Here is a 57,671-nt window from a genome sequence, read left to right as displayed (position 1 = left end):
GTGTCATATATTTCACAATGTCATTCATAAAAATTCACTCCAAGAACGTTTTTAATTATTATCTCCAAATCGTAATGACTTTATGCTATGTAATATGTTTTCTACGGTTTGAGCAACTGTTTGTTTATGTATATCTATAACTATATCTGCACATTCTACATATAAATTCTTTCTATAATGAAATAATTTCAATTTTGCATCTCTATCTTGATTCCATAGTGGTCTTGTTTCGTCGTTTCTTAAACGGTCTTCTATATCCTCAAAAGTTGGATTTAAATGAATAACAAAAAAACAATTTCTTAATGTAGCTCGGTTGTCACTATTTTCTACAATACCTCCACCTGTTGCAATCACCGCATTTTCATTTGGCATTCTTTGCAACATTTCCTTTTCGTATGTTCGAAAAGCATTCTCCCCTTCGATTTCAAAAATGAGTGGGATTTTTCGCTCTTTCCACCTTTCAATTTCAAGGTCTGTATCAAAATAACGGACTTGTAATGCTTTGGCTAATTCCTTCCCAATTGTCGTTTTTCCACTTCCCATAAATCCAATTAAACAAATACTTTTCATTTATGCCCATCTCCATTTTTTTAACTACTTTTTCGCTAGAATTTTATAATTCTTACAATACTTCTTTTCATTTTTCACATGTTTCATTCCACATTTTACGGATTTACGAAAATGACACGTTCCCGAAAAGTGGATAAAATACACTTAACCTATTTTACATCTTTTTTCAAAGGTGGTGAACACATTGTCTAATAAAGTAAAGGATTTTACCGACATGATATTAATCGAGGCGATGAATCAAGCAGCAAGCGATATTCACTTTTTGCCAAATAAAGACCATACGACTATTTTTTTTCGTATTAATGGCGATCGAATAAGCTACTCCTCTATATCCAAAGTGGAATATGAGAAGCTTTTATCCTATTTAAAATTTACCTCTGGCATGGATATTGGTGAATCAAGAAAGCCACAGGATGGTACGCTAACATTCACACAAGAAAGTAAGTTAATTGACCTGCGCTTGTCTACCCTCCCTGTAGAACATTCGGAGAGTCTAGCAATCCGTCTTCTACCGCGAAATGTTGTATATAAATTAGAAGAACTTTTTTTATTTCCCACTCAAGCAAATACACTATTACAATGGATACGGAATAAATTTGGAATTATTTTATTTACTGGACCAACTGGCAGCGGAAAGTCTACAACCATGTATTCCCTTCTCCAAACAATTGTAAAAAACAAACCATTTCAAGCAATTACGTTAGAAGATCCAATTGAACAAGAGCTTGATCACATTTTGCAAGTTCAAGTAAACGAAAAAGCAGGGATTAGTTATGATGCCGGACTGAAAGCCGCTCTCCGTCACGACCCTGATATTTTAATGATCGGGGAAATTAGAGATCGACAAACAGCCCGTTTTGCTTTCCACGCAGCCTTTACCGGACACCTTGTACTTTCAACTATTCATGCGAAAAATGCATACGGAACTATTTTCCGTTTATATGAGATGGGAATCTCTGCATCTGAGCTATCCCAAACCCTAATTGGAGTCGCATCACAACAGTTGATAAATTGCCCAAGTGATGTACCGATGCAAAAGAGAACAGCTATCCTAGAAATACTCGAACATACTATTTTGCAGGAAGCAATTAACGGAAAATCCCCTTATACAAATCCGTCCTTCCAATCCTTCGAATATTTAAGGAGGAAAGCGAATGCTCTCTCTATCTCTAAAGAAAAACACACCGTTAGCTGACCAAATTATAGTACTTGATCGGCTGGCGAATTTAATGAAAAACGGTTACTCTATTAGTCGTGCTCTCACATTGCTTTCTTATGATCCGAAGCTTGGTAAAATAGCGAAGCAAATCGACATCCAATTGAAGAATGGAAAAAGTCTACATCTTATTTTTCAAAGCCTTTCTTTCACTCCAATAGTTACTTCCTTCCTATACTTTTCCCAAGAAACCGGTCGCCTTCAAGAAGCCCTACAGAACGGTACAAGGCTATTAAAGCAACAAAAGGCATTCCAAAACAAATTTAATAAAACCCTTCAATATCCCCTAATACTCTTTTGTTTCATCCTGTTACTCTTCTTCTTTTTAAAGGCTTTTTTACTTCCTTCTTTAACGGATATGTATCAAGGCTTTATGGGGGCAGAGTACACACCAGCTGTATTAACTATTATGAATCATGTCATAAATATACTTCTCTTCTTTATTATCTTTGCAATATTTGCTTGGTTCCTTTGGAGAAGAATAAAATCCAAGCTACCTGTACAACAGAAAATAATGTTTTATAGCGCACTACCGTTACTTCGAACATATAAAAGTTTAGAGACAACCTATTTATTTAGTTATCATTTTAGTACTTTGCTTGAAAGTGGTCTATCCATTAAAAACGCGCTTCAAATTATGAAAAATCAAAGCCAATTACCATTTTTACAGCATTGTACCTCTATATGCTATGAAGGAATTTATGCAGGTGAAAAGCTACATGAAGTCATAAGGCAAATTCCCCTCGTGGAAAGAGAGCTTCCCATTATAACGGAAAGAAGTATGTATGATGGTACTCTAGTGAAGGACTTAAGAAGCTATGCAGAGATGTTAGTTGAATCCATAACGAGCAAAATATCAAAAATGATAACCTATATTCAACCAATGTGTTATCTGTTCTTTGGTGTTATTATTTTGACCGTTTATTTTTCGATATTGATCCCGATGTTTAATTTAATGCAACAATTATAAAATGAGGTGTTTAAATGAAAAATGATAGAGGATTTACATTAATAGAAATGATGGTCGTATTACTTATCATTTCCGTATTATTATTAATTACAATTCCAAATGTTGCAAAAAGTAACGAGGTAGTAGATAGCAAGGGATGTGATGCGTTTATCGAATTAGTAGAAGCTCAAATTCAATTATATAAAGTTGATAATGGTACCTATCCTGATAGTATAAATACTCTCGAAAGTGCAGGCTATTTAGATCGAACTACCTGTCCTGACGGCACCGCAATCACTATAGGTGGAGATGGAAGTGTCTTAAAAAATGAACCCACATTGGAAGGATAATGGCTTCACGATTCTTGAGATTTTAATTGTTCTTTCTATCTTTTTAATTCTAATAGGCGTTTCCGTACCATTACAATCCAATTCCCTTCAAAAGCTTGAGGATGAAAAATTTCTTCAAGCCTTTGAAGAAGATATCTTACTGATGCAAAGTGCCGCCATTACAAATGGATCACTTATGAAACTAACTTTTTTTCCACAAAACCATTATTATGAAATTCGGGAGGGTGGCTTTAATCACTTAATTAAAAGAAGGAGCTACTCCTCTCGAATAAAGATTGATCTAGGCACCTTTACATTGCCGTTTTCCTTCTATCCATCCGGCACTCCTAATCAACCCGGTAGCTTTACTTTTACAACCGACTACAGCAAATATAAAATAACATTCCCTTTTGGCAAAGGAAGATTTTATGTTACGAAGCAATAAAGGTTTTACCCTTTTAGAAACTACTGCCGCATTTTCCATTTTCATAATAATCCTAACCGCCATTGTACCAATGATGATTCAAACTCATTTAGAAAGAGAAAATATTGAGCTTCGTTCGGACATGTTAACAGAACTTCATAACGAACTATTGTATGCAATGAATTCAAAACCTATATCCCCTCTTACCAAGCAATTAGAGATAAATCAAACCAAAGCAAAGATTGAAATCGCACTTACAGATAACGAATTAGAAGGCTGTATTTCGTGGTCAAATTATAAAAATAAGCAAGAAAGAAAGTGTTTATATGTCGCTAAATGAAGGAAAAAACGGATACACATTTATTACGATACTATTTTCATTATCCATTTTTATAATGATCACACCATTTTTATCCTCACTCATACAGCTTTTCATCAGCATGAATGATTCAAAGACGGAGGACTATTCTATAGCTAATTTTTTCTACCTATTACAATACGAGCTAAACCAATCGAACGGAGTACAACTCACAACCTCAGGGTTATTACTACATCAAAACGACCAAATGATTACAATTGAACGTTATACCAATCAAATTAGAAGAAGGGTTAATTATGCAGGCCATGAAGTAATGTTATTTAATGTACAAAGTATAAAATGGGAGGATGAAAAACATACTTTGTACGTTACAATCAAAATCCAGGGAGGAGAAACGTATGAAAGGAGGCTCTTTAAAGGTGCTACATTTCAAGAATGAGCGTGGCTTTATTTTTCCCTCTGTCTATTTCCTATCTCTATTGTTTATTTCACTATTAATTTGGAATATTCACTCCTTAAAGACAGAAATAGAATTAGTGGAATTACAAGAAGAACAATTAAGACAAGAACTAAAGTCTCTTTCCAACTACCTAACCAAACCTAATTTCTAAATTGATACGTAACATTATAGTTTCAAGCTATTCATGCATAATTTTTAAAAAGTTGTCCATTACTATACCGAAGACATTTAGAACTACCATTACTCCCGTCCATAATTTATGGTAAAATGAAGGCAATATAGTAGGAAAGTAGTAGTTTTAAATTCGGGAGGAAAAACAAATGGAAGAGACTTTAAGAATAACGAACGTTTTAAGTGATGAAACCCGTTTAAATATTTATGATTATATCGCAAAAAAGCATAATAGTGTGAACGTACAAGAAATTGCTGATACATTCCATATCCATCCGAATGTTGCAAGACTACATTTAACAAAACTTGAAGATATTGGGATGATCATCGGAAGATTACAAAAGAACCCTAAAGGTGGTAGACCATTCCGTATTTACGAGTTATCAGAGGAAGTAATCAAATTACAATTTCCATTTCGTGATTATGAAATGTTAGCTAAAATTGCTTTGGAAACGCTACTATCTCTTGGCGAGCAAGGAAAAAACGCACTTGTAGAAACCGGCAGAAAATTTGGACATCAAATTATGGCAAAAACATATCCAGATCTTGATGTACAAACCCTCACTGCCGAGGAAAAAATAAAGCTATTAAAAGATGCCTCCGTTATGCTTGGATTAGAACCAGAATTTGATTACAATCCAAGTAATGATACGTACACATATAAAATTTATAATTGTCCTTTTAAAGAAATTGCAGCAAAGGATGATCATCAAACCATATGTGAAATGCACCGATATTTCATTAAAGGAATGTTTGAAGAATTATTTTCTAACGTTATTACATTGGAAGAAAAAACGAATATGTTGAATGAGTGCAAAACTTGTGGGTATCTTATAAACATAAAGTCATAAAAAGTTCATTTACATTCTAAAAAGGGTAGTTTATAATAATCGTTGATGAGTCACCGGTAGAAGGAGGAGTATATTATGGATCGTATGTACCGAGTTTTAGGTTTTTGGACTGGTATTTTTACTGTTATGTTTTATATTGGTGATATGATTAGTGCATCCATACTATTTTTAGTACAGACGGTGTTCTTTATTGGATTAGGCTATTTAAACCTTTCCGAGCGTATGTATATGTACATATTTGGTGCGTATTGTACAATTTTCTTTATTGGATTTACGTACTATACTACATTCCTATTAGTACCATCGTTTGGTCATTAATAGGAAAAAACAGGAATCTATATAACAGATTCCTGTTTTTTTATTTCTTCATAAAAATTTCTAACTGGGATTTACGAATACCTTTCGCTTGGATACACACTTCGAACATGTTCCCCATGAAATCGCCAGAAATCAATTGTTGAATGGCTCGGTTTTGCTTGGAAGCCGTTGAAAAGTAAGTACCCGATTTATTTTCACGAACATAATCTAATATCCCGATTTGCAATAAAAACTGCTGTTGTTTTTCGAACATGTACAAATCAAGGTCATGCTCTAAACCAATTTTAATAAAAGAATCCCAATGAATATGGTGGGTAATATCCATCTTTCCAACATGGTCGGTCACCCGGTCTACCATTTGATGATCAAGGTATCCTCTTAAACTTCCCTTTTTTCTTCTTGGATCTACTAATTCTTCATTCGTATAGCCATAATCTATTGTTAATATAATTCCTTTATGTAACACTGTTGCTATTTGTTCCAATATCGAATTTAGGTAATTAGGTACCTCCATCCGATGTCCTTCCGATAGTACAATACCATACTTCCTTATCCAATCTACCATTTCTCTGGAACAGGGATAAAATCTTTCTATTAGTCTTCCATCATCATCCATGCTCACATAAACTTCAAACAGCTCTCCATTGTTTTTTTCGACCACTTTTACTGGCTGCGCATCAAAAAATTCATTAGAGTATATAATTCCGTTAAAATGGCCAATGTTTTCTTCAAAATCGTGTAGGGACGAAAATGTCTCCAGTGTGTGATTTGTAATTTGCTCTTTTATGTTTTTCCGATGTATTTCATTTCCCTCTACAAAATAATAAGTGATTTTCATTCCTTTGTTTGAAAAGAATTCACATAATTGTTTCGCAAAACGCCCATCTCCCCCACCTAATTCCAGAATTACATGTGGTAAATGAAGCTCGTTAAATAGTTTTAAGAACCACTCTCCCAACAGCTCACAAAAAACGGAGTGGACATGGCTAGCTGTAAAAAAGTCTCCCTTTTTGCCAAACACATCTCTTTTTTGGTTGTAATACCCTTCCAGCGAATCATATAAAGCCAAAGATATAAACTCATTATAAGGAATAGATTTTAAGTGTGATCGAGCAATTGCAGTTTTTACACTATTAATCAAGATTTTATCCCTCATTTCAGGTTTTCACTATTGACATAGTGTTAATAAAGTTATATAGTAATTTTAGTAGCTTAATTAATCCCTAACCAACAAAAGAGCAGAGCACATCCCCCCAAAACCCCTTCTTATTAAAAGAAGGGGTTTTACTTTGCTCTACATTCATAAACCTATCAAAAATGGATTTGTTGTTTTTTCTTGTTCGATTGATGTTTTTGAGCCATGTCCAGGATATACTATCGTTTTCAACGGCAGTGCCAAAAGCTTATTTTTAATATGACTTAATAACTGTTGATGATGACCCCCAGGAAGATCCGTACGACCAATACTCCCTTGAAATAATGTATCTCCAGCAACGACAAAATGATCTTTACGGAAATAGAATGAAACACTTCCTGGTGAATGACCTGGAGTATGCAAAACTTCCATTTGAAAGTCTCCTATATTTAACAACCCTTCCGTTAGTGCCCCATCAGCTTCTTTCAATATAATCGGTTTCGAAATACCAAAGTAACTGGAACCATTTAACTGAGGGTCCCTTAACCATGGATGCTCTACAGCATGTAAGTAAACCTTTATATTATAGGCGTTTCTAACATCATCTACCGCGCCAATATGATCAAAGTGAGCATGTGTTAATAAAATTGCAATAGGCTTAAGATTCCTTTCATTTACGTATTTCGCGATTTCCTCAAAAGAATCTCCTGGATCTACAATTAGTGCATTATTATTGTTATTATGAATAACGTAACAGTTTGTTCCTAATGCACCTAAAGAAAGTTGTTTAATTTCCATGTATATTCCTCCTAAAGTAGCTTTATTTATGACAAAACAAAGAAATTTCCTATTAGTTCTCGACAAAGCCATAAATTTTTTATAAAATGTATGAGAGCAATCGTATAGTACATAATATAAATGCCTAAATTTATACTATATCTACTAGTATAAGTAACTTGTTATGAAAGCAAGTCATTTTTAATTATTGCAATGGATATATACATATTGAAGGGGGTATCTCAGTGGTAGTTGCAATATTGCTATTTATAGCTACAATCCTATGTATTCTTGCTATTTTCCGTGAAGCCAAACAACGTAATTTCTTTGCAGTAGGGTTCGCAGGAATATCAACACTAGTATTTGGTTGGTTTTCTGTTATGAGTATCATACACGAATTATTCCCAAAATAAAAGAAGAGAATAAATGAATTCAAGCAAAAGAGCTAGGAAATTCCTAGCTCTTTTCATTTACCAGCTTCATTATCTCTCCCGTATTTATATCCACTAAATTTTCTAATTGCGCGCCCATTAAACACCATTCTCCATTTGGGGAACAGTCTAGGTTCGTAATTTCGTCAACGGAAACTACATCCTGCTTTTTACCTGCTTGAACATCATAAACGATTAATTGATATCCATGGTTATAGTCAATTAAGGACCCTGCTTGTTTGGCCTCAAATATAAAAAAGAGATTACTTGTAGAGGACCAATCAAAAATCGGACTCCAAATGTATCCAGCATGTGAATCTAAAACTGGTGTATCAAAGGAATTCACTTCATTTTGCGTAGTACTATCCACAAACTTTACGTTTAACACGTCCTCTTTAAATTCCATATACATAAAGTAGTTTGGGATTGAATCGAACAATATAGCGTTTTGGCTAAGATGTTGCGTTGTTGTTGAATGTATATTATATATTTTTATAGGTGCCTGCAAAGAAGCCCCATTATTCCAGTCGAAGTATGCTACCTGATCCTTACTGAACCACTGAACGTAAGGTTCAATATGAAGTTCCTGCTTTTCTTGCTGTTCTAGGTCCATAACTTCAATTGTTGTCTGTAACGAAGGATAATAGGAGGTTACCATTAGACTGGAGGGGGCATATGGACTCCAGGCTAGTTCTAAAAAATCCACTGCAATCTTCTTTTGAAGAACCATATCTCCTTCAGCATTTAATATTGCCAAAATGGAATTATTACTTATATCTTTACTTTCTATTGCTACATAGGTATTGTTTGAATTGGGCTGCACTTGCATGATAAAATCACTTGACTTATAAAACACATCACGTTTTCCTGTATAAAAATTATATTTTTCTAAACGGCTTGAAATCCCATCATTGACAAGGATTAGCACTTCATGATTGCCGTACCAACTTGTAATTCGATTTAAGTTTGGTTCATGTAAAGGAACTATTCTTGAACGAAAAGAAAAACGCTCTGATTCCTTCTCATATGTTTTATATTCTAAGTTCGTTTGATATTGGTGTAATTCATGAATGATACGCTTATCGTTTGAACAAGAGGGGAGGAAAACGAACAATATTAAGAGTAGCATTACTTTTAAAGCTTTCACAAACAACACCCCATAGTACAATATCTTTATAGAAAAACCCGTATCATATAATGATACGGGTTTTATGATTACTCTTCTTTAGTTCCTGTTGTTTTATTTTCTCCGAAGTCATGAAATCTGAATAAATCACCGTAAATTAAATCATCTGAAAGTGTTAATTCCGACAATACATCATCTTTTAATGGTTCACAAGGGGATTCTTCACCATCAGGAATCTCAACTTCATTTCCTGTTTCCCGCTCATAACAAATTCCTTCTGTATATACATAATCGTCTGATACATAGTCACCATTACGGAATGCAACAAATGGCTTGCGATCGTCAGAGAATAAATCTGTACCAAACACTAAATCTTCATCATTCTCAATGCCCATCATGTTTAATACAGTAGGTTTTAAATCAATTTGACCTCCAATTTTATCAATTGTTCGGTCATCATCAGAACCTGGAATATGCACAATCAAAGGCACTCTTTGTAATTGAATATTATCATACGGTGTAATCTCTTGGTCTAAATATTTCTCCATTGCTTTATTATGATATTCACTAATACCGTAGTGGTCACCGTAAATAATGATAATGGAATCTTCGTACAAACCACTTGATTTTAGTTCTTCAAAAAATCCTTCAATTGCTTCATCCATATATCTTACGGTTTGAAAATAGTTGTTCAACGTATTAGAGTTCGAATCATACTTATCCACATTCGCTAAGCTTTGGTCAATTTCAAACGGATGGTGGTTCGTTAATGTTATAAACTTCGCATAAAATGGTTTTGGAATAGATTCCAAATACTTAATGGACTGGTCAAAGAATTCTTTATCGTTAAGACCCCATCCAATCGTATTTTCTTCTGTTACATTATAGAAAGACTCTGAATAAAATTGGTCATATCCTAACGACTCATACATTACGTCACGATTCCAGAAACTCTTGTTATTCGAATGGAAAACAGCTGAGTAATAGCCATGATCTTTTATTATTTCTGGAACAGCATGATACTCATTTTGACCATGAGTAAAGAATACGGAACTATTTGGCAATGGATATAATGAATTTTCTACAATAAACTCAGAGTCTGACGTTTTTCCTAAGTTTGTTTGTTGATAGAAGTTTTCAAAATAGTAGCTATCCCCAATTAAGTCGTTTAAAAATGGTGTTATTTCTTCACCATTAATCGTGTTGTTAATGACAAACGATTGTAAAGACTCCGCTGAAATATAAATAACGTTTTTATCTTTCGCAATTCCAAACATTTCGGAAGATGCTTCTTTGCTGGAAATATTTGCTTTCACATGCTCTTCTATACCTTCTAATTCACTTTCATCTGCTAATACCCGTTGTACCTTTGTTTTGGAGTTAATGACAACATCGTAAATATGGTAGTTAAATAAACCAACGTTTTTAACTAAATATTCACGGTCAAAACCACGTAGAAATAAGTTAGGACGTTCAATTTCTGCTAAAACAATATTTGCAATCAAAACAGAACAAGCTAAAGCCATTACTTGTAGTTTTCCAGTTCTTTTATATTGTTTTACTAGTCTGTCCTTTGTTTTCCAAGCCAGTAGGAAGATGATGATAACATCTAAAAATAGGAAAATATCCCAAAACTTAACTAAAGCGGACGCACTGCTACCTAAATCTCCAAAGTTTTTAAACTGAAAGAGACTTGGTAATGTAATAAAATCCGTGAAATTACGATAATATGCTAAATTTACATAAATGATTAAAGAACCAATAAGTGCAGCATATTTAATAAATGTTTTTTGTGTTTTTGGTTTCATAAATACAGCTAAAGAAAAGACAATTAAAGCTGATGCAAAAGGATTTAAGAATAAAATAAATTCTTGCATTGTATTTTCAATCGATAGATCGAATATAAAGCGATATACGATATATGTTTTAAGGCCAAATAGTAAAGAAGCAATTAGAAACAATGGCCATTTAATTCGCTGTAGCATTACTGCTCATTCCTCCTTATAAATGTTAAATCTCAGTAGTGGATTATCATTTGTAATAGTTTCATAACTTACTAGTTTCTCCTTGCTTATATTATATGACGAAATACAAGCAAAAAACGTTTCATTAAATTTAAAAATTCCTCAAAGATGTTATCAAAAGTAATAAACGTTACATCATTGTTAAAGTACTACAACGTTCATGAAATAATTTATTCTCTTTGAAACTAACTACTATATTCTAACGTTTTCTACACTTAAGTCAAGGGGCTTTTTACATAGTTCGGATGGAATATATTGTTTTTTATTTCCAAAATAAGTATATACCAATGGGTTAGACATTTATTCGATATTTTCTAAAATAATTCGACAAGTACTAAATTTGGATAGGTTGGTTCATGTAAATACATGAATTGGCAGCTTGTTTAGATAAACACATATATCCTGATCCATATTCACTGTTCATAAAAAAGAATGCAACCAAGTTGGCTACATCCTTATTTACTTCTTGTTCATATGCTGTTTTACATAATATGCAGCACCAACAACACCTGCGTCATTACCTAATTGTGCTATTGTAATTTCGCAATTATGAAAAGCGTGATCTAAACAATATTTTTCAAATGCTCTCTTAAGTGGATTTAAGAGGGTATCCTTGGCTTTTGATACACCTCCACCGATGATAATGACACCAGGATTAATAATAGTCGCTAAATTCGCAAGCATAATCCCTAATAAATTGGTAGTGTTTTCTACGATTTGTTTGGACACCAGGTCCCCATCTTTAGCCTGTTCAAAAATATCTTTTGCCGTAAGTGTCCCAGTTGTAGCAAATATATTTTTTAAGGAGGTGTCGACTGGTTTTACTACTTCTTCTAATCCTTGTCTAGCAATTCCTGTAGCTGACGCATATGTTTCAATACAGCCTCTTCTCCCGCAATTACAAGTTGGTCCATCATTAGGTGTAACAACAACGTGCCCAATCTCCCCACCAGATCCATCAATGCCATTTACAACTTGACCATTCACAACAATACCGCCACCTACACCCGTTCCAAGTGTAACTGTAATTAAATGATCAATATTCCTGCCTGCTCCTACCCAGTATTCGCCTAAAGCTGCTAGGTTCGCATCATTCGTTACGTAAACAGGGATCTGTAATCGTTGGGAGAGCTTGTCCTTTAAATTAAAGTTTTTCCAACCAACGTTCACAGCTTCATATACGAGTCCTGTATTGGTATTTACGTAACCGGGAGCGCCAGCCCCAAGGCCAAGAAGTTCCTCTTTTGGAATTCGTAGTTCCTGCATTTTCGTTTCGATCGAATAAACAATCTCTTTTGGTATTTCTTCCCCATTATTATGTATATTCGTTGAGATTTCCCATTTATGAACAATTTGTCCTTTCTCCGTTATAAAGGCTAATTTTACCGTCGTACCACCAATATCAGCACCTACATAATAAGCCATTTCTTGTTCCCACTTTCATTTCTTTTTATCTTTTACGGATGCCTGTTCTTGTCGTAATAGGAAAAGCGCCATCGAAAACTCCTTCGTACTAATAAGATTCGAATGTTGTAAATCCTTTAGTTCTTGTTCCATTAGTTCTAAATCTGCTAATCGATCTCCTACATATATAATTGTGCCAAATTTTTTTAGTAATTGTTGCACATCGTAAATACTATTCATTTTCATCACCTAAATTTTATTATAGCAAGCTAGAAGCATATTTGAAATAGAAAAGACCGCTTGATTATTAGCGGTCTGGGTCTTTCGGATGTAAAAATGCTGGTCGTAAATTTTTAAGCGGCATTGGCGAGCGAATTAATACATCACGTAGTGCGTGTGGGTCGAAAGGAATAAATGGCCATAAGTATGGAATTTCAAATGTTTTTATACTTACAAGCTTTAATAGCCATATCGTAATCGCCACCATATAACCTGCAGGTCCAAAAATACTTGCAACAATTAAAAAAATCAATCGGATAATTCGATTCGCCAAACTCATTTCATAACTAGGGGTTGCAAATGTCCCGATGGCTGCAACAGACAAATACAAAACAACTTCATTCGAAAATAACCCTACTTCAACAGCTACTTGTCCAATCATGATGGCTGCTACTAATCCTAGCGCTGTCGCTAAGGCGGATGGAGTATGGATAGCGGCCATACGTAATGCATCTATTCCAATTTCGGCAATAACAAACTGAAGGAGTAACGGGATCACTCCTAACTCCGTAGGTCCAATAAATTCTAAACCTTGTGGTAAAAGAGATGGGTCCACTGAAAACAAATAGTATAACGGTAAAATAAATAAAGATGCCAAAACAGCGAGAAAACGTACTAGACGTAAATATGCACCTACAAATGGCTTTTGGCGATATTCCTCAGCGTGTTGCATATGATGCCAAAAGGTTGCTGGTGTAATCATAACACTAGGGGAGCCATCGATAAATATTAATACATGCCCCTCATATAAGTGAGCTGCAGCAGTATCAGGTCTTTCTGTGTACCGAATAATAGGGTAAGGATTCCAATGTCTCCCGCCTAAAAATTCTTCAACCGTTTTTTCTGCCATCGGTAATCCATCTGTATCAATTGCTTCTAAGGTTTTCTTTAAGTGCTTGACATTGTGATCATCCGCTATATCTTCTATATAACAAAGACAGACATCTGTCTTTGATCTTCTCCCTATTTGTAAATACTCCATTCGTAGAGAACGATCTCGTATTCTTCTTCTTGTTAGTGCCGTATTGAAAACAATTGTCTCAACATAGCCATCTCTTGAACCTCGAACAACTCTTTCTAAGTCTGGCTCCTGTGGTCCTCGAACAGGATATGTTCGAGCATCAATCATAATGACTTTCGATAGCCCTTCTACTAATAATGCTGTTGGTCCTGCTAGTACTTGATCCCCTGCAGCATTCAAATCTTCCACATAATCTAATTCAATATAAGGAAGATGGGTTTTAAATAGCTTTTCAAAGGGATCTGGTTCTAATTGCTCAGGCTCTAACCTAGATAGTAATTTCATTATGTAATGCAAAATATCATCTTTAGCAAAACCATCTATTAAAAATAAAGCCATTCTTCGTTCCGCGTATTCTAAATCGATATAAACTACATCAAAGCTCTTATCTACTCCTAATCTTTCCTTCATGTAGGCTACGTTGTCATCAAAGCTTTTCGAGATTGGTCGTTTTTCTGTCATATACTCACCTATTCATTCCGATTATCTCTGATTAGTTTGAGCTATTTTTTTCATTACATACATTTCATATATGCTCATGTATGGACATACATTTATGTATAAGACAAGCTAGCTAATAAAATACAAGTACTCTTAATACATACATCACAAAGTTAAAGGTGGTCCTATTATGAAAAAATTATTTTTTATTTTTATCCTAACTTTTTTTTTATCGATTCTGATAGTGAATCTTACGCATGAGGATGAAAAGGTTATTAAATATTTTCCGTTGGATGAAACGAAAAATTTTATTGACCAAGAAACAATGCTTACCTTGCTTAAGCCTACAGATGATGATTCCTATCAATTAAGCTGGTCTATTAAGTCCAAGACAAACGAGCCGATTGATTTAAGACAAGATTTGTCCCTATTGTTTATTGATGGTAAGTTGAAAGGTATTTTAAATCAATGGAAAGAAAATGTTAGTGCATTAGAACAAATTACGATATTTAACGGAGAAGGAAGCAGTAACCTTGAAGCCATTTCCTTTCATCATGGAGAGGTGCATTATCCGGAAGAGGTAATAAAAAGTATACAATCGATGACTCATGATGAATTGTACATAATGGACTCACCTCATACTCCATTAGAATCCTTCAAAGAGCCGGTAACAAATAATGAAATAGAATGGAAGAGAACATTAGATCATGCTAAATTTCAACAGCTAACGTATTATTGGAAAAGACTTATGGATCACTATCAACTAAACAGCGAAGATTATGTACAAATCCCTTTAACTCAATTACATTATTATGAAAATGAACCCTTCCCAACATTAACTTTAGAACAAACACAACAGGTTCTTGGTCAATTATGGGAAGGCCTTTATAGACACTACATAGTAGGTATAAGTTACGAAAAGACAGAGGATGGCAATCCATTAAATACGTATATGCCTCTTATCCTAGTTGATAAAAAAGGAGAACACATATATGTGCTCTATGAAGATACACAAGGAAATAAACAAAGACTCATACAAGAAATACCTACATTTTAACGATTTAAGGATGGATGATTCACTAAATTTTGAAATTGTTGATTATTTGGGATAAGCTCTGCTGCTTTCTGTGCATGCTCCCTTGCCTTTTCAAATTCGGACAATTCCATATAAATAAGTGCCAAGTTATAATGAGCATCTGCGTTTCGATTATTTAATGTAACTACCTCAATTAGATCGTCTCTAGCATTTTCCCATTGCTTTAAAAAATAGAAGGCAACAGAGCGGTCGAAATAATACTGCTCCTTTTTCTGTTCTGAATTATTGATAGCATTCGTAAGAGCAGTAACCGCCTCATTATACTGATCATTTTCTAAATGTATAAAAGCTAGTAAATGTTGTGCCTCTGGGTCTAAATGTTCTGTATTTCGCTCGATACCATATGCTACAAGACCAGCGATAAGAAAAAGATAAACAAGAGTTCCTATTATCCTAGTTGAAATCGCTTTTTTCTTAGGCATCTGTACAATCGATGAGGCAATAAAGCCACCTAACAGTCCACCGAGGTGTGCTCCCATATCTATATTTGGAATGCTAAATCCAAGGACGATATTTAATAGGATCACAAAGAGCAAATTTCCACCCATCGTTTGAAGGAAAATTTTTCGATTTTGGATACCAAAAAAGAGTAGCGCACCAAACATACCAAATATAGCACCTGATGCACCAGCAGCAACAGTCTGATTAAAAGCAAAGCTCGTTAACCCACCAGCAATTCCACTTAAAAAGTAAATAAATAGAAATTTCACATTGCCATACATTTTCTCAACTAAAACACCGAGATAATAAAGTGCAAACATATTCATCATTATATGTAACGTGCCAATATGTAAAAACATAGAGGTGACAATTCTCCACCATTCTCCATCCATAATGTATGGATTAAACTTAGCTCCCCATTCAATTAGGTGGAGCATATTGGTAGTGTCCCCTTTGGACTCCATCCAAAAATAAATCAATATATTAATAGCCATTAATATATAAGTGAAAAATGGTTTTCCATAGTTAAAAATAGAAGTAACTTCTCTTTTCTGCTGTTGATGTCTACCTATAATTTCTTGCTTAAAATACGCAAGCTCCCTCTCCAATTCTTCTTCATTTTGAAAATCTTGAAGAAGTGGTGGTTCCATTTCGAATTCATTGAAAAGGGCAGTTACATCGGAATTTCGATTTTCCTCATATAAATAAAACGTCTTCGTTAGAATCGATTTCCGATCCTTTAATAAAATGTTTTTCTTTAAGGATGACCAATCATCAACTGGTTGATATTGGGCAAAATACAGATTATAAATTTGTATCTCCTTACCCTTTAACATTTTTTGTATTTTCCGAACACGCTCTATCACAAATGCAATGTCCCTTTTTAAATGATTGGACCAATCAAATCCTTTACTATATAAACGAATGATAGTTGTTTTTTTATTCAAAATTCCTTTTAGCCATATTTCTTTATTGTTTCTGTCAGCCTGGATTAATTCAAACTGGCGATTTGAAATGAGATGATTGGCAACTTTCCATGTATAATATTCATTTAACAAGGCATCCATTCATTCCCCTCCCTTATCCAATCATACCATTACAAAAGTAGCATGGTAAAGAAAACGTAACAGCCACTTTTCCTCTAGAGATTTACTTCACAAAAATAAAATACGTTCAGCTAATCATTAAGCCGAACGTGAAAACGCCATTTTAAAAAATTTATCTTTTATTAGTGGTATGTTCATGGCAACCGTTGTAATCATTCTCCTCATGAATCGAATGGAAATAAAGTAGCTTATAATTCGAAACCGATTTTGATAAATTAGGAATACACTTACCATTGTTAATACGATTCCCATCATTGTACGCATCATGAACACTCCTTAGACTATGATACCTATATCATTTGTCCAAATAAGGAGTTTATACATTGTTTAGCTTTAAAATAGTACACCCTTTTCAGTAATAATATGATGTACCGGGAGATCAAATTCTTCATGGGGAATGTCTGGAACAATCTGATTGGAAACCGCAATAGCAATTGTCTCGTTAGTATAGTCTACTAAATAGCGGTCGTAATAACCTCCACCAAAACCTATACGATAACCATTCACATCAAAGAGTAGACCAGGTACAAATAGTAAGTCTATGTTACGCTTAGATACTTGTTGAGATACCTCTGGCTTCGGTTCTCGTATTTTGGCATACACCATTTCTAATTGATCATATTCTTTCATTTCATAGAAAATCATTTTATGATCTTCTGTTGGATAGCACTTCGGTACTGCTACAGTCTTTCCTTCTTTCCATGCCTGCTCGATTAGGTACTTCGTGTTTAATTCAAGTGGAGTGGACATCGTAACCCCAATTGTATTGGCATCTTGCCACCAACTTGTTCGGAGAATGTGATTCGATATACCTTTTGAAATACGATCTTTTTCTTCCATTGGTAGAGACCTTAATATCTCTTTCCCTCTTTCTCTCCAAACCTTTTTCATTCTGTACCTCCCCAGAGAAATAGCATACAGCTATCATTATAAATTATTAGAATAGAAGTAAAAAGCCTAAGATGAAGCTGAAGCAATCTATATCCATTAAAAAAAGAGTGATTTGAAACCCTTAATAGGTATTTCAAACCACTCTTTCTTTACATTGCAAAATCTACCACACAAAAAAATTACTTCGTTTCACGATGAAGTGTTTTTTTATTACAACGAGGGCAGAATTTGTTTAATTCAAGACGTTCTGTATTTTTACGTTTATTTTTAGTCGTAATATAGTTACGATCACCGGATTCAGTGCACGCTAAAGTTACATTTACACGCATTATAGTTTCCCTCCATTCCTTCTTGTCTGTCACTAGTAATATTTAAAAGCATAATTGGACTTATATATCATACCAAACCTGATAATCTTATTCAAGAGGTCATAAAAAGAAATATTGTGTCGTATAGTCTAATAGCTCTTTCGACATAATTTATTCTATAAAAGAAATGGTAATAACATTCTATTTTTTCTATGTACAGATTATGTTATAACTAGTACAAGGGAGTGTCTATAATGAGTTATGCGTTAATAACATTAATCGTTGTTGGTATTGTTTTATTTGTTCTATCCTTTTTTACAAATGATAAAATTAAGGATTTGGAAGACCAAATAGATGATTTATCTGTCACTACTTTGAAGGAATCCTATCAGTTGAAAAGAAAAATCAAGATTTTAGAGGAAGAGCTTTTAACTGACTTTATTACGGAAAATGTCGAGTTACCAACGTTACCTCCAGAGGAAAAGTTACCTCCAGTGTACAAACAAATAAAAAAAATGCATGAGGTTGGATTTACAATTGATCAAATAGCAAATAACACAACATTAAAGCCTTACGATGTTCGTGCAATACTTCACCAAGTAAATCCTGATTATGTAGATGCTACTGAAGGGGATGCTTAATATGAGAACAACATTACGCTCCTTTTCTTTAGGTCTTTTGACAACAGCCATTGTGCTTGGAATTATTTATACACAATCAAGTGGAAGTACGGAAAAAACGGATTTAACAATTGAGGATGCATCCACATTTTTAGAAAATGAAGGATTTCATGTAGTGACAAAAACGGAATGGACAGATTTAAACGAACAGCTCAACAGTAATCAACAAGAAGAGAACAATACACAACAACAAGAAAAACAAACCGAATCAAATGAGGAAAAACAAGCTACAGAAGATCAGGAACAAACAGAAGAAAAACCAGAGCAACAACAGACTGAAGAAAAGCAACAAGAAGAAAAGAAAGAAGCCCAACCAGTTGAAATTGAGATTGCTTCCGGAATGACAACATATGATGTGGCAGATTTGTTAATTGATGAAAAGGTAATAAAAGATAAAATGGAGTTTATCACCTATTTAGAAGACAATGATTATGCTAAATACATTCAAATTGGGACGTTCCAATTAAAAAGTGGCATGAGCTTATACGAGATTGCTGAGGTTTTAACAAACTAATGATAAAACAGCTGATCCTTCAGGATCAGCTGTTTTCTTTTGTGTCAAAGAGATTAAACGAGGACGATTAGATTCATTTAGACATTTAAGTCGTAAGCTTCCCCTTTTACTAAATAGAAGATATTTTCCCCAATATTCGTACAGTGGTCTGCATACCTTTCAATAAATCTTGCACTGAAGGACATTTGCATAATATGCTGAATATATTGTGGATTGGAAGCTGTTTCAGTTAGTAATTTTTGTGTAAATTGATTGTACATTTTATCCACTTTATCATCCATCTCCGCTAATTTTCTTGCCAGGGAGATATCTTCATGTTCAAATGCTTTGATCGCTAACGAAACCATATCTCTTGCTTGTTCCGCCATAGCACTGATTTCTGTATGAATCGTAAGCGGATGATCCTGCCCTAATCGAATCGTAGCTTTTGCAATATTTACAGCATGATCAGCCATTCTTTCCAAGTCTGATGAGATTCGAAGTGCGATAATAAGCCTTCTTAAATCCTTCGCTAACGGTTGCTGCTTGGCAATGAGTAGTATTGCTTTTTCGTTAATTTCTAGCTCTTTTTCATCAAGCTTCACATCATTATCGATGATCGTTTGTGCTCTCTCGACATCCTTTTGATATAAGCATTCTACAGCTTTCTTTAGGGCATCGTCTACCACGCTAGCAAACTCTTTAATTTGTACCTTTAACTCATTCAACTCACCACTAAAATTCGCTCTAATCGTCATAAACAAATCTCCTCCCAATATTTATCCGAATCTACCAGTAATATAATCCTCTGTGCGTTTGTCTTCTGGGTTTGAGAATAATACATCTGTATTGGAGAATTCTACAATTTCTCCATTTAAGAAAAAGGCAGTCTTATCTGATACACGAGCAGCTTGTTGCATATTGTGTGTCACGATAACGATGCTATATTTTTCTTTTAAGTTTTGTACCAATTCTTCTAGTTTTAATGTTGAAATTGGGTCTAAGGCAGATGTTGGCTCATCCATTAAAATGACATCAGGTTCAATAGCTAAACATCTAGCAATACAAAGGCGTTGTTGTTGACCACCTGATAAAGAATAGGCATTTTCTTTTAGTCGGTCCTTTACTTCATCCCAAATTGCAGCATCACGCAAACTTTTTTCAACAATAATATCCAAATCTTTCTTTTTCTTAATGCCATGAATTTTAGCGCCATATGCAACATTGTCATAGATAGATTTAGGAAATGGATTTGGTTTTTGGAAAACCATCCCTACCTGTGTACGTAAATCCTCTACAGCAAATTTAGGATCAAAAATATTACTATCTTTATACTTGATTGTTCCAGAAGTTTTAACAGAAGGAACTAATTCAACCATACGATTTAATGTCTTAATAAAAGTAGATTTTCCACATCCAGATGGTCCGATGATTGCAGTAATTTCATTTTTTCCCATGTTCATATTAATGTCATAAAGTGCTTGGTCCTCACCGTACCATAAGTTTAAATTAGACACTTCAAAAACATTTTCCTTTGTTGCTACTTCTATATTCGAATTGTTTTCTCGCAATTGTGTAAGATTAACCATGAAAAATCCTCCTAAAAACGTAATTTTTAATTTCTGCGTTGAAATTTATTTCGGATTAAGGCAGCTATTGTATTCATAATTAGTAAGACAATCAATAGAATGATGATACCTGTAGCTGCAACGACTGGCCATTCATCACCTGGTTTACTTATCCAGCTATATATTTGAATTGGCATTGCTGTATAAGAACCAAAAATAGAGTCAGGTAATGCGTAAATTGCAGTTGCTGCACCAACAACTAATAATGGCGCTGTTTCTCCGATAGCACGAGACAATGCCAAAATAGATCCAGTAATCATTCCAGGTAATGCAGCAGGTATCACTACCCGCAACACGGTTTGCCATTTTGTTGCCCCCATACCATAAGAGGCTTCCTTTAAGTCATTCGGAACGGAGCGTATCGCTTCTTGAGCTGCAACTACGATAATAGGTAAAACTAATAAACTCATTGTTAATCCACCAGACAACAGGGAGAAATCAAAGTTTAATATATAGACAAAGAATGTTAAACCTAACAGACCAAACACAATAGACGGGACACCAGCTAGGTTTTGAATGTTGCTTTGAATAAAGGATGTGAGTTTGTTTTTCTTTGCGTATTCTTCTAAATATATTGCTGTAGCAACCCCTATTGTAATAGATACAACAGCGACGATTGCAATTAATAACAGGGAACCTACCAGACCAGCATAGATTCCTGCACGGTCAGGATATGGAGCTGGAAAGTTCTTAATAAAGTCCCAAGAAAGATTTCCAGCACCCTGTGAAATAATGCGGTAAAATAACATTGCAAGAATGACTAAGCTTAGAGCCGTAGCACCAAAGAAAAGTGTGTGGAATAATTTGTTTTTCCGGATTCTATTTTTCATCCGCTTCGTTGATTTTTCTCCTGTTTGTAAAGCCATTAGTATTCCTCCCTAAACTTTCGGGCAATATATTGCGCAAATAAATTCATCAATAGTGTAAAGACAAATAACGTGATACCAACTGCATAAACACTATAGTAAATCGTTGAACCATAAGCTGTATCCCCAGAAGTTCCTTGCACGATAAAGGATGTTAAGGTTTGAATAGAGCTTGTAGGGTCAAAGGTAAAGTTCGGTGATTGGCCAGCTGCGATTGTAACTATCATCGTTTCTCCTATTGCACGAGAAATAGCGAGTACTACAGATGCAACAATTCCAGAGAAAGCAGCTGGTAATACCACTTTCATGGCAACTTCAAAACGTGTGGAGCCTAAACCTAATGCTCCTTCTCGCAAACTAGCAGGAACTGCACTCATAGCATCCTCTGATAGTGATGCGATCATTGGCACAATCATAATACCAACCACGATACCTGCACTTAGGGCATTAAATATTTTCACATCAGGGAGAAGGCTTTGAAGAATTGGAGTCACAAATGTTAATGCAAAGAATCCATATACAACTGTTGGAATACCAGCCAACACTTCTAAAATAGGTTTAATGATTCTTCTCGTTTTATCGCTTGCATACTCACTTAAAAAAATGGCAGCAGAAAGTCCGATTGGAAGTGCAACAATAATAGCGATTAATGTGATTAAAAGTGTACCTGTAATCAGTGGTAGGACACCGAATGATCCTGACCATGGCTTCCAATCTGTATTAAATAAGAAATCTTTAATCGGTACATCACTAAAAAAGGTGAAAGCTTCACTTAATAATGTAAATACAATACCAAATGTCGTTAATACAGAAACAACAGCTGCAAGAAAAAGGAAAACAGGAACTAACTTTTCTAATTTTTTAAGTACCTTCCTCTTTTCCTTTTTCTCTTGAATTAATTTCTGAATATCGATATCCTGTAGTCTGTTTTCGTTGATATTCATAGTGAGACTCCTTTTTCCTAATCATTTATCTTATCAATCTTACCCATTAATTGGTAATTTATCTTATAAAACGAGGAAAAATGAGGACATATTCCAAAACTGCCCTCACTTTTCTCGCATTATTAATTTTTACAAAGATTACTTATATTTCGCTTGCAATGCTTCTAGTTGACTCTTATATTCCTCTTCTGGAAGGGGAACATAACCAACTAGTTCCGCTCCTTCAGCTGCAGCTCCACTTAAAAGAAAATCTGTGAAAGCTTGAACTTCAGGCTTCTTCAAGGATTCTGCATTGATGTAAGTGAACAATGGTCGAGATAGAGGTGAATACGTACCGTCTTGAATTGTCTCGCCACTCGGTTTTACTGGTCCATTTCCTCCATCAATTGCAAGTACTTTTAAGGAATCTTCATTTGCTACATAATATGCATATCCGAAGAACCCGATTGCATATGGATCCTCTTGGATACCACGAACTAATAAGTTATCATCCTCAGAAAGAGTTACACCTTCACCTTCGCGCATTGGCTTTTCCTCTAGTACTACTTCATTAAAGTAATCGAATGTTCCTGAATCATGTCCTGGTGAGTAAATTACGATTTCTTCATCAGGCCAAGAAGGATCAATGTCAGACCATTTCGTGTTACCTCTTTCGCTTAAGAAAATGTCACGAAGCTGTTCCATTGTTAATTCTTCTAAAAAGTCGTTTTCTTTACTTACTACAACAGAAAGACCGTCATATGCAAGAACCGTTTCAATTAATTCAATTCCATTTTCCTCTGCTAATGCTTTTTCTTCTTCTTTAATAGGTCGTGATGCATTACTAAAATCAATTTCGCCTTTCGTAGAACGTTCAAATCCTCCACCGGAACCAACACTTTCTAAAGGAGTGTTTACACCAGGATTTTCTTGAACAAATTCATAAGTAACATATTCCATAATTGGGAATACAGTAGAAGAACCTGCAAGTTTAATTTCTCCAGAAAGATCAGCGTCTTTATTCGACTCTCCGTTATTTGCATTCGTTTCCTCTTTGTTGGTTTCTTCGTTTGAAGCTTCTTCCTCATCGGATCCACCACATGCTGCTAAAACGCCGATGATAAGAATGAATGAGAATAATAATGCGAACTTCTTAAGGTTTTGCATTTGTCTACTTCCCCCTACAAAATTGATTTGTTATTTCTTACAGTTTTTATAATACAGCCTGTTTATTAACCACATATAAACGTAATGTAAAGGTTACGTAAATTCGTTTCGTTTTGACAAAAATCTCTATCTTTCCAAGCATAAAAAAAGAGCAAGATGGATTGACCATCTCACTCTGTATCTTCGTTATTAACTTCATCACTTTCCGCTTCTGTTTCTTCTTCTTCTTCGTTAGTTGCTTCGTCATTCTCGTTATCTTCTATTTCTATACCATTTTTACTTCTTTGTTCTTTAAGCTCAAAATAAGCATCTAGTATGCGTTCTCCAATGTAATAGTTAATGGAATCACCAGCTTTTAACCCTACATTTGGAACGATCACTGCGAACGCGACCTCTGGATTGTCATATGGCGCATACCCAACTAATGTTAAATTCTCAACATCTGCTACCTTTACAACTTCACCTGCTTCATTTTGTCTATAGACTTCGTTCTGCGCAGTCCCTGTTTTTCCAGCAGGTTTATAATCTTTATTACGGAAGATATGATCAGCAGTGCCATCGGAATGTTGAAAAACTCTTCTGAAGCCTTCTTGGACACGCTCGAGTTCATTTTCTTCCATATCTATTTTATTTAGTACTTCCGGTTGTATTACTTCTGCAACCGATCCTGGTCCATCTGTAGTACTTGGATTTCGAATCTCTTTCACAAGATGTGGTCTTAATCGATATCCATCATTTGCAATTGTAGATACATATTGTGCCAATTGTAACGCTGTATACGTATCATACTGTCCAATTGCATAGTCCATAAGTAAACCAGCCTTCGCTACACTACCTTGGTATCCAGTAGATTCAAATGGTAAGTCTACTCCAGTTTCCACCCCTAAACCAAATTGTTTAAAGTAATTTCGCATTTGTCGAAATGCATCTGGGTCGAATTTCACGTTCGCTTCCCGAACATAATTATACTCGCCACCCATTCTCATAGCGATATAGAACATATAGACGTTCGAAGATTTTGCTAATGCTTCTAAATCATTTACATATCCTAGATTTGTGTACGAGCTTTTTTCTGGTGTACCTGCTATTTTTATTGGAGTGTCATAAAACGTTTGTCCAATATCAATAACTCCAGATTCATAGCCCGCAAGAACAGTTGCTCCCTTCACAGCAGATCCTGGACGGTGTGCATCATAAACTGTCCGAAACGATTCATCTTTAAAATGAGCTTCGGGGTTGTTTTCATCTTCGTTTTCTCGGTAATACCGCTTACCGGACATCGATAAGATTTCACCTGTATTCGGATTCATCATAACAACTAATGCATCTGTTAAGTATTGGTTTTTGCTTGGATGAGCTTTAATAACCTTTTCAAGCTCTTCTTCCACTATTTTGTCTACCTTTTGTTGTAAATCAATATCAATAGATAGAACTAAACTTTTACCTTGCTGCCCTTCATGTATTACCTCTGTTCCTACTAAATCACCATCTTTATCGGTAATATTTTGTATTTGCTTTTTCTGACCTTTCAGGATGGACTCATATTGTTGCTCTAGACCACTTTCTCCAACTCGGTCGTTTCGACTGTAATTTCTAGTTAAATAATAATCAATATTTTCTGCTGGTAAACCTTCATCATAAGAAGTTATACTCCCGATAAAATTAGAAAAGGTCGAACCAAATTCGTTATTTCTGTTCCAATCAATAGCAACATTAATTCCATCTAATTCACTAAGATGCTCTGCTACAACTGCATATTCTTTTTCTGTTACACCTTCATTTTTAACAATATGTGGTGTTAAAGCAGGTGCTTGATTAAGTTCTCTTAGAATCGCAACAACTTCTCTATCACGCTCGGTTAACTCTTCCAGATCTTCATCTGTTACTTTATCAATAACAGCATGGTATTGGTCTGTATTATCAAGTTCTTGCTCTTTTTCCGATAACCTACCATAGGCTTCTTCTTGATTTTTCACAATCCAATAGTCTTTTAAATCCCATTCCGTAATCTTGTCATCTGGTTTATCGATATACTTGGCTAGTTTTTCGGCCAGTTCAATTTTATCTTTGGATTGCACGTTTTTCGGTGGTGTGTATGTTATGGAATAAATGGGTTGATTTGTAATTAACGCCCTGCCAAATCGGTCGTACATTAATCCTCTTGGCACAGGTACATTTGTAATTGTATTTTCTGTTCGATCTATTTCTTTTTGTGCTTGTTCCCCGTGTAAAATTTGAACTACACCAAGTTGTAAGATTAGGAATGCAAACAAAAGAAAAATGATAAAAAACAGAACATTGATACGAAATGGAAGATGCGTTTTTTTCTTTTTACCCAATGGCTCCCCTCCCTTACTAAATGGATGTAATTATCTTTTATTATATCACGTTTCCACATATTTCGCGGGATATTTTAACGATTTTCCTCTTCCGAAACCTCTTTACTAATAATCGGTTCACTCTTTTTACGCTCTTTCTTATTTGTAGGAATTTCAATATTCTTTACGAAGAAGTAAATAAGCAAATGCCCTATTCCTACTATTGCGAGTATATATGGAATGGCTTCTTCCGCATCGAAAAGAAACGTGGCGAATAGAAACAATAAAATGGAAAAAACCCGTCCACCATTTAAAAATACTTCTTTTACAACAATGTACTCAATTCGCATTTCCTTTGCTTTCCAGGAAGAACCAATTACATCATAGGAAAGAGATAAATATGGCACATAAATGATTGGATAAGCTGTACCAATGATTCCAGCATAAATAAGCAAAACAGTGTAGCTATCAAAGAAGAAAATTAACGAAACAGAGACATACAAAATTAAGCCACCGATAAAAATGGCTCTTTTTCGCATATTAGGCTTTACTAACCTCGTTACTAAATAATAACAAATGAAAGAAAAGCCAGAGTATATTAGATTAAACGTACCTAGTGATAATTCACTGTCGGTTATTAAAAATACCCATATAGAGATCACAAAATGAAATGTGCCTTCTCGTAATCCTTGGGAAAAGTTCGCATGAAGTACTCTTCGCCAATTTTTGTTCTTTTTTCGCTGTTTTAAAACCTCCCCAAAACCAAAGCTTCCTTCTACACTTCTTCGATTTATAAATAAACTAGCAACGACAGCAATTACAAATAAGGTTAAGGATATAGAGAATATGGTTGTATAGCCTGTTGTTGATTCCATTCTAGAAATGATATACCCTGCACTAAATGGACCAATCATTCCTCCAAAGGATTGTAGTAAACCAAAAAAGCCATTAAAAAAGTCTCGTGTTTCTGGTTCTGTAATTTCAAATGTTAATACATTAAATGCAAGCCAATAAAAACCATAGCCTATCCCTAAAATAGAACCTAAAACAATATTATATTTCGCTGCTTGATCACCTACTAGCAGAACAGTCATAAAAAAAAGGGATAAAAAAGTGACTCCTAGTCGAAGTACAATTACTCGATCTACTTTTTTAGCCCATCGACCTGCAATAATAAATGTAATCGGCTGTAAAATATATACCGCTAAATTATAAAAAGCAATTGTAGAATATTCCCCTGCCTGCTTCCAAAGAAATATGTTTACAAACGTATTGGATAAAAAAATACTTATCGAATACAATCCACCAATGGTTAAAAGCAATAACAGATCTCGGTTTAATTCTACATTGCCTACAACAGATTTTATGCCTTTATTCATTATGTCAACCCCATTTCTCTCTACTACTATTTTCTTCAATATAACGTTAACTATTCAGTAAGAGAGAAAAGGTTAAAAAACAATAGCCCTTGTTGGGAATTCTACTTACATGACGAACTACATGTTCACATGTCACTTATCCAAAACAGAAAAAGAAGAGCTATGTATGCTCTTCTTTTTTCTTATTATTTATCCTATTATTTTGCAGCTTGGTAACGTTTTTCTACTTCATCCCAATTTACTACATTCCAAAATGCTGAAATGTAATCAGGACGACGGTTTTGATAATTTAAGTAATAAGCATGTTCCCAAACATCTAAACCAAGAATTGGTGTTTTACCTTCCATTAATGGAGAGTCTTGGTTTGGAGTGCTTGTTACTTCTACACTTCCGTTATTTACTACTAACCATGCCCAACCAGAGCCAAAGCGTCCTTTTGCTGCATTAGCAAATTCTTCTTTAAATTTATCAAAGCTACCGAATGCTTCGTTGATTTTTGTAGCGACTTCGCCAGTTGGCTCTCCTCCACCATTTGGAGAAAGAATTGTCCAGAACAAGCTGTGGTTAGCATGTCCACCACCGTTATTACGTACAGCAGTACGAGCTGATTCAGGAACCGCATCAAGATTACGAATTAACTCTTCTAAAGATTTACCTTCAAGATCAGCATTACCTTCGATTGCACCATTTAAGTTTGTTACATACGTATTATGGTGTTTTGTGTGGTGAATGTTCATTGTCTCTTTGTCAATATGTGGTTCAAGTGCATCATATGCATAAGGTAATTCTGGAAGTTCAAATTTACCCATTAAAATCTCCTCCTTAAAATTATGTATCGATATCGTCACATATATATTTTGACAAATATGTGAAAATACCTTCCATTCAAGATTAACAAGGGAATCTTTTTTCTGCAAGAAATTTGCAATGGATTCCCTACTTTTTATTTATAACCATAAAAAGTATTTTCAATCACCATTTGGCCTTATCTCCCTTTTATCTCTTTTTCCTTGCTTGATTTCTATTTTAAACGAAATACCAATTTGACAAGATAGTAGCCATTGCTGTAGCTAAATGAAAAAAGAGCAAGCAGTTTATCCTGCTTGCTCTTACTCTATAGAAAGGAGATTAAGTTTTTAATGAAATGGTGGCTCGGGACGGAATCGAACCGCCGACACACGGATTTTCAGTCCGTTGCTCTACCGACTGAGCTACCGAGCCATAATGAGTTTAATTGATAATCTACACTTTCAAATTCTTTTTCAGTCCGTCACTCCACACTCAGAATGATTATTCTAGAAGCGTTTCGTGTGGTGCGCTGAAGATAATACTCTGAAGCTTAATCGATCGTGCTCTACCGACTGAGCTACCGAGCCATTTCTGTTTAGTATGTATACTCATACTAACTTTATGCTTGTCTAAAATAATATGGCGGAGGAAGAGGGATTCGAACCCCCGCGGGCTTTGACACCCCTGTCGGTTTTCAAGACCGATCCCTTCAGCCAGACTTGGGTATTCCTCCGTAATCTAATGGTGGACCCTGCAGGACTCGAACCTGCGACCGATCGGTTATGAGCCGATAGCTCTAACCAGCTGAGCTAAGGGTCCATTAGAATAATGTAATGGGGCGACTAGTGGGAATCGAACCCACGAATGCCGGAGCCACAATCCGGTGCGTTAACCACTTCGCCATAGCCGCCATTTTATTAAATTATATGGTAGCGGCGGAGGGGATCGAACCCCCGACCTTACGGGTATGAACCGTACGCTCTCGCCAGCTGAGCTACACCGCCATTTTGGCTCCACAGGTAGGATTCGAACCTACGACCGATCGGTTAACAGCCGATTGCTCTACCACTGAGCTACTGTGGAATAATATTTTTTCTTTTATGAAGCGACGAAATATAATTTACCATGTAATTTTACATCTGTCAACACTTTTCAAAAAAGAAATAGTAAAAATGACAACAAAATGAATATAGCATGTCCTTGTATAAGATTCAAGTAGTTTTTTAGTATTTGTAAAATTTAAATATATTTTAAGGCCATTAGTAAAACCAATGGCCTTAAAACGTAAAGCAATTTTACTTATCTTCTTCTGTTTCTTTGCCGATTACTTCTTGAGCGATGTTAACTGCATGATCCCCTATTCTTTCTAGGTTACTAATAATGTCAACAAATACAATACCTGCTGAACCAGTACATACACCTTCATTTAAACGCAAAATATGCTTCTTACGGTACTTTCTTTCCATTTGGTCAATTTGTTCTTCTTTTTCAATAACTTCTAATGCTGCCTTTCGATCCATCTTCCCAAACGCGTCTAGGGATTGTTTAACAGTAATTAATGTTAAGTTAAACATATCATTTAAATCTTCTAGTGCTTGTTCTGTCAAATTAACTTTATTAGATATTTTATAATCCACTAATTCTACGATATTTTCGAAATGGTCACCAATTCTTTCAATGTCTCGTATATTGTCCACAACGGAAGAATGTAAAGCAGTTTCCGTATCTGTTAAGGAATTTCGAGATATTTGAGCTAAATAATCGGTAATTTTTCGATCTAGATTGTTTATAGCATCTTCCAAACCTAAGGCAAGTTCGGCATGCTTTTGTTGATTGTTATTTAAATAGTTAAAGGTTTCCTCTAAACCTTTAACAGCAAGCTCACCCATTCTTAAGGACTCATCCTTTGCTTGTCCTAATGCAATCGCTGGAGATTGCTGAATAATAAGCGGGTCTAAATGTCTTGGTTTATAATCAATTTCATTTTCTCCAGGTACAATTTTTGTAACAACCGTTGCTAATAGTCCAATAAACCAAACTTGTAGAAGCGTATTCGTAACATTAAATGTTCCATGAGCAAACGCAATTGTCATCTTTGGTCCCAAGTCAAATATTTGTTGGAAATACTCAATTAACATTGTAAATGGTACTAGTAGGAGCAGGAAAATGGTAGCTCCAATTAAATTAAAGATTACATGGGATAAAGCCGCACGTTTTGCAGCAACACTTGCACCAATAGATGCTAAGACAGCTGTAATGGTTGTACCGATATTGTCCCCAAATAATACTGGCAAGGCTGCATCAAGCAGTATTGCACCTTGATCGAAAAGCTCTTGTAAAATACCAATTGTCGCACTGGAGCTTTGAACGATTACGGTAAAAATCGTACCAACGACTACACCTAGTATTGGTATTTCACTCATGTTTACAGTTAAATCAGTGAAAGCCTTTAATGTTCTTAACGGCTTCATACCATCAGACATAAGGGATAGACCGTAAAATAGTGCCCCTAAACCAAATAACGTTTGTCCGAGGTATGTAATGTTCTTTTTCTTAAAGAAGAAAATCAAGAAAGAGCCAAGCGCAATCATTGGAAGCGCGTATTCATCAACATCGATACCAATAATAAATGCTGTTACCGTTGTCCCGATGTTTGCCCCCATAATAACACCGATTGCTTGACGCAACGTCATAAAACCAGCATTTACAAGTCCAACAGTTAATACAGTTGTTCCGGAACTACTTTGAATTAATATCGTTACTAAAAGTCCCGCCAGTACACCCATAAACGGATTTGTCGTAAATTTATCTAAAATATCTCGTAAGCGGTCACCCGCAGATTTTTGAAGGCCATCTCCCATATATTTTATCCCAAACAGGAATATACCGAGACCTCCAACAAATTGAAATATAAGTTCTTGAATTTCTGATCCACTCAAACTCTTCAACCCCAATCAATTCTATATATCTTACTAAGATAACCCATACCATTATGATGCTACTGCAATTCTTTTGTAAAGGGTTTTTTAACAAATTTACAATGTCTTTACAATTGGCATTATGCTTTATTTGTTTTTATCCTTTGCTATAAGTCGACTACTTTATACAAAAGTTTTACACAAAAAAACCTTGGTACTACATGTACCAAGGGTTTTCGTCTCATTGATTTTTAACAACAGATGTTAACGACTGTCCTAAAGCTGCCAATTGTGTACGAATTTCTTCTGTTTCCTCTAAAGTTGACTGCTGTAATTCAAAACTTGTAAACAATTTATTCACTAGGCCTACATTATCTTCAATATGATTTTGAAATGACTGGAAGGCTTTCTCTAAATCAGGTAATAGAGATTCTGTTTGCTCTACTTCTTTCATCGACTGATCAATTTGATTGGTTACGTCTTGTATTTCTCCAGCAAGACCTGTAAATGTCTCACTAGAGTTTTGAGCAATATGTACGTGATGCGATAATTCGTTCAACAATTGTAAAAATTGTTCCGAAAAAAACGTACCAATTTGAACGGTAGCATTCATTTTCGTATCGATTTCTATTGCTGCATTTCTAGAGTTTTCGGCTAGGTTTCGAATTTCATTTGCAACAACCGCGAAACCATTTCCATTTTCTCCAGCTCTTGCTGCCTCAATTGTAGCATTTAAAGAAAGTAGTTTAGTTCGTTCTGCTAATTCCTGAATCATCGTACCAGCTTTTTTGATGTTCGTGGTATGGTTTTGAAACTCATCAATTTTTTCCGACATGAGTTGTACACCTTCATAAAACTTTTCCAAAGCTGAGACGATTAATATTACATCTGAGGAGCCCTTTGCCAAAGAATCATTCATTTCAACCTGTTTTTTATTCATTTTGTAAAATTGGCTTTTTAGTACCTCAAACGTGTTTTTAAGCTCTTCATATGTTACTTCATAGCTAGAAAATGTTGCCGTAATCTTTTCGGATTCCTTAACAACATTCTTCAAATCCCTTTTCATCATTGTTTGACTTGAAGTTAGTTTATCAGATGAAGCAGAAAGCTCATCGCTAGTCATCGTAATTTGTTGGACCGCATTCTCAATATTAGAAAGCATGGTTGAAATTGTGTTGATTAACGTTTGATAGCTTTTACTTAATGACCGAATCTCTGGCACATTCGTTTTAACCGAGTGGGCATGATCAAATTCCCGATTCCGAGCTTTTTTCATTTCCATTCTTAGCGTAGCTAAAGATTTGGTCATCTTTCGAATTACAATGGAAGTGATTACTATAATAATTACAATACTTACAACTCCGATTGTTAAACTATATGTTGCCAGCTCATTTGCCGAATGCATCAAATCCGATTTCGGAATAGCAATAATATAAGTACCTTGCAATTCTTGTATTTCATCAAAAGAAAATAAATAATCTTCTCCATTCCAATTACCAATAAAAGAGTTTGTCTTTCCCTCAATTACCTTTTTTACAATACTTGATTCTAATTCCATTGTGGAGGCCTTGCGATTTTCGACTCCCACTAATCCATCTTTAAGATTCAACATTAAAATAGGATTAAAATCATCCTCCATTAATTGAATACGTTGCTCTTCTATGGATGAATACAATTGCCTTTTAAACTGCTCTTCATCATGAAGGAATGCATATTTTAAATTGCGCGCACTTTCTTTCATTAAAAAAATTTCTCGCTCTAACCTTTGATTCACTAATGTTAACTGGCTATCATTTGCTTTTGAATAAGATAAGATACTAACGGTTCCGATTGAAATAAGGAACATACTAATAATAGCTACAAGCAATCGGGATTGAAAAGAAAACTCGAATTTTTTATTTCTCTTAAAGCGGTGTCGAAAATGTTTGATCAATGAAAGCTCTCCCCTTTTTTACCAACAAATACTAAATATAAGTATGACAGTTAATTGTTAACGGGGAGTAAAAGCTTCATGAAGGTTTGGTTAATTTTCGACAATTTCTACTAAAATCTTCGTTCCATCAACTTGGACAACTTTTATGGATTCATTTTTCTTAATCCATATACCATTGGAAATAGCACTATAATCTTTTCCATTAATTCGAATCGTTCCAACTGGTCTTAAATCTGTCAAAGCAACTCCTACTTTATTTATAAGCTCTTTATATTCTTTATTTAAAGAACTATAGCCACCCTCATTCGTTAAACGATCCATTAAAGCCATGCGATCCCACATATTTCTTTTCGGAAATATTTTTAAAAAAAGGAAACTTGCGAACGTCCCTAGAATTACTCCTATAACAGCGTACATTCCCGTAACCCAATTAGATGTTGTTAAACCGACAACGAGGAGCATTAAAATAATGGCGATAACCGAAAGAGTACCGTCGTTTAGTAATTTTCCATCTATTATTATTAGAATGATGGCAAACACAAATATGCTTACGACAATCAATAAATTAAAGGAGGAAAGGTGTGCGCTAAAAAACAGTAAAATGAATCCAAATCCTAAGATTCCGGAAATACCTTTCAATTTAACCATAAATTCACCAAGTAAAAACATCATACCTAAAAATGTAAGAATAAATGCTGCTAAACTAGATTCTAAATCCAACTTTGAACACCTCACTTTTACTAACTTATACGAATTGCTACATATAAATGTTTCAATAATATTTATTTTACACGACCACCCATTATAGTCGAATGTTTTATGAAGGGGGAAAACGATGCGATTTTATAAAAAGGTTATTTTATTTATTATTTTACTGCTTTTTGTACGGAGCGTTATACATGACTTGTCTGTTGGAACTTTTTCCGAACAAGTCCCTTCCAATAAGGTAACGGAAGAGTCAAGTGGCGAAAAATCAGTGGTCGAAAGTCCTCCAATCGATTCCACAAAAGCGAACGCGCCAAACACGATGCCAGTAGACCCTTATCAAAAGATTTCGTATACAGTTCAGGCTGGGGATACCGTATTATCAATAACGGAACAAATCAATGAAGGACATGTTCCAATCCAGCAATTATTACTCGATTTTGAAAAGCTAAATCCTGGTGCTAATCCCCATGAAATACACATTGGGGAAACGTATTTCTTTCCAATTTACAATAAAGAATAATGACAAATAAGTATTTTTACTTCTCATTTACCACCTTTCGTCTTATAATAAATAAGGATATACATTACATTTTTAAGGGATAACGTAAAGGAGCGTTTTAAATGTCTCAACTTATTCACCGTAAAGATACACGACCAGTACGTGTCGGTAATATAACAATTGGTGGGAAAGATGAAGTCGTTATTCAATCAATGACAACAACCAAAACACATGATGTTGATGCAACTGTGAACGAGATTGGTCGCCTTGTACAAGCAGGCGTTCAAATAGTCAGAGTAGCTGTTCCAAATGAGGCAGCTGCAAATGCAATTCCAGAAATAAAAAAACGAATTAATGTACCTTTAGTTGCAGATATACATTTTGATTACCGTTTAGCTTTAAAAGCAATCGAAGGCGGAATTGATAAAATCCGTATTAATCCTGGTAATATTGGTAAACAGGAGAATGTTGAAAAAGTAGTTAATGCATGTAAAGCAAAAGGTATTCCGATTCGTATTGGTGTAAATGCCGGATCATTAGAAAAACATATTTTAAAGAAATATGGATATCCAACTGCCGATGGTATGGTAGAAAGTGCTCTACACCACATTAAAATCTTAGAAGACCTTGATTTCCATGACATTATTGTTTCATTAAAAGCTTCTGATGTAAGATTAGCAATTGAAGCTTATGAAAAAGCAGCAGCAGTAATACCATATCCACTGCACTTAGGAATTACAGAGTCTGGAACACTATTCTCTGGAACTGTAAAAAGTGCTGCAGGCTTAGGTGCTATCTTAAGTAAAGGTATTGGAAGTACAATGCGTATTTCTTTAAGTGCTGATCCTGTTGAAGAGGTTAAAGTTGCAAGAGAGCTGCTTAAAACATTTGGTCTTGCATCAAATGCAGCAACATTGATATCATGTCCTACTTGTGGTCGTATTGAAATTGACTTAATATCCATCGCAAATGAAGTAGAAGAATATATTTCTCAAATCAAAGCACCAATTAAAGTATCCGTTCTAGGATGTGCCGTAAACGGCCCTGGTGAAGCTCGTGAAGCGGATATTGGTATTGCTGGAGCTAGAGGAGAAGGTCTATTGTTTAGACACGGAGAGATCATCCGTAAAGTGCCAGAAGAAACAATGGTTGAGGAACTAAAAAAAGAAATTGATAAATTAGCAGAAGAATACGCTAAAAAGCAAAAAGAAGAAGAAGAAGAAATGAACGTCTAACGAAAAAAAGCCCCAGTAATGGGGCTTTTTTTCGTTAGACAAATGCGTCGATTATTAAGTGGATTACAATTGCTGCGATACCTGCAACAATCGCAATGTTACCTAGAGTGTCTGCACCTCTTCTTTTCGCCATGACACCAACCACTGTACCAGCAATACCCATAAGGAGTGGCCAAATGTTAAATAAGGCAATTAGCGACAAGACAATCGCAGCCCATCCCCATCCAGCCTCCACATTTTCTTCCATGTTGGTTTCCTTTTCTCTTTGATGCATGTTGGTTACTTCATTGGCACTAATTGCTTCGGCACCAAATTCTTCTTCCCGCTTTTGATTATTTAAATCAAAATCATCTGGAGAATGAATCGTTGTTTCATCTCCTGGTGGTGTTTGAATTTGGGCAAAGTAATTTTCTGTGTCATCGGTATAGCTTAGGTTACCACCACGATTACGGTCTAATTCTTTTTCCGTATTCATTTTGCCATTGTTTTGTGAAGTCATTCTACATTCCCTCACTTTCATGAAGAGGTACATTTCTATTGTGTGTTACCTTACCTTAACTCTTACATAGGAACTTTTGTCTACATTAGAAGGTTCTGGACAATTAAGCAACAACAAGCAACTTTGTACATATACTAAGGTTGGATAATTTAAAAAATCTGGGGATGATATGGTGAAAAGAATAATTCAGCAAATGGTAAAACAAAAAGTAAATCAACTAACAACTACGGAACTTATCCAATACGGAAAACAATATGGTTTTACATTAACAAAAGCAGAAGCAGAAAAAATTCTAAAGTATATACGAAGTAAATCGTTAGATCCTTTTAAAGAAGAGGATCGCTTAAAATTACTGAAAAAAATAGCACAAATAACCGACGATCAAACAGCCAAAAAAGCACATAAGCTATTTAAAGATATGATTAAACAATACGGAATGGAAGATATGTTTTAAATGAGTAAAAGAAAGGAACTGGAGACCATCCCCAGTTCCTGTCCATTTATGCCATGATTTTTTCTTTTAATTCTGTATCAAAGCTTTTTTCTTTAAGCATTGCAATTTCAAATGCATATGGTGCCTTTTTATTTTTCTTGTCCTCTCCCACATAAGGTGTTTCGAGAATTTTTGGTAAATGCATTAAAGATGGATGATGTACTACATAGTTTAATGCATCAAAACCGATTTTACCAAAACCAATATTTTCGTGTCGGTCCTTATGTGACCCGCGTTCATTTTTACTGTCGTTGATGTGTAGTACCTGAATGCGATCCAATCCAATAATTTTATCGAATTCTTCTAATACACCATCAAAATCATGAACAACATCATAGCCTGCATCATGAATGTGACACGTATCCATACAAACAGATAGCTTTTCATTATGCGTTACACCATCGATAATTTTAGCTAACTCATCAAAAGTTCTACCACATTCTGAACCTTTACCAGCCATTGTTTCTAATGCTATTTGCACATGTTGATCCTTCTCTAAAACTTCGTTTAACCCTTCAATTATTTTCGCAATGCCTTTTTCAGGGCCTTCCCCAACATGGGCACCTGGATGTAAGACAATTTGCTTTGCACCTATAGCTTCTGTTCGTTCAATTTCGGATCTTAAAAAGGTAACACCTAATTCAAAAGTTTCTGGCTTTGTCGTATTTCCAATATTAATTATATATGGCGCATGCACCACAACATCTAAAATCCCGTTTTCTTTCATATGTTCTTGGCCTGCTGCAATATTTAACTCTTCAATTGGCTTTCTACGTGTATTTTGTGGAGCACCAGTATAAATCATCATTGCATTTGCTCCATACGATGTAGCTTCTTCACTTGATGCTAACAACATTTTCTTTCCAGACATGGAAACGTGAGAACCTATTTTTAACATGTATACCTCTCCCTTTTGAATTCCTTATTTTTTTCTCTTAAAATCATTTCGCTTCATTCTACTTTTAATTTGCTCTGCTTGCCGTTTCATTTTCTTTTTATAGCCAGGTTTTACTTTGTTAGGCTTACGTACTTGTTTATAAGCGTCTTCCAATAACTCGTTCTCTTTCTTTTCTCTCTTTTTACGTTGATTCCAATCGGTAATTTCAACCCATGATTCATTTTTTATATCAAAGTTATGGAACGTAATACCAGATTTCTCTAGTTTTTCTATTAGGGTTATATCCTTCTCCTTATAGAAGCTTACCGCTGTACCTTCTAAACCTGCTCTTGCCGTTCTACCTACTCGGTGTAAGTATGTTTCTGCGTCCCTTGGCAATTCAGCATTGAAAATATGACTCACCCCAGGGATATCAATACCTCTTGCGGCAAGGTCCGTTGCCACAATGTATTGATATTTCAAGTCCTTTAAATTCTTTAAGGTTCTTTTACGTTCTCTTGGAGTTAATCCACCGTGGATAATACCAACATCTAATCCTTGTGCAGTAAGCTCACCTGCCAGTTCATCGGCATTTTCCTTTTTATTTACAAAAATCAAGGCTAAATAAGGATTGATCAGCTTCGTAGCTTCCATTAGCAATTCGGAAACACTACGATGACGAAGTGGGATTAAACGATGTTCCATTTTTTCAGGGGCTGGCCCTTGGTCTTGAATACGAATATGCTTCGGACTTTCCATATATTTATTTAAAAAGTGTTGTAGCTTAACAGGTATAGTAGCAGAGAATACTAGGAGCTGGACATCTCTTTGCATCCGAACTAATATTTCATCCACCTCTTGGATTAAACCAAGATCGATTAATAAATCCGCTTCATCTACTACAATAGACTCCGCTTGATAAACATTTAAGGCACCTTCCTTAATTAAATCCGAAATTCGTCCAGGCGTTCCGACAATAATATGTGGGGGCTCTTTTAGTTTTTCGATCATTTTTTGTTTATCGGTTCCACCAATAATGAGTTTAGATCGAATTTGATCTACCATTTCTCCAAATTCAATTATTTTACGCACCTCATCAAAAATTTGCATAGCCAACTCTCGTGTAGGTACAGTAATGATCACTTGTACTTCATTCTTATCTTCTTGAATACGATTAAATAATGGTAATAAATACGCATGCGTTTTACCGGAACCAGTATGAGATTGTCCAATTAAACTTTCCTTCTTTAAAGCAACGGGAATAACCTCTTGTTGAATCGGGGTAGCTTCTATAAATTTCAACTTATCTAAAACGTTGTATAAAAACGGTTGAAAATTAAAAGCTTTAAAATCGCTTTTTTTCATATTTCAATCTCCTTTTTTCTGCATCAACTTACATTATAGTAGAGTATTGGAATGTAGTGCAAGCAACTTGAGGAACATTTATGTCGTATCAAAGCTCTAATTGGTATAGTTTTCATCATGAAAATTTTTGTGTTATATGCTTTTAACCTTTATAATGATTATAGAATTGTTTTTTATACAACATTACCATATAAGTCTTACAAATAGAGAAACCTGTAAGTATCGAGAAAGTTGATATAATATGATCGTGATCGTGTTTAAGGTCTATCAATACAGACTTAGGTGATAAGAGGAGGAATTACGAATGGAAGTTGTAAAAATTGCACCAAGGGGATATTGTTACGGTGTAGTTGATGCAATGGTGATTGCACAAAACGCAGTTAAAGATAAAAACCTTCCACGTCCAATATATATATTAGGTATGATTGTTCATAACAATCACGTTACAGAGGCTTTTAAAGAAGAAGGCGTCATTACCCTCGATGGTAAAAATCGCTTAGATTTATTAGAGGATATACATGAGGGTACTGTTATCTTTACAGCACATGGAGTATCACCAGAAGTAAAACAAAGAGCAAAAGATAAAGGACTTACTGTATTAGATGCAACATGTCCAGATGTAACGAAAACCCATGATCTCATTCGTGAAAAAGTAAAAGAAGGATTCGAAATCGTTTATATCGGTAAAAAAGGCCATCCGGAGCCAGAAGGTGCAGTTGGAGTCGCTCCTGGTCATGTGCATTTAGTACAAACCGAAGAAGATGTAGATAACTTAAACTTAAAAGCCGAAAAGATTATCGTTACAAATCAAACTACTATGAGCCAATGGGATGTATATGATGTTATGCTAAAGGTTAAAGAAAAATATCCACAAACAGAAATGGTTCAAGAAATTTGTATGGCTACACAAGTTCGACAAGAAGCTGTCGCTGAACAAGCAAAAGATTGTGATTTAACAGTCGTTGTTGGGGATCCTCGTTCCAATAACTCCAATCGATTAGCACAAGTATCGGAAGAAATTGCAGGTACAAAAGCATTTCGAATTGCAGATATTTCGGAATTGAAGTTAGAGTGGTTAGAGGGTGTACAACGTGTAGCTGTAACAGCAGGAGCCTCTACTCCAACACCAATTACAAAAGAAGTAATAACGTTTTTAGAAAACTATGATCATGAAAATGCAGATACTTGGAATACATCCTCAAAAGTAATGCGAAGTAAAATATTACCGAAAGTGAAAGAAAAAAGAGCATAGAATAAAAATAATGGCATCTAAACGAAAGCCTGTCAAATTCAAAGCAATACTAGTAAAGCCGAAAACGGAAATTACGCTTCCGTTTTCGGCTTTATTAAATTACTATTTTATACCTAATGTAAATGCTCTCCAGGTGGAATCAGCTGTTCAGTAGACCTTTTTAAATAAAAGTAAATGGCTCTGTATTGGCTTCAGAAATGATAATTTCAACCTCTAATCCCTGTTCTAAACATTTTTTATCTAAATAGTCTTTTACTCCTCGCTTCATTACCTTTTCTACATGATGTCCAGGATCAATAACATTTAAACCAATGCCAAGTGCATCATGTGCAGTATGGAAATATAGATCTCCAGTAATAAGTACATCACAGCCACTTCTTTTTACTTTATGAATGTATTTATTACCGTTTCCTCCTATGACCCCCACTTTTTTAATCTCTTTATTCAAATCCCCTACTACACGTAAGGATGGTACATCTAACGCTTTTTTTACATGTTCTGCAAATTGTTTCAACGTAGCAGGATTTTTCAAAGTAGCTACTCTTCCCAGCCCATATGATTGCCCTTTTAATTCAACAGGATAAAGGTCATACGCTACTTCTTCGTAGGGATGGGCCTTCTCCATCGCTTTTAAAACTATGGACAGCTTACTTTTTGGTACGATGGTTTCCATTCGGACTTCCTTTACTTTTTCCAACTCTCCTTGACTCCCGATATACGGATTGGTTCCTTCCATTGGTTTAAATGTTCCAATCCCAGGAGTTTGAAAGGTGCAATGACTGTAGTTCCCGATATGTCCTGCTCCATTTTCCCCTAGCGCATTACGTACTTGCTCTTCATGGGATTCTGGAACAAATACAACTAGCTTAAATAATGGCTCATTGCCAAGCTCCATTACAGCGCCATCACTCTCTAACCCTAGCGCTTCAATGAGCATGTCATTTACCCCGCCATTAGCAAGGTCTAAATTTGTATGGGCAGCGTAAACCGTAATATCGTGTTGAATCAGCTTTTTAATTATTCTCCCTTTTTCCTGATTGGTATCTATTTGGCTAAGCGACTTATATAAAAATGGATGATGGGCAATGATTAAATTTACTTGTTTCTCTATCGCTTCATCAATTACATTTTCTAACACATCTAGTGTGACCATAATTTTTCGAACAGGTCGATTAAGGGTTCCTACCTGAAGTCCAACATTATCCCCTTCCATCGCTAACGTTTTCGGTGCCCATTCCTCAAAAACCCGAATAACCTGCTGACCAGTTACGGTTTTAGACATTAACCTAATTCCTCCTTTAACCAATGTATTTCCTTTTCAAACTGCATAATTTTTTTTCCATTCGGCTCATTTGCTTGCTTCATCTGTTCTAAGATGTTTTGCTTCTTATGTAGAACTTGTGACCATTTGGTGTAAAATGGCTGATTTTTATTTTTTAAAATAAGGGGACCTAAATAATATTCTTTTTCCGACAAATGTAATTCTCGTTCTGTTTTTTCTGCTATTACTATTTCATAATGATAACCGTCTTCCTCCATAATACATTCATCTACTAAATAGTACCCATTTTGATAAAACCATTTCCGAACGTTCCGCGCATTAATATTAGGTTGAGCAATAATCCGACTTACACGTTGTAATTTATCTTTTCCATTATCTAAAATGGTCGTAATCAAGGAACCACCCATTCCAGCAATCACGATTTGCTCTACTTCTGCAGGACTTAATATAGATAGACCATCACCTAATCGGACTTCTATTCGGTCTGCCAGATTCCATTTTCTGACTTGTTCTACTGCAGATTGATAGGGACCTACATTAAGCTCACCAGCAATCGCTCGAGCCGTTTCATTTTGCTTGCAAACATAAACAGGCAAATACGCATGATCGGAACCAATATCTGCAAAATACGCATCACTTGGTAAATAATTCGCTATCTTTTTTAAACGTTTTGATATGGTTAATTCAGTCATTCGTGAAGTTCCTCACCTTTTCTTGTTCTATTAAAACTATCTTATAACGAAAAAGAAAAGCTTTCAAATGATGAAAGCTTTTCTTCAAGATAAATTTGTTTTATTTTTTCTCTGCTAGCCATTCAGCAAGGATTGTTACTTGCTCGCCTTGAACAATTCCTGGAGGCATAATTCCTTGACCGTTATTAATAACCCCTTCGATATCAGCTTGAGATAATCTAGAGCCAACATCATTCAAAGCAGGTGCAGAACCTGTTCCGGCTAGGTCAGCACCGTGACACATGGAACAGTTATTTTGGAAAATTTCTTCTGGATCTGTAGAAACTGTTTCACCGCTACCTTCTTCAGCAGCTCCTTCTTCATTTCCACCTTTTACTTCATCCATTTGGTTCACGCCCACAGAGGCTAAAATAATCATTGCTAGAATACCTAAAACACCAATAATAGCATAAGGCACAACTGGATTTCTTTTCATTTTGTTTTCCTCCTTATGTAATCCCCTAGTCACGCTTGTTCCTTTTAAGTATACACAAACTATTCATATTTTACTTGAAAATTCACTTATAGAAAAGGGAAAACACGATAAAAAATGATGAATTAACGAAATAGACACAATTTCTACTTGAAATGTCCTTCTCTTATTCATTTATAGTAGTGTAGTTCCGTATTAACACTAGGGAAGTAAAAATTTATAAAAACCTATTTGCAAATAACAATGAAATTAAGTAAAATATCAATAAGCAAATGAAACCGTTGTCATGAATATTAGCTCATTATGTAAGGAAATGCCACAGCCGTTAAACCAAAGGAATAACGACTGGGCACCATAACTTATTTTATTCTAAAAAGTCTTTTAAACGTTTGCTACGACTTGGATGTCTTAATTTACGCAACGCTTTCGCTTCAATTTGTCGTATACGTTCACGAGTTACACCGAAGACTTTACCCACTTCTTCTAATGTCCGTGTACGGCCATCATCCAATCCGAAACGAAGTCGTAAAACATTTTCCTCACGATCTGTAAGTGTATCTAAAACATCCTCTAACTGCTCTTTTAAAAGTTCATATGCAGCATGATCAGAAGGTGAGGTTGCCTCTTGGTCTTCAATAAAGTCTCCTAAATGAGAATCATCTTCCTCACCAATAGGTGTTTCTAAAGAAACTGGCTCCTGTGCAATTTTTAAAATTTCTCGCACTTTATCTGGAGATAAATCCATTTCTTGACCAATTTCTTCAGGTGTTGGTTCTCTACCGAAGTCTTGTAATAATTGACGCTGCACACGAATCAATTTATTAATGGTTTCTACCATATGAACTGGTATCCGTATTGTACGAGCCTGATCTGCTATCGCACGGGTAATCGCTTGGCGAATCCACCATGTCGCATAAGTACTAAATTTAAATCCTTTACGATAATCAAACTTTTCTACCGCTTTGATTAATCCCATATTACCTTCCTGGATTAAATCAAGGAACAGCATACCGCGGCCAACGTAACGTTTTGCTATACTTACTACTAAGCGTAAGTTTGCTTCTGCTAGTCGACGCTTTGCCATTTCGTCACCTTGCTCAATTCTTTCAGCAAGTTCAATTTCTTCTTCAGCAGATAATAAATCGACTCGACCAATTTCTTTTAAATACATACGTACAGGATCGTTTATTTTTACTCCTGGAGGTACACTTAAGTCATTTAAGTCGAACTCTTCTTCTTTTGAAATTTCATTCATTTTTGGATCTGAATCATTATCACCAATTACGTCTATTCCTTTTTCACTCAAATATTCATAAAACTCATCCATTTGATCAGAGTCTAATTCAAAAGGTGATAATTTGTCTGCGATTTCTTCATCGGCAAGCGTGCCTGCCTTTTTCCCTATTTCAACCAATTGTTCTTTAACTTGTTCTACTGTTAGTTCTGTTTCTTCTGCTTTTGAACGTGATGGTTTTTCTGCCATAGGGTACCCCTCCTTCCAAACTTCCATTCAGTTGAGCTTCCATTCCTTCTTAATGTTAAGAATTTTCATTGCGATTTGAGCAGCTAAGATTGGATTATTTTGTTTTTCTGCCTCTTTCTGCTCTTTTTCTAAAACTTGAAGTTCATTTTTTTTCGTATGCTCCTGTTTTACTGCGTTGATGTAATCAATGATTTCTTGATCGGATACATCATCAGGAATTGCAATCATAGCTATATTTGCTATAATATTCTTCAAATCTGATTCAGGTAAATATTCGATAAATCGGCTAATATCAGGCTCATGTCCCTCTTCGTAATAAGCATATAAATAGGTTACGATTACTTGATGCTCTGTAATCAAAAAGGAGCCACCTATTTCATCCTGAACTCGTTCTGCGATATTTCTATTTTTTATCATTAACGCTATCAATCGACGTTCCGCATTTTGGAATGCAGGATACACTTTCTCAACCATAGGATTATGTCTAATGTTAGTATGTCTTGGTGTTTCTTGATTATCCTTCTGTTTATCGAACTTCCGTCGTCTAATATCAATTTCCTGATGTAGAGTGTCCATCGAAATGTGAAAATTCATTTCCAACTCTTTTAAATAATGATCTCGCTCAAATGGTTTAGGTAATTTAGCTATTTCATCTAGCGCCTTTTCCACATACTGCATTTGATCACTTTCAACTTGAAGATTGTAATCCTTTTTTAAATAATCCAGATAAAAACTCATATACGTTACACTTGCATCAATAACATGGTTTTTAAAGCTCTCATTTCCATATTCTTTAATGTAATCGTCTGGGTCCATACCTTGTTTTAGTTTTGCAATCTTCACATAACAACCCACATTTTGTAATATCTTAGCAGCCTTATTGGTTGCCTCAATCCCAGCTCGGTCTGCATCATAACAGATGATCACCGTATCTACATATCTTCTCATTAATCTTGCTTGTGACTCCGTTAATGATGTACCGAGGGTAGCAACCCCATTCTTTATACCTGCTTGATATGCAGAGATAACATCTAAATATCCTTCAAAAAGAATAGCTTCACCTTGTTTGCGAATATGATTTCGTGCTAAATCAAAGTTAAAAAATATTTTACCTTTATGAAAAATTTCAGTTTCTGGGCTATTTAAATATTTTGGTTCTCCTTGATTAAGTATTCTTCCTCCAAAAGCCACCGTCTTTCCTTGGTGATTTCGAATTGGAAAAATGACACGACCACGAAACCTATCCTTATAAATGTGGTCTTTCTGGTGAGATAATAAACCTGCTTTCACCATAGTTTGTGGATGAAACCCTTTTTTCTCTAAAAAAGAAGCTGTAAAATTTTCAACATCAGGAGCATAGCCTAATTGGAATGCATCCATAATCTCATCGGTTATACCCCTATCTTTCAAGTATTGATAACCAACGCTTCCTTCTTTTGTATGCTTTATTAAATGATGATATAATTTTGCTAACCATTCATTAGCATCTAATATTGCTTGAGCTTCTTCACTTAGAGATTGCTGCTTACTCGTAGCCATCCCTTGGGGTAAAGCTATACCTGACTTATCCGCTAATATACGGATGGCTTCATAAAAAGGGACACCTTCTACTTCCATAATGAACGTAATAACATTTCCACCTTTTCCACAACCAAAACATCTAAAAATCTGTTTGTCAGGCGAAACTGAAAAAGATGGAGATTTTTCATTATGAAAAGGACATAAACCTAAATAGTTTCGCCCTTGCTTCTTAAGTTGAACATAATCACTTATTACTTCAACAATATTACTATCAGCTCTTAATTCATCGATGAATTTTTCTGAAGCGTGTTCGGGCATTTTTCATCACCATGTCTTTTAATTCTAGAAAACAATTTAAATCCCTTCAAAAATCGACAAGTTTTTTCTGGATGTCGAAGAGTTTTTTATGGACTATGTGAAACCTAGTAATATGTATAAAAGTTTATTCATTTTACATCATTACACCATATTGTATTTCGACATAGAAAAAATGATTCCTGCCATATTCTCTTTTTAATTATTAATTATTTTATTCGAGTAAAAGGATTTCTAAACATATTTACTTTTTTTCACAAGAAATTATTATAATACAGTTTATGGGAAAATGCTATTATTTTGAACTACATATTTGGGAAAAAACAAAAAACTTGAAGTATTTTATTACTCCAAGTTCTTCCTATTATTATTTAAATAAACTTTGGATGACGTTTGCTGTTTCCTCCACAGCCTTATTGGAAACATCTATAACGGTACAGCCTAATCGTTCCACTAGTTTATTGAAATAATCTAATTCCGTCTTAATACGATCCAGCTTTGCATAGGAGGCTTGTTCATTTAACCCTAGTGCAATCAGTCTCTCTTTCCGAATATGGTTTAATGTTTCTGGATCAATCGTTAATGCTACACATTTTTTCCGGTCTACTTTAAAAAGCTCTTCCGGTGGTTCCACTTCCGGAACAATCGGAACATTCGCCACCTTATATTTTTTATTTGCTAAAAATTGAGATAGTGGTGTTTTCGATGTTCTGGACACACCTATTAAAACAATGTCCGCACGAATAATTCCTCTGGGGTCTCTTCCGTCATCATACTTTACAGCAAACTCAATCGCTTCAATTCGTTTAAAATAATTCTCGTCTAATTTATGGACGATGCCCGGTTCAAGTATTGGGACTTTGCCGAAATGTTCTGTCATACCATCAATTAAAGGGCCCATTATATCAATGGCTATAATATTAGCCTCTTCTGTCTTTGCTTTTATGTATTGTCTTAAATGCTCTTTAACTATCGTGTAAGCAATCATGGCATTGTTTTCTTTTGCTAACTCTATTACTTCCATTATGGTTCCTTCATCATCTACGTAAGGGATGCGCTGTAACTTATAGCCTCCATTATTAAATTGGATGAGTGCAGCTTTGACAACTAACTCAGCTGTTTCCCCTATCGAATCTGACACTACATAAACATTTGGTTTTTGCATGCTAGTTCCCCCATTCAAGTATTGCTAAAAATTACTAAAAATGGTCCTCACTCACTAATTCAACTAAAACTCTCGTCATATTTGTTTTCGTTATTCTACCCGTGACCTCCCAACCATTGGCTGTTTTATTCACAACCGGAAGGGCATCAATTTGTTTGTCGATTAATAATTGAGCCGCTTCAATTAAGGAATCTTCCTTTTCACAAACCGTTATGTTGGGCATTCTCGTCATAATGATATGTACTGGCAACTCGGATAAATCTTGCTTTCCAAGACTTGCTCTTAATAAATCCTTTCTAGATAAAACCCCACTTAATATCGATTTATTGTTAACTACAAACAGAGTCCCTACATCTTCCAAAAACATCGTTGTAATTGCATCATAAACGGAAACATTGTCTTTTACAACTACTGGTACCGATTGATAATCTTTTACTTTAATATTTTTGATTGTCTCCGATAATAATTCATTTCCGGACTTTCCCGTATAAAAATACCCAACACGTGGACGAGCATCTAAAAAACCAGACATCGTCAAAATAGCTAAATCCGGTCTTAATGTTGCACGTGTTAAGTTTAATTTATCTGCTATGTTCTCCCCTGTTATGGGGCCATTGTTTTTTACAATTTCGATAATTTGTTCTTGTCGAGGCGTAAGCTCCACATGATCACCAACCTCTAAATCTCAATTATGATATACAATTTACAAATATTATAGCCTATTTAGACAAGAACGTACAGTGAGGAGTTTGAATAGACGTAATGCCAGGCAATTGTGAATTCCGAAAGAGGAAACACTTCGCCTGGCACTATATAAACTATAGCTTATCTTAATAAATCTAATTGCTGTAAGAACTTTCGTGATTTCAAGTAAAATCCACCATACTGATCGTAATATTCATTTAACATCAATCTAAGCTTTTTACGATTTTCTTCTTTGATGGAAATGTTGCCGATACGATCAATATCCGCGTACCGAATCACTCGCAACACTTGAAATAGTTTTTCATTTAAAGGGGTTGCACTCGGATCCATGTGATGACAATCCGAACAAAGAAAACCTCCCTCACCTACGGAAAAGTGGGTTATATGTTGTTCCTTCCCACAATGGACGCATCCTCTAAGTTCGGGTGCAAAACCTCCTTTATGAAAAATTTTCAACTCATAAATCATCGTTATAATCTCCGATTCATCGTCTACACTTAATCTCTCCATCGTATGTAAAAACTGCTCCCACAAATAAACATCGGGCTCATTTTGTTCCAGAACTTTATCAGTAAGTTCCGCTATGTATGCAGCATATGCTGTCTTTACAATATCCTCACGAATGCTTCGCATAGAATCGATTATTTCACCTTGTTGTAAACTCCCAAGATTTTTACTCGGCTGTATTAAAAAGGAACCATAAACGAATGGCTGCGTAATGGCAGCCATTCTACTTCTAGGCTTTTTGGCTCCTCTTGCAACTAAACCAATTTTACCTCTTTCTTTCGTAAACAAAGATATAATTTTGTGTGTCTCACTATAATCATTTGTTCGTAAAATAATTCCTTCTACTTTTTCAATCACTACGGTCACCTTGTTCCTAACGTTTTTAAGCACTTTTTATAGATTTGTATCTATTTCCATTTTATCATTTTCTACGTTAGATTCATTAGAATTGTAATGCTCTTCTTCTAACTCCTTCATTAGTAAATAGGTTTCAATATTACCAGTTTGACTGAATACTTTCCATGTAAGATCAATCATGAAGAAACCCACCTTTCTGCTTAATAAACGCTTTTTTTGTTTACAAGGTTATTTATAGGTTCACCAAGACAAGATAGTTCATGAGTTTAAAATTTTTCCATGTCGCTCTTTGTATAACTTAACAATGATCCTTGATATAGTTTATTCTTAATAATCCTCTTCGTTAAAACCATATTCTTGTAATTGAGACATACGGTTTCGCCAGTCTTTTTGCACTTTCACCCAAAGTTCAAGGAAAATTTTTGATCCTAAAAGTGCCTCAATATCTTTACGGGCAAGGCTACCGATTTCTTTTAGCATTTTTCCTTGCTTTCCGATAATAATTCCTTTTTGTGTTGGTCTTTCCGTTATGATTGTTGCTTGTACATAAACCGCTTTTCTTTGCTCTCTTTCCTCAATCACATCGATTACTACTGCAACCGAATGTGGAATTTCCTCACGTGTTAAATGAAGCACCTTTTCACGAATTAACTCACTTATAATAAACCGTTCTGGATGATCGGTAATTTGGTCTTCGGGATAATATTGTGGTCCCTCCGGTAAATAATTTGTTAAGACATCTATTAAATGCTCCACATTATTCCCTTCTAATGCAGAAATCGGAACAATTTCTTGAAAGTCCATTTTTTCACGATATTGATCAATAAGAGTCAATAGCTTATCTGGATGTACCTTATCAATTTTATTAATCACCAAAAAAACAGGATTTCGTATCGATTGTAATTTGTCGATAATATATTGGTCTCCAGCGCCATAACCTTCTTCAGCATTTACCATAAATAGAATTGCATCTACTTCATTTAATGTATGTTCTGCTGTTTTTACCATGAAATCTCCAAGCCTATGCTTTGGCTTGTGTATTCCTGGTGTATCAATAAAAATGATTTGGGCATCTTTTTTTGTCATAACACCTTGAATTTTATTTCTTGTCGTTTGTGGTTTGTCACTCATGATGGCAATCTTTTGTCCTAGCACTTTATTCATGAAAGTAGATTTCCCTACATTGGGTCTACCTACAATTGATATAAAGCCTGATTTGTATTGTTGCTGATTATTCATTCGTTGTTTCCTCCAGAGGTATCTTTTGCTTGAATATCCTTATTTTACACTATTCTTATTTGAATTTCATACAATCGACAAAAACTCTATATATTAGTAGCATTCGTCCTATTTTTTATACCATTCGACAAAATTTAAAAATAAACGCCTCATTACCGAAAGCTTAAAGCAAAAAAACACACGAATGATATAAGAATCAAAAGTGTGTTTTCAATACAATTATTATTTTAGGTACAAAGATAATGAATCCAATAATAGCAGAGCAGATTGCTGCTATTAGTACACTGCCGGCAGCTATATCCTTCACCTTTCCAGCTACAGGATGAACATTAGGAAATAAGTGATCGATTAGCAATTCTAAGGCAGAGTTTAACATTTCAGCCATTAATACAAGAGCAATACAAAGAATAATAATGCCCCATTCCAATTTACTCAACTCAAGAAAAAAACCAACAATAATAACGAGAATTTTAAATGCGACATGAATTCTAAAATTACGTTCTGTTCGGAAAGTGAGAAAAATTCCATTTAACGCATATCTAAGTCCGATCCCTTTTTTACTATCTTTGAAGTCCGAACTCATTTAAAATTTCCTCTTGTTTCGTAAACATCACTTTTTCATCTTCCGGAGTCATATGATCATAACCTAATAAATGCAAAAGGCCATGGACAGAAAGGAAACCTAGCTCTCTCTCAAAGGAATGACCATATTCCTCTGCTTGCTCCTTTATTTTATCAACCGATATAATAACATCTCCTAAGACAATTGGTAATTGTTCTCCTACAATAGCTAGCTCCTCTTCTCCTTCTTCTTGCATAGCAAAAGATATAACATCAGTAGGAGCATCCTTTTGACGGTAATCCCGATTCATAATTTGTATTTGTTCATTATTGACAAATGTCACGGACATTTCCGCAGTTTCATCTATCTCTTCTGTTTCAGCTGCATACTGAAGTAATTTCTCAACTAATTGCATCTGTTCGTTTGTAATTTTATTGGTGTCGTCTCGGAAATCTATTTCCATTATTCTCACTCCTCATTTGAGCTATCATTCGTTGTATTTGGATATTCTATACGGGAATGGAAGATGCCTTTTAACATCTCACAAATAGCTGTTTGCATATCATGAACATCTTGAAAGGTTAAAGGTGATTCATCAAATTGTCCATCGGTTAGTTTATCATTAACAATTGATTTCACTGTTTCCTCAATTTTTTCCATTGACGGTTGATGCATGGAACGAACAGCTGCTTCAACCGAATCACATACACAAACGATTGCAGCTTCCTTCGTTTGTGGCTTCGGCCCTGGATATCGATATGCCGCTTCTTGTATATCCGGATTTTTCTCTTTCGCTTTAAAATAAAAATATTTTAATAAGGTCGTTCCATGATGTTGTTCGGCTATATCAATGATTTCCTTTGGCATTTTTTCCTGTTTTAATAAATAGGCACCATCATAAGGATGATTGATAATAATTTCTGCGCTTTTTTCCGGTGGTAGCAGGTCATGTGGGTTTTTCTTTCCCATTTGATTTTCAATAAAATATTGAGGATTAACCGATTTCCCAATATCATGATAATAGGCTGCGACTCTTGCTAATAACCCATTTGCTCCAACCGCCTCACATGCAGCTTCACTTAAGTTAGCAACCATAACACTATGGTGATAGGTACCCGGTGTTTCTACTAAAATTTTACGTAACAACGGATGATTCGGATTGGCCAATGCTAACAATTTAGATTCAGTTAAAATATTTAATCCTGCCTCAAAGAATGGCAATAAACCGATTGTCAACACGATTGAAAGGAAAGCAGAACAGAGGCCAAGTCCAGACCATTTGAGCAATTGTGTGACATCAAGTTGTTCAAAGGAAAGCAGGACAAATATCAATATTGTAAAAATGTTGGTGATGAATATCCCTAAACCAACCCGTATGATTTCAACTCTATCCTTTACATTTTTAAGAAAATAAATTCCTGCTAGTTGGGAAAACAATAAGTATAGACCCGCTTCAATATTCAGGAAGCCTGACATTTCGAAATTAAATAGGATTGTTCCCATAATGGCATACATAACAGCCATTACAATAGCAAATCGTTCATTGATCAAAAGTTTGATAAGCATAACTCCAGCTGCAGTTGGAACAGCTAAATACAGCTGAAATTCATGGGTATCAAAGTAGCTAAAAACCTTCATTATTGAAATAATACCGATACTTAAAATCAATAAGGTAATGTACGTATTTCTATCTAATTTGTTTTGTTTTAGCCATTCATAAAACATAAAAAAGGACAAGATGGATGAAAGTATGAGCAATCCAATTAAAGGGACATAGCTACCTTGGTTTTTTAAAACGCCAGCTAAGGCCAAATCATCATAAATTTCACTTGTGATGATTTCTCCTTCCTCTACTAGTATATCTCCTGCCTTTATAACAACTGGATCGACGTTATTTGCTGCTTCCTTTTGTGCTTCAGTTGTCTTTTTGGCATCTGGAAATGCATTATCTACAACAGCAAAGCTAGCTAGACCTCTTAAAGCGTTTTGCAGATCTCCAGTAAACTTTGAATACAAGATTTCACGATTTAGTTGCATTCGCTTTTGCTCTAAGTTATCACTACGTACCCCTTCATTTAATACGCCTTTTACTTGTTCTACAAGAAATTCCTTTGCACTCTGTCGTTCGTTATCTGGTGTATTTAATATGGTTCGGAGTACTTCTGTGCTAACATTATTAATAATCTCTTCCGATAATAATTGTTCGTAATTTTGTAACCGTTCTGTTTCCGTAATGGTACTTTTTGTATCCTTTGCTGATGCTTCATCACTTAAAATCTTTGTTGCTGCATCAAAAATTTCATTGATGTATTCAATTCTCTCTTCTGTAATATTACTAGAAACCGTATACTGTTCCTCGACAGCTTGAATAGCTTGCTGTATTTTGGCGTCTGTGGATTTTTGATCTGTAACTGTAATAGGAGAATATATTGTTTCCTTCGCCTCTGTAAATTTTTCAATTTCATACGTGTCTGGTTGTACATTTGAACTTCCCATTACGAAAAAGAACATACCAATTATGCCAACACTAATAAGCATCATCCAAAAGCTAGATTTTCTCTTAAATAAATCGTTCTTTGGCATTTTCAATTTTTTCACCATTTCTCCTAATCCCCTAATTTTACCTTTTTATATAGAAATAAGACCCGGGTGATATGGGTCTTACTTTGCATCCTCTTCGTATGCATCTATTATCTTTTGTACTAAAGGATGTCGTACTACATCCGATTGCTTTAAATAAACAAACTCAATGCCTTTTATTTTACGTAATCGACCTTCTGCAACATAAAGACCTGATTTTACACCTTTTGGTAAATCAATTTGGGTGATATCGCCATTAATCACCATTTTAGACCCAAATCCCAATCTAGTTAAAAACATCTTCATTTGTTCTGGTGTCGTGTTTTGTGCTTCATCTAAAATAACAAAAGCATCATCCAGTGTTCTCCCACGCATATATGCTAAAGGTGCAACTTCAATTGTACCTCTCTCCATTAAGCGCGCAGTATGCTCTGTGCCCATTACATCATGTAATGCATCATATAATGGTCTAAGATAAGGATCTACTTTTTCCTTTAAATCACCCGGTAAAAAGCCTAGACTCTCACCTGCTTCTACTGCAGGTCTTGTTAATATAATCCGTTTAATGCTTCCTGCTCGTAAAGCTTGTACTGCCATAACAACAGCTAGATAGGTTTTACCTGTTCCTGCAGGCCCCACACCAAACACTAAATCATTTGTTTTAATTGCTGTAATATACGCTCTTTGTCCTAACGTTTTAACACGAATCGATTTACCTTTCGCGTTTTTTGTTAGCTCATCTTCAAATAATGCTTCAAATTGTTCCATTTTACCAGATTTGGCTAATTCAATGCCGTATATAACATCTCTTTCCGAAATGGTCATACCTTTTCGGATAACTTTTAACAAAGCATGCAAAACCTCTTCTACAATTTTTACGTAAGAATCGCTACCAGATACTTGAACCGATTGTCCTCTAGTGACAATGGTAACCGGTAAAAATTCTTCTATTTGCTTTAAATTCCGATCTTCTGTTCCAAATAGTGCTAAAGCTTCATTTGCATTATCAAGCTGAATGTCTATTTCTTGCATATTTTAATCTCCTTGATTTATAGGTTGAGCTACTGCTATGTTCTCTTTAACAATAAAATACAAATTCAATTTTACTTTATCATTCTCTTTTGATTGTTGCAAAATTTTCACGTCTATTATTTCTGAGTCAAAACCAATATGTTTCTTTAGTTCTCTTTTCGCTTGTTCAATTCCTTCTTGAACAGCTTCTTTTTCTGTTCTTTCTCCTTTGATCCTTTCACTTTCGTGTATCGTTTTCTTTTCAATCGTAAACGGTAATTTAAAATTCAAGAAATAGAGTGGTTTTTCCTCCACCTCTTCATACTTATTTTCATAATCAGGCTCAAAGATATCCCAAATAGGTACCTTTACCTTTCCAAACTTCATTTTATATTGTTGATCTTTATCCCCTGTTAACGTATCATGCTTGTACTTTAATGGGACAATGGTTTCCGTTGTATACCACGTTTCTGCGAATACTTTTCCTTTAGCATGTACTTGCTGCTGATTAACATTCTCGTTCTTATTATTATCTTTATCTTCTTCCTCATTCTCTGTCTGTCCAATGATACCAGAAACAAGTATGTCGCCCTTGTTTACATGTTGGTTCACTTTCACCATTGGTTGTCCAGATTCAACATACATTTGAGTAATTTCCCCTTCTTTACTAGCTATTAAATGTTGTGGCTTTTGATTGTCGTCTAAGTGCACCAACGATTTTTCGACCCCATGAACAATATAAGTTGTCCCTTTTTCTTCTATACCAATCCACATAACATCCTTTAATTCGTTTGTTATATTACGCTCCATATCATCTATATTACGGAGTGAAAATTTAAAGATTCCTTCCTTCAATCCATAATGATCTAACCTTTGTTGAATTTTGTATTCTGTTTCAGGAGTTACCCCAACAATTTTAACTTGCATAACGATATTAGATAATAAGAAGATAAAAAATAGACACAACGCTACACCAATTACTAATGGTTTTCTAAACTTCAAGTGAGCCAAAAGAAATGGTAATCCATGCTTGGCTTTGAAGGTCAGCTTATAACCCAAACGCCGCCTAATCTTTTTCACTTTTGATACATGTTTCAAATGTAGTTTTAGCTCCATTTTTTTTTCATTTATCCTTTTAACATCCCATATTGGAATATCAGCCTCTATGCATCTATTTAAAAAGTTTTCTGGTCGATCGCCTTCCACATAAACCGTTATGTAGCCCTTCCAAAAGAGCCCCTGTTTAAATTTCATCCTTAACGCCTCCCCCTTTTAATCTATATATTGAACATCGAAAATTTTCCCTTCTACAATGATTTCTTCCTTCAGCATCGTCTTTAGCACAAAATTTTCTCCCTTTATTTTGATGAAACCATTATGCATTTTTAACACTATTTCTTTCTCAGTAAATGTTATGAGGCCTTGGTGATTTTCTATATATGCATGTATTTGTCCAATCATCGTGATTCGAGGTAGTTCGAGTATGACATCTTCTGGGAGATTAAATTGTTTTCCTACCCATTGTTTCATTTGTCTACGCCACTTGTTGATCATTCTAAACGGCCCCCTTCTCGAATTATATGTATGAAAAAAGCACGAAATGTATCACTACATTCCGTGCTTCCTAAAATTTATTTTATTTTTTCCTTATAATGATAAGCATATGGCTTGTGGGCTCTTGGAGTACCTAAAACTTCGCTCATAATTAAGCTTTCTACAATTCTTTTTTGTGTCAATTGTTCCTTTACGGAAATGGACTGTCCACCTAATGTATGGGTTTTGCTCTTTCTTTGAAGAAGCGAACTGGGAGTTTTTACATCCCTTCCTTTCGTAATATCGAAAGAAGCTAAAGTATCCAGTTGGATGGAATCCTCAATAGACGAACGATCCACATGCTTCTCCTCTACTCTAACCACTGGCTCCACCTTCGGCTCTTTCTGTGTAGGCTTAGGCTCATGATACGTGCGGCCAGAAGGTGTTGGAGTTGGTTTGGGAGTCATCATTTTTTTGGGACGTTGTATCGGCTTTCCTTTCGGGTGTTCCTCTTCTTTGTTACGAGAGAACATACTTACAATACCGAAAAATATCGCCGCAATAATGGCAAGTAAATCCAATTCAGCACCCCCTCATTTAGTGCTCATACTTAACGTTTATTGATTAGACTCGTCATCTTCTGTTTTACTTAAGCGACCAATCATATTACGCATGTCTGTGTCAGCCATAATGTTCTTTAAATTTTGATAATCCATTACTCCCATATTTCCAGAGCGTAACGCTTCTGCCATTGCAAGCGGTACTTCTGCTTCCGCTTCCACTACTCGTGCACGCATTTCTTGTACTCGGGCAACCATTTCTTGTTCTTGCGCAACAGCCATCGCGCGGCGCTCTTCTGCTTTTGCTTGGGCAATATTTTTGTCTGCCTCTGCTTGGTCCGTTTGAAGTTCTGCACCAATGTTCTTACCAATATCAATATCAGCAATATCAATAGATAGAATTTCAAATGCAGTACCAGCATCTAAGCCTTTAGATAACACTGTTTGTGAAATTAAGTCTGGATTTTCTAAAACTTTTTTATGGTCTTGAGAGCTACCAATTGTGGAAACAATCCCTTCCCCAACACGGGCGATAATTGTCTCTTCACCAGCACCCCCAACGAGTCGATCGATATTAGCACGAACTGTAATACGTGCTTTCGCTTTTACCTCAATACCGTCAATTGCAACACCAGAAATAAATGGTGTTTCAATAACCTTAGGATTAACACTCATTTGAACGGCTTCAAGTACATCACGACCAGCTAAGTCAATTGCAGCACAGCGCTCAAAACTTAACTCAATGTTTGCTCTTTGAGCAGCAACTAAAGCATTTACTACTCGGTCAACATTACCACCTGCTAAATAGTGACTCTCCAATTGGTTTGTATTAACATCCACACCTGCTTTATGTGCTTTAATCAATGGATTAATTACCATACGCGGTACAACGCGACGTAAACGCATCCCAATTAGTGAGAAAATGCTAATTTTTACCCCAGCTGCGATAGCGCTAATCCATAGTGCTACTGGAATAAATGTAAACAATACAACAACTAAAAGAATAATGATACCTATAATTATAAAAGGTAATAACTCAGCTAATTCCATTTCCATCTCTTTTTCCTCCTAAATATTATTAACTACTCCTCTTCTCGAACAACAATTCGAGAACCTTCTACCTTAATAATCTTAACATTTTTCCCTTGATTTATATAACCACCTTCAGAAACAACATCTAATCTTTCTTGTTCAAACAATGCGGAGCCTGCAGGTCGTAAGGGGGTTAAGGTTCTACCTGTAAGACCAATTAACTCTAGTCGGTTTACTGTGGATACATAGCCCATCTCGGTTGTCGTGGCATCCTTAAGGATAATATTTCGAAAGACGCCTTTATCCAGGCCTATCCTTCTAAATAAGATAACGGATGCAACAATGGAAACTATAATTGCAATAGCCACACTCATCATCATATTGCTAATATCGCCACCAGCAAGGATAAGGGAAACAATAACAGATAATGCACCTACAATTCCCAAAATGCCTCCTGGTACAAAAAACTCTAAAACAATACAAACAATTCCGATAATAAGTAAGATAATAGATTCCATTCCAGCGAGTCCTGCTATTAAGTGACCA

Annotated in this window: 63 protein-coding genes and 6 tRNA genes (2 of these 69 only partly in view); 17 read left to right on the top strand and 52 right to left on the bottom strand. The window is 35.2% G+C overall.

Going from position 1 to position 57,671, the window contains the following annotated elements:
- Positions 1–28: the 5' end (the start) of a YqzE family protein gene (locus C1A05_RS04775; protein ID WP_102027043.1), read on the bottom strand. It extends 155 nt beyond the left edge of the window; only the first 28 of its 183 coding nucleotides appear in the window; its start codon is at positions 26–28; its stop codon lies beyond the left edge, outside the window.
- A 23-nt stretch (positions 29–51) separates the two neighbouring features.
- Positions 52–570: a shikimate kinase gene (locus C1A05_RS04770; protein ID WP_102027042.1), complete on the bottom strand. Its 519-nt coding sequence runs from the start codon at positions 568–570 to the stop codon at positions 52–54.
- 184 nt (positions 571–754) lie between these two features.
- Here C1A05_RS04770 and comGA point away from each other — a divergent pair, with 184 nt between their 5' ends.
- The 9 genes from comGA (at position 755) to C1A05_RS04725 (ending at position 5,607) form a co-directional block, all read left to right on the top strand.
- Positions 755–1,765, top strand: coding sequence for a competence type IV pilus ATPase ComGA (gene comGA / locus C1A05_RS04765; RefSeq protein WP_373419463.1), 1,011 nt, complete (start codon positions 755–757; stop codon positions 1,763–1,765).
- Complete coding sequence (gene comGB / locus C1A05_RS04760; RefSeq protein ID WP_102027041.1) at positions 1,725–2,756, top strand: competence type IV pilus assembly protein ComGB; 1,032 nt, start codon at positions 1,725–1,727, stop codon at positions 2,754–2,756. Before comGA ends, comGB begins: the two co-directional genes overlap by 41 nt.
- A gap of 14 nt (positions 2,757–2,770) precedes the next feature.
- Positions 2,771–3,085, top strand: a complete 315-nt coding sequence (gene comGC, locus C1A05_RS04755; RefSeq protein WP_102027040.1) for a competence type IV pilus major pilin ComGC — start codon at positions 2,771–2,773, stop codon at positions 3,083–3,085.
- A complete protein-coding gene (gene comGD / locus C1A05_RS04750) occupies positions 3,063–3,509 on the top strand; it encodes a competence type IV pilus minor pilin ComGD (RefSeq protein ID WP_102027039.1) in 447 nt (148 codons plus the stop codon). The genes comGC and comGD overlap by 23 nt, the downstream gene beginning before the upstream one ends.
- Complete coding sequence (locus C1A05_RS04745; RefSeq protein ID WP_102027038.1) at positions 3,493–3,828, top strand: type II secretion system protein; 336 nt, start codon at positions 3,493–3,495, stop codon at positions 3,826–3,828. The genes comGD and C1A05_RS04745 overlap by 17 nt, the downstream gene beginning before the upstream one ends.
- Positions 3,815–4,246 (top strand): competence type IV pilus minor pilin ComGF, encoded by a 432-nt coding sequence (gene comGF / locus C1A05_RS18520; RefSeq protein WP_102027037.1) that lies wholly within the window; start codon positions 3,815–3,817, stop codon positions 4,244–4,246. The genes C1A05_RS04745 and comGF overlap by 14 nt, the downstream gene beginning before the upstream one ends.
- Positions 4,206–4,418, top strand: a complete 213-nt coding sequence (locus C1A05_RS04735) for a hypothetical protein (RefSeq protein ID WP_200816477.1) — start codon at positions 4,206–4,208, stop codon at positions 4,416–4,418. The genes comGF and C1A05_RS04735 overlap by 41 nt, the downstream gene beginning before the upstream one ends.
- A 169-nt stretch (positions 4,419–4,587) precedes the next feature.
- Positions 4,588–5,289, top strand: coding sequence for a helix-turn-helix transcriptional regulator (locus C1A05_RS04730; protein ID WP_102027035.1), 702 nt, complete (start codon positions 4,588–4,590; stop codon positions 5,287–5,289).
- A gap of 75 nt (positions 5,290–5,364) precedes the next feature.
- Complete coding sequence (locus C1A05_RS04725) at positions 5,365–5,607, top strand: DUF2626 domain-containing protein (RefSeq protein ID WP_102027034.1); 243 nt, start codon at positions 5,365–5,367, stop codon at positions 5,605–5,607.
- A 40-nt stretch (positions 5,608–5,647) separates the two neighbouring features.
- On the opposite strand, the gene C1A05_RS04720 is transcribed toward C1A05_RS04725, so the two are convergent.
- Positions 5,648–6,748: an SAM-dependent methyltransferase gene (locus tag C1A05_RS04720; RefSeq protein WP_159461999.1), complete on the bottom strand. Its 1,101-nt coding sequence runs from the start codon at positions 6,746–6,748 to the stop codon at positions 5,648–5,650.
- 159 nt (positions 6,749–6,907) lie between these two features.
- On the bottom strand, positions 6,908–7,540 hold the full coding sequence (locus tag C1A05_RS04715) for an MBL fold metallo-hydrolase (protein WP_102027032.1): 633 nt from the start codon (positions 7,538–7,540) through the stop codon (positions 6,908–6,910).
- Positions 7,541–7,764: 224 nt separating this feature from the next.
- On the opposite strand from C1A05_RS04715, the gene C1A05_RS04710 reads away from it, so the two are divergent.
- Positions 7,765–7,932 (top strand): DUF2759 domain-containing protein, encoded by a 168-nt coding sequence (locus C1A05_RS04710; RefSeq protein ID WP_102027031.1) that lies wholly within the window; start codon positions 7,765–7,767, stop codon positions 7,930–7,932.
- Positions 7,933–7,975: 43 nt separating this feature from the next.
- Here the strand turns inward: C1A05_RS04710 and C1A05_RS04705 are convergent, their stop codons facing one another.
- From C1A05_RS04705 to C1A05_RS04685, 5 genes are all read right to left on the bottom strand, one after another.
- Positions 7,976–9,097, bottom strand: a complete 1,122-nt coding sequence (locus tag C1A05_RS04705; RefSeq protein WP_102027030.1) for a hypothetical protein — start codon at positions 9,095–9,097, stop codon at positions 7,976–7,978.
- A gap of 68 nt (positions 9,098–9,165) precedes the next feature.
- Complete coding sequence (locus C1A05_RS04700) at positions 9,166–11,061, bottom strand: LTA synthase family protein (RefSeq protein ID WP_102027029.1); 1,896 nt, start codon at positions 11,059–11,061, stop codon at positions 9,166–9,168.
- 498 nt (positions 11,062–11,559) lie between these two features.
- On the bottom strand, positions 11,560–12,525 hold the full coding sequence (locus C1A05_RS04695) for an ROK family glucokinase (RefSeq protein WP_102027028.1): 966 nt from the start codon (positions 12,523–12,525) through the stop codon (positions 11,560–11,562).
- A 15-nt stretch (positions 12,526–12,540) separates the two neighbouring features.
- Positions 12,541–12,744, bottom strand: coding sequence for a YqgQ family protein (locus C1A05_RS04690; RefSeq protein WP_102027027.1), 204 nt, complete (start codon positions 12,742–12,744; stop codon positions 12,541–12,543).
- A gap of 67 nt (positions 12,745–12,811) precedes the next feature.
- The gene (locus C1A05_RS04685; RefSeq protein WP_102027026.1) at positions 12,812–14,266 is read right to left on the bottom strand and encodes a spore germination protein; all 1,455 of its coding nucleotides are present in this window, start codon (positions 14,264–14,266) and stop codon (positions 12,812–12,814) included.
- A gap of 169 nt (positions 14,267–14,435) precedes the next feature.
- Between C1A05_RS04685 and C1A05_RS04680 the strand changes: the two genes are divergently transcribed.
- Complete coding sequence (locus C1A05_RS04680; protein ID WP_102027025.1) at positions 14,436–15,302, top strand: hypothetical protein; 867 nt, start codon at positions 14,436–14,438, stop codon at positions 15,300–15,302.
- Here the strand turns inward: C1A05_RS04680 and C1A05_RS04675 are convergent.
- The 4 genes from C1A05_RS04675 to rpmG all read right to left on the bottom strand — a co-directional run bounded on the left by C1A05_RS04675 (position 15,299) and on the right by rpmG (position 18,108).
- On the bottom strand, positions 15,299–16,849 hold the full coding sequence (locus C1A05_RS04675) for a rhomboid family intramembrane serine protease (RefSeq protein WP_102027024.1): 1,551 nt from the start codon (positions 16,847–16,849) through the stop codon (positions 15,299–15,301). The two genes, C1A05_RS04680 and C1A05_RS04675, sit on opposite strands and share 4 nt — an antisense overlap.
- 117 nt (positions 16,850–16,966) lie before the next feature.
- Positions 16,967–17,152, bottom strand: coding sequence for a hypothetical protein (locus C1A05_RS04670; protein WP_102027023.1), 186 nt, complete (start codon positions 17,150–17,152; stop codon positions 16,967–16,969).
- A 69-nt stretch (positions 17,153–17,221) separates the two neighbouring features.
- Positions 17,222–17,779 carry a 5-formyltetrahydrofolate cyclo-ligase gene (locus C1A05_RS04665; protein WP_102027022.1) on the bottom strand — a complete coding sequence of 186 codons (558 nt, stop codon included), beginning with the start codon at positions 17,777–17,779 and terminating at the stop codon, positions 17,222–17,224.
- Positions 17,780–17,958: 179 nt separating this feature from the next.
- Entirely contained in the window at positions 17,959–18,108 is a 150-nt protein-coding gene (gene rpmG / locus C1A05_RS04660) for a 50S ribosomal protein L33 (protein WP_102027021.1), read from the bottom strand.
- Positions 18,109–18,341: 233 nt separating this feature from the next.
- On the opposite strand from rpmG, the gene C1A05_RS04655 reads away from it, so the two are divergent.
- Together C1A05_RS04655 and C1A05_RS04650 are read left to right on the top strand one after the other, a co-directional pair.
- Positions 18,342–18,728, top strand: a complete 387-nt coding sequence (locus tag C1A05_RS04655) for a hypothetical protein (RefSeq protein WP_102027020.1) — start codon at positions 18,342–18,344, stop codon at positions 18,726–18,728.
- A gap of 1 nt (position 18,729) precedes the next feature.
- The gene (locus C1A05_RS04650) at positions 18,730–19,281 is read left to right on the top strand and encodes an endolytic transglycosylase MltG (protein WP_102027019.1); all 552 of its coding nucleotides are present in this window, start codon (positions 18,730–18,732) and stop codon (positions 19,279–19,281) included.
- A 77-nt stretch (positions 19,282–19,358) separates the two neighbouring features.
- Here the strand turns inward: C1A05_RS04650 and phoU are convergent, their stop codons facing one another.
- From phoU to C1A05_RS04565, 17 genes are all read right to left on the bottom strand, one after another.
- Positions 19,359–20,018, bottom strand: coding sequence for a phosphate signaling complex protein PhoU (phoU, locus tag C1A05_RS04645; RefSeq protein WP_102027018.1), 660 nt, complete (start codon positions 20,016–20,018; stop codon positions 19,359–19,361).
- A gap of 21 nt (positions 20,019–20,039) precedes the next feature.
- Positions 20,040–20,849 carry a phosphate ABC transporter ATP-binding protein PstB gene (gene pstB / locus C1A05_RS04640; protein WP_102027017.1) on the bottom strand — a complete coding sequence of 270 codons (810 nt, stop codon included), beginning with the start codon at positions 20,847–20,849 and terminating at the stop codon, positions 20,040–20,042.
- A gap of 26 nt (positions 20,850–20,875) precedes the next feature.
- Entirely contained in the window at positions 20,876–21,754 is an 879-nt protein-coding gene (pstA, locus tag C1A05_RS04635) for a phosphate ABC transporter permease PstA (protein WP_102027016.1), read from the bottom strand.
- On the bottom strand, positions 21,754–22,698 hold the full coding sequence (gene pstC, locus C1A05_RS04630) for a phosphate ABC transporter permease subunit PstC (RefSeq protein ID WP_102027015.1): 945 nt from the start codon (positions 22,696–22,698) through the stop codon (positions 21,754–21,756). Before pstC ends, pstA begins: the two co-directional genes overlap by 1 nt.
- Before the next feature lie 138 nt (positions 22,699–22,836).
- Complete coding sequence (locus tag C1A05_RS04625; protein WP_102027014.1) at positions 22,837–23,844, bottom strand: PstS family phosphate ABC transporter substrate-binding protein; 1,008 nt, start codon at positions 23,842–23,844, stop codon at positions 22,837–22,839.
- Between the two features lie 170 nt (positions 23,845–24,014).
- Positions 24,015–26,183: a peptidoglycan D,D-transpeptidase FtsI family protein gene (locus tag C1A05_RS04620; RefSeq protein WP_102027013.1), complete on the bottom strand. Its 2,169-nt coding sequence runs from the start codon at positions 26,181–26,183 to the stop codon at positions 24,015–24,017.
- A gap of 74 nt (positions 26,184–26,257) precedes the next feature.
- The gene (locus tag C1A05_RS04615; protein WP_102027012.1) at positions 26,258–27,541 is read right to left on the bottom strand and encodes an MFS transporter; all 1,284 of its coding nucleotides are present in this window, start codon (positions 27,539–27,541) and stop codon (positions 26,258–26,260) included.
- Positions 27,542–27,738: 197 nt separating this feature from the next.
- Entirely contained in the window at positions 27,739–28,350 is a 612-nt protein-coding gene (sodA, locus tag C1A05_RS04610) for a superoxide dismutase SodA (protein WP_102027011.1), read from the bottom strand.
- A gap of 336 nt (positions 28,351–28,686) precedes the next feature.
- A tRNA-Phe gene (locus tag C1A05_RS04605) sits at positions 28,687–28,762 on the bottom strand.
- Between the two features lie 208 nt (positions 28,763–28,970).
- Positions 28,971–29,063, bottom strand: a tRNA-Ser gene (locus C1A05_RS04600).
- Positions 29,064–29,072: 9 nt separating this feature from the next.
- Positions 29,073–29,149, bottom strand: a tRNA-Ile gene (locus C1A05_RS04595).
- 15 nt (positions 29,150–29,164) lie between these two features.
- Positions 29,165–29,240 (bottom strand) — tRNA-His (locus C1A05_RS04590).
- Positions 29,241–29,257: 17 nt separating this feature from the next.
- Positions 29,258–29,334 (bottom strand) — tRNA-Met (locus C1A05_RS04585).
- Between the two features lie 4 nt (positions 29,335–29,338).
- A tRNA-Asn gene (locus C1A05_RS04580) sits at positions 29,339–29,413 on the bottom strand.
- A 212-nt stretch (positions 29,414–29,625) separates the two neighbouring features.
- A complete protein-coding gene (locus tag C1A05_RS04575; protein ID WP_373419462.1) occupies positions 29,626–31,278 on the bottom strand; it encodes a Na/Pi cotransporter family protein in 1,653 nt (550 codons plus the stop codon).
- Positions 31,279–31,489: 211 nt separating this feature from the next.
- Positions 31,490–33,181 carry a methyl-accepting chemotaxis protein gene (locus tag C1A05_RS04570; RefSeq protein WP_102027010.1) on the bottom strand — a complete coding sequence of 564 codons (1,692 nt, stop codon included), beginning with the start codon at positions 33,179–33,181 and terminating at the stop codon, positions 31,490–31,492.
- A 90-nt stretch (positions 33,182–33,271) separates the two neighbouring features.
- On the bottom strand, positions 33,272–33,901 hold the full coding sequence (locus C1A05_RS04565) for an NfeD family protein (RefSeq protein WP_234998336.1): 630 nt from the start codon (positions 33,899–33,901) through the stop codon (positions 33,272–33,274).
- A 115-nt stretch (positions 33,902–34,016) separates the two neighbouring features.
- Between C1A05_RS04565 and C1A05_RS04560 the strand changes: the two genes are divergently transcribed.
- Both C1A05_RS04560 and ispG read left to right on the top strand, forming a co-directional pair.
- Positions 34,017–34,409, top strand: a complete 393-nt coding sequence (locus tag C1A05_RS04560) for a LysM peptidoglycan-binding domain-containing protein (RefSeq protein WP_102027009.1) — start codon at positions 34,017–34,019, stop codon at positions 34,407–34,409.
- A gap of 101 nt (positions 34,410–34,510) precedes the next feature.
- Entirely contained in the window at positions 34,511–35,623 is a 1,113-nt protein-coding gene (ispG, locus tag C1A05_RS04555; protein WP_102027008.1) for a flavodoxin-dependent (E)-4-hydroxy-3-methylbut-2-enyl-diphosphate synthase, read from the top strand.
- A gap of 34 nt (positions 35,624–35,657) precedes the next feature.
- On the opposite strand, the gene C1A05_RS04550 is transcribed toward ispG, so the two are convergent.
- Entirely contained in the window at positions 35,658–36,122 is a 465-nt protein-coding gene (locus tag C1A05_RS04550; protein WP_102027007.1) for a hypothetical protein, read from the bottom strand.
- A gap of 172 nt (positions 36,123–36,294) precedes the next feature.
- Between C1A05_RS04550 and C1A05_RS04545 the strand changes: the two genes are divergently transcribed.
- Entirely contained in the window at positions 36,295–36,576 is a 282-nt protein-coding gene (locus tag C1A05_RS04545) for a DUF2624 domain-containing protein (protein WP_159461998.1), read from the top strand.
- A gap of 46 nt (positions 36,577–36,622) precedes the next feature.
- Here the strand turns inward: C1A05_RS04545 and C1A05_RS04540 are convergent, their stop codons facing one another.
- Entirely contained in the window at positions 36,623–37,513 is an 891-nt protein-coding gene (locus tag C1A05_RS04540) for a deoxyribonuclease IV (protein ID WP_102027005.1), read from the bottom strand.
- Between the two features lie 24 nt (positions 37,514–37,537).
- Positions 37,538–38,857, bottom strand: a complete 1,320-nt coding sequence (locus C1A05_RS04535) for a DEAD/DEAH box helicase (protein WP_102027004.1) — start codon at positions 38,855–38,857, stop codon at positions 37,538–37,540.
- 304 nt (positions 38,858–39,161) lie between these two features.
- On the opposite strand from C1A05_RS04535, the gene C1A05_RS04530 reads away from it, so the two are divergent.
- Positions 39,162–40,109, top strand: coding sequence for a 4-hydroxy-3-methylbut-2-enyl diphosphate reductase (locus C1A05_RS04530; RefSeq protein ID WP_102027003.1), 948 nt, complete (start codon positions 39,162–39,164; stop codon positions 40,107–40,109).
- 160 nt (positions 40,110–40,269) lie between these two features.
- Here the strand turns inward: C1A05_RS04530 and C1A05_RS04525 are convergent, their stop codons facing one another.
- From C1A05_RS04525 to C1A05_RS04435, 19 genes are all read right to left on the bottom strand, one after another.
- Positions 40,270–41,391 carry a Nif3-like dinuclear metal center hexameric protein gene (locus tag C1A05_RS04525; protein WP_102027002.1) on the bottom strand — a complete coding sequence of 374 codons (1,122 nt, stop codon included), beginning with the start codon at positions 41,389–41,391 and terminating at the stop codon, positions 40,270–40,272.
- Entirely contained in the window at positions 41,391–42,083 is a 693-nt protein-coding gene (locus C1A05_RS04520) for a tRNA (adenine(22)-N(1))-methyltransferase (protein ID WP_102027001.1), read from the bottom strand. The genes C1A05_RS04525 and C1A05_RS04520 overlap by 1 nt, the downstream gene beginning before the upstream one ends.
- A 100-nt stretch (positions 42,084–42,183) precedes the next feature.
- Positions 42,184–42,558: a cytochrome c550 gene (gene cccA, locus C1A05_RS04515; RefSeq protein WP_102027000.1), complete on the bottom strand. Its 375-nt coding sequence runs from the start codon at positions 42,556–42,558 to the stop codon at positions 42,184–42,186.
- Positions 42,559–42,919: 361 nt separating this feature from the next.
- Positions 42,920–44,038: an RNA polymerase sigma factor RpoD gene (gene rpoD / locus C1A05_RS04510; RefSeq protein WP_102026999.1), complete on the bottom strand. Its 1,119-nt coding sequence runs from the start codon at positions 44,036–44,038 to the stop codon at positions 42,920–42,922.
- 27 nt (positions 44,039–44,065) lie between these two features.
- Positions 44,066–45,877 carry a DNA primase gene (gene dnaG / locus C1A05_RS04505; protein WP_102026998.1) on the bottom strand — a complete coding sequence of 604 codons (1,812 nt, stop codon included), beginning with the start codon at positions 45,875–45,877 and terminating at the stop codon, positions 44,066–44,068.
- 364 nt (positions 45,878–46,241) lie between these two features.
- A complete protein-coding gene (locus C1A05_RS04500; protein WP_102026997.1) occupies positions 46,242–47,039 on the bottom strand; it encodes a pyruvate, water dikinase regulatory protein in 798 nt (265 codons plus the stop codon).
- A gap of 34 nt (positions 47,040–47,073) precedes the next feature.
- A complete protein-coding gene (locus C1A05_RS04495) occupies positions 47,074–47,703 on the bottom strand; it encodes a helix-turn-helix transcriptional regulator (RefSeq protein WP_102026996.1) in 630 nt (209 codons plus the stop codon).
- 161 nt (positions 47,704–47,864) lie between these two features.
- A complete protein-coding gene (gene recO / locus C1A05_RS04490; protein WP_102026995.1) occupies positions 47,865–48,608 on the bottom strand; it encodes a DNA repair protein RecO in 744 nt (247 codons plus the stop codon).
- A gap of 36 nt (positions 48,609–48,644) precedes the next feature.
- Positions 48,645–48,788: a YqzL family protein gene (locus tag C1A05_RS04485; RefSeq protein ID WP_102026994.1), complete on the bottom strand. Its 144-nt coding sequence runs from the start codon at positions 48,786–48,788 to the stop codon at positions 48,645–48,647.
- A gap of 147 nt (positions 48,789–48,935) precedes the next feature.
- Positions 48,936–49,847: a GTPase Era gene (era, locus tag C1A05_RS04480; RefSeq protein WP_102026993.1), complete on the bottom strand. Its 912-nt coding sequence runs from the start codon at positions 49,845–49,847 to the stop codon at positions 48,936–48,938.
- A gap of 196 nt (positions 49,848–50,043) precedes the next feature.
- A complete protein-coding gene (locus tag C1A05_RS04475) occupies positions 50,044–50,430 on the bottom strand; it encodes a diacylglycerol kinase family protein (RefSeq protein ID WP_102026992.1) in 387 nt (128 codons plus the stop codon).
- Positions 50,408–50,872, bottom strand: a complete 465-nt coding sequence (gene ybeY / locus C1A05_RS04470; protein WP_102026991.1) for an rRNA maturation RNase YbeY — start codon at positions 50,870–50,872, stop codon at positions 50,408–50,410. The genes C1A05_RS04475 and ybeY overlap by 23 nt, the downstream gene beginning before the upstream one ends.
- 5 nt (positions 50,873–50,877) lie before the next feature.
- Entirely contained in the window at positions 50,878–53,010 is a 2,133-nt protein-coding gene (locus C1A05_RS04465) for an HD family phosphohydrolase (protein WP_102026990.1), read from the bottom strand.
- Between the two features lie 60 nt (positions 53,011–53,070).
- Positions 53,071–54,021, bottom strand: a complete 951-nt coding sequence (locus tag C1A05_RS04460; protein WP_102026989.1) for a PhoH family protein — start codon at positions 54,019–54,021, stop codon at positions 53,071–53,073.
- 3 nt (positions 54,022–54,024) lie between these two features.
- Positions 54,025–55,254, bottom strand: coding sequence for a sporulation protein YqfD (gene yqfD, locus C1A05_RS04455; protein WP_102026988.1), 1,230 nt, complete (start codon positions 55,252–55,254; stop codon positions 54,025–54,027).
- A gap of 18 nt (positions 55,255–55,272) precedes the next feature.
- On the bottom strand, positions 55,273–55,554 hold the full coding sequence (gene yqfC, locus C1A05_RS04450; protein WP_102026987.1) for a sporulation protein YqfC: 282 nt from the start codon (positions 55,552–55,554) through the stop codon (positions 55,273–55,275).
- Between the two features lie 77 nt (positions 55,555–55,631).
- The gene (locus tag C1A05_RS04445; protein WP_102026986.1) at positions 55,632–56,114 is read right to left on the bottom strand and encodes a hypothetical protein; all 483 of its coding nucleotides are present in this window, start codon (positions 56,112–56,114) and stop codon (positions 55,632–55,634) included.
- A 36-nt stretch (positions 56,115–56,150) separates the two neighbouring features.
- On the bottom strand, positions 56,151–57,143 hold the full coding sequence (floA, locus tag C1A05_RS04440; RefSeq protein WP_102027361.1) for a flotillin-like protein FloA: 993 nt from the start codon (positions 57,141–57,143) through the stop codon (positions 56,151–56,153).
- Between the two features lie 32 nt (positions 57,144–57,175).
- On the bottom strand, positions 57,176–57,671 hold the final stretch of the coding sequence (locus tag C1A05_RS04435) for an NfeD family protein (RefSeq protein WP_373419461.1). 830 nt of this gene lie beyond the right edge of the window; only the last 496 of its 1,326 coding nucleotides appear in the window; its start codon lies off the right edge, out of view — the gene reads right to left on this strand; it ends in the stop codon at positions 57,176–57,178.

Origin of the sequence: Salirhabdus sp. Marseille-P4669, from assembly GCF_900240405.1 — a bacterium.
In the GTDB taxonomy this organism is placed as follows: domain Bacteria; phylum Bacillota; class Bacilli; order Bacillales; family Alkalibacillaceae; genus OEQK01.
The sequence above is the reverse complement of the archived record's forward strand: the minus strand, read 5'-3'. Positions and strand labels throughout refer to the sequence as shown.

Excerpts from the sequence above, each read along its gene's own strand:
- C1A05_RS04670 (WP_102027023.1), bottom strand. The coding sequence starts at position 17,152 with ATGCGTACAATGATGGGAATCGTATTAACAATGGTAAGTGTATTCCTA.
- C1A05_RS04540 (WP_102027005.1), bottom strand. The coding sequence starts at position 37,513 with ATGTTAAAAATAGGTTCTCACGTTTCCATGTCTGGAAAGAAAATGTTG.
- C1A05_RS04560 (WP_102027009.1), top strand. The coding sequence starts at position 34,017 with ATGCGATTTTATAAAAAGGTTATTTTATTTATTATTTTACTGCTTTTT.
- cccA (WP_102027000.1), bottom strand. The coding sequence starts at position 42,558 with ATGAAAAGAAATCCAGTTGTGCCTTATGCTATTATTGGTGTTTTAGGT.
- C1A05_RS04475 (WP_102026992.1), bottom strand. The coding sequence starts at position 50,430 with ATGAGTTCGGACTTCAAAGATAGTAAAAAAGGGATCGGACTTAGATAT.
- C1A05_RS04715 (WP_102027032.1), bottom strand. The coding sequence starts at position 7,540 with ATGGAAATTAAACAACTTTCTTTAGGTGCATTAGGAACAAACTGTTAC.
- C1A05_RS04730 (WP_102027035.1), top strand. The coding sequence starts at position 4,588 with ATGGAAGAGACTTTAAGAATAACGAACGTTTTAAGTGATGAAACCCGT.
- C1A05_RS04525 (WP_102027002.1), bottom strand. The coding sequence starts at position 41,391 with ATGTCTAAAACCGTAACTGGTCAGCAGGTTATTCGGGTTTTTGAGGAA.
- C1A05_RS04725 (WP_102027034.1), top strand. The coding sequence starts at position 5,365 with ATGGATCGTATGTACCGAGTTTTAGGTTTTTGGACTGGTATTTTTACT.
- era (WP_102026993.1), bottom strand. The coding sequence starts at position 49,847 with ATGAATAATCAGCAACAATACAAATCAGGCTTTATATCAATTGTAGGT.
- C1A05_RS04685 (WP_102027026.1), bottom strand. The coding sequence starts at position 14,266 with ATGACAGAAAAACGACCAATCTCGAAAAGCTTTGATGACAACGTAGCC.
- C1A05_RS04520 (WP_102027001.1), bottom strand. The coding sequence starts at position 42,083 with ATGACTGAATTAACCATATCAAAACGTTTAAAAAAGATAGCGAATTAT.
- C1A05_RS04745 (WP_102027038.1), top strand. The coding sequence starts at position 3,493 with ATGTTACGAAGCAATAAAGGTTTTACCCTTTTAGAAACTACTGCCGCA.
- C1A05_RS04695 (WP_102027028.1), bottom strand. The coding sequence starts at position 12,525 with ATGGCTTATTATGTAGGTGCTGATATTGGTGGTACGACGGTAAAATTA.
- rpmG (WP_102027021.1), bottom strand. The coding sequence starts at position 18,108 with ATGCGTGTAAATGTAACTTTAGCGTGCACTGAATCCGGTGATCGTAAC.
- C1A05_RS04465 (WP_102026990.1), bottom strand. The coding sequence starts at position 53,010 with ATGGTGAAAAAATTGAAAATGCCAAAGAACGATTTATTTAAGAGAAAA.
- C1A05_RS04680 (WP_102027025.1), top strand. The coding sequence starts at position 14,436 with ATGAAAAAATTATTTTTTATTTTTATCCTAACTTTTTTTTTATCGATT.
- C1A05_RS04665 (WP_102027022.1), bottom strand. The coding sequence starts at position 17,779 with ATGAAAAAGGTTTGGAGAGAAAGAGGGAAAGAGATATTAAGGTCTCTA.
- C1A05_RS04625 (WP_102027014.1), bottom strand. The coding sequence starts at position 23,844 with ATGCAAAACCTTAAGAAGTTCGCATTATTATTCTCATTCATTCTTATC.
- comGF (WP_102027037.1), top strand. The coding sequence starts at position 3,815 with ATGTCGCTAAATGAAGGAAAAAACGGATACACATTTATTACGATACTA.
- C1A05_RS04500 (WP_102026997.1), bottom strand. The coding sequence starts at position 47,039 with ATGCAAAAACCAAATGTTTATGTAGTGTCAGATTCGATAGGGGAAACA.
- C1A05_RS04535 (WP_102027004.1), bottom strand. The coding sequence starts at position 38,857 with ATGAAAAAAAGCGATTTTAAAGCTTTTAATTTTCAACCGTTTTTATAC.
- C1A05_RS04615 (WP_102027012.1), bottom strand. The coding sequence starts at position 27,541 with ATGAATAAAGGCATAAAATCTGTTGTAGGCAATGTAGAATTAAACCGA.
- ybeY (WP_102026991.1), bottom strand. The coding sequence starts at position 50,872 with ATGGAAATAGATTTCCGAGACGACACCAATAAAATTACAAACGAACAG.
- rpoD (WP_102026999.1), bottom strand. The coding sequence starts at position 44,038 with ATGGCAGAAAAACCATCACGTTCAAAAGCAGAAGAAACAGAACTAACA.
- C1A05_RS04770 (WP_102027042.1), bottom strand. The coding sequence starts at position 570 with ATGAAAAGTATTTGTTTAATTGGATTTATGGGAAGTGGAAAAACGACA.
- C1A05_RS04735 (WP_200816477.1), top strand. The coding sequence starts at position 4,206 with ATGAAAGGAGGCTCTTTAAAGGTGCTACATTTCAAGAATGAGCGTGGC.
- phoU (WP_102027018.1), bottom strand. The coding sequence starts at position 20,018 with ATGACGATTAGAGCGAATTTTAGTGGTGAGTTGAATGAGTTAAAGGTA.
- pstB (WP_102027017.1), bottom strand. The coding sequence starts at position 20,849 with ATGGTTAATCTTACACAATTGCGAGAAAACAATTCGAATATAGAAGTA.
- C1A05_RS04530 (WP_102027003.1), top strand. The coding sequence starts at position 39,162 with ATGGAAGTTGTAAAAATTGCACCAAGGGGATATTGTTACGGTGTAGTT.
- C1A05_RS04700 (WP_102027029.1), bottom strand. The coding sequence starts at position 11,061 with ATGCTACAGCGAATTAAATGGCCATTGTTTCTAATTGCTTCTTTACTA.
- yqfD (WP_102026988.1), bottom strand. The coding sequence starts at position 55,254 with ATGAAATTTAAACAGGGGCTCTTTTGGAAGGGCTACATAACGGTTTAT.
- C1A05_RS04460 (WP_102026989.1), bottom strand. The coding sequence starts at position 54,021 with ATGCAAGAAATAGACATTCAGCTTGATAATGCAAATGAAGCTTTAGCA.
- C1A05_RS04655 (WP_102027020.1), top strand. The coding sequence starts at position 18,342 with ATGAGTTATGCGTTAATAACATTAATCGTTGTTGGTATTGTTTTATTT.
- ispG (WP_102027008.1), top strand. The coding sequence starts at position 34,511 with ATGTCTCAACTTATTCACCGTAAAGATACACGACCAGTACGTGTCGGT.
- pstA (WP_102027016.1), bottom strand. The coding sequence starts at position 21,754 with ATGGCTTTACAAACAGGAGAAAAATCAACGAAGCGGATGAAAAATAGA.
- yqfC (WP_102026987.1), bottom strand. The coding sequence starts at position 55,554 with ATGATCAACAAGTGGCGTAGACAAATGAAACAATGGGTAGGAAAACAA.
- C1A05_RS04485 (WP_102026994.1), bottom strand. The coding sequence starts at position 48,788 with ATGATTGATCTTACATGGAAAGTATTCAGTCAAACTGGTAATATTGAA.
- comGD (WP_102027039.1), top strand. The coding sequence starts at position 3,063 with ATGAACCCACATTGGAAGGATAATGGCTTCACGATTCTTGAGATTTTA.
- C1A05_RS04690 (WP_102027027.1), bottom strand. The coding sequence starts at position 12,744 with ATGAATAGTATTTACGATGTGCAACAATTACTAAAAAAATTTGGCACA.
- sodA (WP_102027011.1), bottom strand. The coding sequence starts at position 28,350 with ATGGGTAAATTTGAACTTCCAGAATTACCTTATGCATATGATGCACTT.
- C1A05_RS04675 (WP_102027024.1), bottom strand. The coding sequence starts at position 16,849 with ATGGATGCCTTGTTAAATGAATATTATACATGGAAAGTTGCCAATCAT.
- floA (WP_102027361.1), bottom strand. The coding sequence starts at position 57,143 with ATGGAATTAGCTGAGTTATTACCTTTTATAATTATAGGTATCATTATT.
- comGB (WP_102027041.1), top strand. The coding sequence starts at position 1,725 with ATGCTCTCTCTATCTCTAAAGAAAAACACACCGTTAGCTGACCAAATT.
- pstC (WP_102027015.1), bottom strand. The coding sequence starts at position 22,698 with ATGAATATCAACGAAAACAGACTACAGGATATCGATATTCAGAAATTA.
- C1A05_RS04650 (WP_102027019.1), top strand. The coding sequence starts at position 18,730 with ATGAGAACAACATTACGCTCCTTTTCTTTAGGTCTTTTGACAACAGCC.
- comGC (WP_102027040.1), top strand. The coding sequence starts at position 2,771 with ATGAAAAATGATAGAGGATTTACATTAATAGAAATGATGGTCGTATTA.
- C1A05_RS04550 (WP_102027007.1), bottom strand. The coding sequence starts at position 36,122 with ATGACTTCACAAAACAATGGCAAAATGAATACGGAAAAAGAATTAGAC.
- dnaG (WP_102026998.1), bottom strand. The coding sequence starts at position 45,877 with ATGCCCGAACACGCTTCAGAAAAATTCATCGATGAATTAAGAGCTGAT.